Genomic DNA, 56,476 nt, shown 5'->3' with positions numbered 1-56,476 from the left:
CAGGCGGTGAGCGCGAGGAGCAGGGCGGCCAGCAGGGACACGAGACGGGTCATGCGCCGAGGATAGCAACAACCCCCCAAGGGGATATCAGACACCGGGCTCGGAGCGCGGGTCGTCCTCCCAGCGGCGACCGCCCATGTCGATGCCGCGGCGGGTGTTGGCCATCGAGGTCACGACCGTCGTGCCGAGCGGGCCGTGCCGGTCGAAGACCGTGCAGCTGCTCACCGCGACCCCGTCGACCTCGACCCGGTCCAGCGCCCGCAGGCCCACGGTCACGCCGATGGGCAGCCGGGCGAGGGTCAGGGTCACGTCGGCGTTGATGTGCTGCACCCCGGCGCTGCCCCAGTTGGAGGCCAGGCTGTTGCCGTCGGCGGAGGCAGCGACCGCCTGGAACGGCGTGACCTGCTCACCCAGGACGATGGCCGGTGCGGTGTTCCAGTAGGTCTTGCGCGAGCCGTCCTGGTGCTGGCGGAAGTCCTGGGACCACCCGGCGCTGCTGTGGATGAACGGCACGTGCGGCTGGTCGGTCACCGGGGCGACGTCCAACGGGGGTGCCTCGGGCCGGTCCGGGTTCGACCAGGTGTCGCCGGGGGCGTCCTCGGTCGGGCGCAGCCACAGGCTCGATGCCCGGGCGGTCGGCCCGCCCTCCTGGTGCAGGGTGACGTCGACGAGCGCCAGCCTCCGGCTCTCGCGCACCACCTGCGTGGTCGTCCACGCGGGCTGCATGCGCGTGGGGGCGAAGAGGTCGACGGTGACCCGGGTCGGCACCAGCTCGGGTCGGCGCCGGCGTACGACGGCCTCGGCCGCGCGCCCCAGCAGACCTGCCACCGCGACACCGTGGGCCTGGTCCTCGGACCAGCTGCTCATCGCCAGGTGCAGCGGCTCCACGGCGTCCGCCTGCGCGTGCTCGGGCAGGGGTGCGAAGAAGGCGAGGTCCACGGGGCGCACGCTACCCACCGCCGACCGCTCGACGGCGATGAGCTGACCGCTCGGCAGCAAGGAGCTGGCTGCTCGGCGCGGAAGGTCAGGCCAGGCCGGCCTTGCGGGCCAGGAGGTCGGCGAGCTCGGCGGGGTCGAGCTGGTCGGCGAGGATCCGGGAGGTCGCCCAGCCCGAGGTGTCCAGGCCGGAGAGCCGGGTGAAGACGTGGAGGTCGTCGGCGTAGGTGTCGGCCAGCAGCCGGAGGTCCTCGCCGGTGGGCGGGGCCGCGTCGAGCCTGCGCTCGTGGGAGTTGCGGGGGCGGGGGTCGATCTCGCGGCCGAAGCGGTGCAGCCCCAGGAAGTCGGTCATCGAGTCCAGCGCCGCCGCCGGGTCGGCCACGACGTCGTCGAAGCGCATCAGCAGCATCCGCTCGCGCGGCAGGTGCTCCATCGCCCGGCGCAGCTGGGCGCCGTAGAGGCCGCGCGAGACCACGGAGTACTGCCGCGCGTCGCGCTTGCTCCAGCCCTCCGGGACCTCGTGCACGCCGGGGGTGCGCATCCGGATCAGCTCGCCGAAGCCGGGGTACTCCCGTTTGGCGTCGAGCTTGTCGGTGAGCATCGTCCACTGCGAGAACGCCCGCTCGATCGGGTCGCGGAAGCACAGCACCAGCTGGACCTCGGGGCCCCCGGTGGCGGCCAGGTGGGCGTCGTAGGCCGCGATCCGCTCCATCGCCCCCGGCCAGAAGAAGTACGACGGGGTGGAGTCGATCGCGCGACGGGCGAGCCCGGCCTGGTCCTCCCGCGGGACGGTGCCGTAGGCGGAGTAGTCCGGCGCCGACCAGTCGAGGCTGTCGTCGTCGAAGAAGTGCCGCTCCTTGACCCCGTGCCGGGCCACGTGGCGGTGCCGCACGAGCAGGGCGTGGAGCGTGCCGGAGGCGCCCTTCTGGACCCCGCCCAGGATGATGCTCACGGGGAGGAAGGTGGGGTCGGCTGCGGTCACGGGGGGTGAGTCTAGGAGCCGACGTCCGCGAGGGAAGGGCTGCCGGGGAGCTCGAGCACGAGCCGGGCCCCGCCGTGGGGCGAGCGCTCGGCCCGCACGGAGCCGGCGTGCCGGGCGGCGGCCTGCGCGACGATCGAGAGCCCGAGGCCGGAGCCGGGCATCGCCCGGGACTCCTCGGAGCGGTAGAAGCGGTCGAAGACGTGCGGCAGGTCGTGCTCGGCGATGCCGGGGCCCTCGTCGTCGACGGTGAGGACGCCGCGGTCGAGGTGGACCCGCACGGTGCCGCCGGGTGGGCTCCACTTCGCCGCGTTGTCGAGCAGGTTGGTGACGGCGCGCTCCAGGGTGCCGGTCTCGCCCTGGACCACCCAGGGCGTCGTCTCGACGTCGAAGCGGAGGGACGGTGCCCGCCGGCGTACGCGCTCGACGGCGTGGTCGACGGCCTCGGCGAGCTCGACGGCCTCCACGACGGTGGGCAGCGGCTCGTCGCGGGCCAGCTCCACCAGGTCGCCCACCAGCTGGCTGAGCTCCTCGATCTGGGCGGCGACGTCGGCCAGCAGCTCGGCGCGCGCCTTGGCCGGGAGCGAGAGCCCGCCGGCGTCGGCCTGGCCGAGGAGCTCGATGTTGGTGCGCAGGGACGTGAGGGGCGTGCGCAGCTCGTGGCCGGCGTCGGCGACGAGCTGGCGCTGCCGGGCGCGGGAGAGGTCGAGGGCCAGCAGCATCTGGTTGAAGGCGGTGGCCAGGCGGGCGACCTCGTCGTCGCCCTCGACCTGGATCGGGGTCAGCTGTTCGGTGCGGGCGATCGTCTCCACCGCGCCGGTCAGCCGGCGCACCGGGCGCAGGCCGTTGCTGGCCACGGCCCAGCCGGCGATGCCGGCGGTGACCATGCCCGCGATGCCGAACAGGACGGTGACGAAGCCGAGCTTGCCGAGCACCCGCTCCTGCGGGGCCAGGGACTGGGCGAGCACCAGTGCCTGCCCCTGCCCGGCGGCGCCGGCCGGCACCGCCACGACCCGGAACCGCTCCTCCCCGGTGTCGACGGTGCGCAGGGAGAAGGGCTCCTGGCGCAGCGCCACGGCGAGCTCCTCCTCGCCGAGGGAGATCCGGGGGTCGCCGGCGCGGTCGGCGGAGAAGATCGGGGGATTCTCGTCGAGGTCGATGAAGGCGATCCGGATGTCGCCGGCACCCAGGGCCCACGGCGGGATGTCGGCGCGGACGCTGTTGGCCAGCGTGGTCTGGGTGGCGGCCTGCTGCGCGCGCTCGAGCAGCGAGGAGTCCAGCGAGCTGCCGAGCTGGACGCGCGTGGTGACGAAGGCACCGAGGGCCACGAAGGCGACGGAGAGACCCACTGCGATCGTCGTCAGGAGCGTGACCCGGCTGGCCAGCGAGCGGCGGTAGTGCCAGCGCTCGCGGCTCCTCATGACTCCTTGAGCACGTAGCCCACACCGCGCACGGTGTGCAGCAGCCGCGGCTCGCCCTCGGCCTCGGTCTTGCGACGCAGGTAGCCGACGTAGACCTCGAGGGAGTTGGCGGTCGTGGGGAAGTCGTAGCCCCACACCTCCTCGAGGATGAAGGAGCGCTCCAGCACCCGTCGCGGCCGACGCAGGAACATCTCCAGCAGCGCGAACTCCGTGCGGGTCAGCTCGATCAGCCGCTCGCCGCGGCGCACCTCGCGGGTCGCGGTGTCCATGGAGAGGTCGGCGAAGGAGAGCACCTCGTCGGCGTGGCCCTCGGCCGGGGTGACCCGGCGCAGCAGGGCACGCAGGCGGGCCAGCAGCTCGGCCAGCGCGAAGGGCTTGGTGAGGTAGTCGTCGGCCCCGGCGTCCAGGCCCTCGACCCGGTCGCCGACCGCGTCGCGCGCCGTGAGCACCAGGATGGGTACGTCGTTGCCGGCCGTCCGCAGGGCGCGGGTCGTCTCCAGGCCACCGAGCCGCGGCATCATCACGTCCATCACGACCACGTCGGGTCGCGCCGAGCCGATCGAGGCCAGGGCCTCGGCGCCGTCGTGGGCCAGCGACACGGCGTACCCGTTGAACTCCAGGCTGCGGCGCAGGGACTCGCGCACGGCCTTGTCGTCGTCGACGACCAGGACGCGGTGCTTCGCGTCGGTGCGGTCGGCGGCGGGTGCGGTCACGGTCCCACTGTGCCAGGCAGGGCTGAGCGCGGGCTGAGAGAGACCTCTAGACCGGGGTGTGGGGGGCGGGGTGGTGGGGTAGTGGGTGGCCTGGTCGGGGCTGCGGTTCGAGCAGCCCCCCAAGGCCTGGGGGGCCTCATGCGGACGAGTCGTGCCGTGCTGTCGGTGGTGTTGCTGTGCGCAGGGCTGGGCACGACCGTGCCCGCGAGCGCGCACGAGGGGCACGAGGGCCACGCCGGTGGTGAGCGGCCCGCCGCGGGTCCCGGTCTCTTCTCGACGACGGCGTCGGCGCCAGCCCGGGCGGCCGAGCCCGGTCTGCCCGACCGCTTCCGTGACGAGGTGGTCATCGGCGGCCTCACCGAGCCGACGTCGGTCTCCTTCGCACCCGACGGCACCGCTTTCGTGTCCCAGAAGTCCGGCGCCGTCCTCACCTACGACCGGCAGCCCGACGGCACGTACGCCGACCCGAGCCCGGGGCAGTTCGTCGACCTGCGCTCGCAGGTGCACAACTACTACGACCGCGGGCTGCTGAGCCTCGACGTCGACCCCGACTTCCCGCGCCGGCCCTACGTCTACGTCGTCTACGCCTGGGACGTCGACCCCCGCGACCCCGACCGGGTGCCGGGCTGGGGCGAGCCCGACGGCTACTACGACGAGTGTCCCGAGCCGACCGGCACCAGCCCGGACGAGCAGGCGGTCGGCTGCGTCGTGCAGGCGCGCGTCTCGCGCCTCACCGCGGTCCGGGGTCCCGACGGCTGGGTGATGGCGCCGGACGGTGAGCAGCCGCTGCTCGACGTCTACTGCCTGCAGTTCCCCTCGCACGCGGCAGGCTCGGTCCAGGTCGGACCCGACGGCGCGCTCTACGCCACGGTCGGCGAGGGCGCGTCGTTCGACTTCGCCGACTACGGCCAGGTCGGCAACCCGTGCGGGGACCCGCAGGACGAGGGCGGCGCGATGCGCAGCCAGGACCTGCTGACCACCGGCGACCCGGTCGGCCTCAACGGCTCGGTGGTCCGGATCGACCCCGACACCGGCGCCCCCGCGCCGGGCAACCCCGTGCACCCGCAGGGGGACGTCGCGTCGAGCGCGATCGCCATCGGCCTGCGCAACCCCTTCCGGTTCACCTTCCGCCCGGGCGCCGGCGACCGGCCCGAGCTGTGGGTCGGCGACGTCGGCGGCAACGGCTTCGAGGAGGTCGACCGGGTCGTCGACGCCTCCGCCGTCGGTGCCTCCGCGCGCAACTTCGGCTGGCCCTGCTTCGAGGGCCCCGGCCGCAACCCCGAGTTCCAGGCACTCGACCTGCCGGTCTGCGAGCGGCTCTACCGCGAGGGCGGGGTGGCGGCGCCGTACTTCGCCTACGAGACCCGCGGCGACAGCCTCTCCGACGACGAGGGCTGCGCGAGCGGCACCGCGTCGATCTCCGGGGTGCAGTTCCTCGGCGCGACCTACCCGTCGAGGTACGCCGGGGGGCTGGCCTTCAGCGACTTCTCCCGCCAGTGCGTCTTCGTGCTGCTGCCCGGTGCCGACGGGCTGCCCGACCCCGACCGGGTCGAGCCGCTCGTCACCGGCGCCCGGTCGCCTGTCGACCTCACCACCGGTCCCGACGGCGATCTCTACTACGTCTCCTACGGCACCGACGAGCGCGGCTTCCCGCTGCCCGGCAACGGGGCGATCCGCCGGGTGCACCACTACCCGGGCAACCTGCCGCCCACCGCGCGCCTCGAGGTCGAGGGCGAGCCCTACGGCGACGCCCCGCTCGAGGTGTCCCTCGACGCGTCCGGCAGCCGCGACGAGGGGTCCATGACCTACGCATGGGACCTCGACGGCGACGGGGTCTACGACGACGCCACCGGTCCGAGGGCCGGCCGCACCTACACCGACGGGGACACCAACGTGCTGGTCGGCGTGCGGGTCACCGACGAGGACGGCGCCACGAGCACCGCCCAGCAGTGGCTCTACCCGGGCAACACCCCGCCGACGCTGACCATCGAGAAGCCGACCGACACCACCACCTTCGCCGTCGGCGACCAGATCGACCTCGTGGCCAGCGGCAGCGACGCCGAGGACGGCAGCTACGCCTCGCGTGCGGACAAGTTCTCCTGGACCGTCTCGGTGCGGCACTGCCCGTCGGTGTGCCACACGCACCCGTTCACGACCTTCCAGTACCAAAACGTCGTCGAGGGCAGGTTCTTCGCACCCGACCACGAGTACAAGTCGACCATCCTGCTCACCGCGTCGGTCATCGACGACCGCAACATGACGGTCTTCGAGTCCATCGAGCTCCAGCCGCGGCCCAGCGAGGTGACGCTCTCGAGCAAGCCCCGCGGGGCCAGGCTCAAGGCCACCGGCCACGTCGGCGAGGGCACCTACACCTACATCGAGAACAGCCGGCTCACGGTCTCCGCCCCCAAGCGGCAGAAGATCCGCGGCAAGGTCTGGCTCTTCGAGCGGTGGAGCGACGGCGGGGCGCGCACGCACGAGGTGGTCGCGGCGCAGGGTGGCGTCGACCTGCGCGCGGTCTACCGCGCGAAGAAGGGCAAGCGCAAGCGGTAGCCCTCGCCGGTGGTCACAGGTAGCGGCCGGCCAGCCCGGCGGCGCGGGCGGCGTACCCACCGCCGAAGAGGCACGCGTGCACCAGCAGCGGGAAGAGCTGGTGCAGCGCGACCCGCTCCTGCCAGCCCTCGGCCAGCGGGGAGACCGACTCGTAGGCCTCGAGCAGCTGCGGCAGGTGCGGCAGCCCGAACAGCGCGAGCATGGCGAGGTCCACCTCCCGGTGACCGCCGTACGCCGCCGGGTCGACGAGCCAGCCGCGCGCCGGTGACCCCGGCGACTGGAGCGACGGTCCGCCCCACACGACGTTGCCGTTCCACAGGTCGCCGTGCAGCCGGGCCGGCGGCTCCTCGGGGAGCAGCGCCGTGAGCCGGCCGACGACCGCCTCGACGGTCGCGGCCTGACCGGCGGTGACGTGCCCGCGGTCGCGGCCGAGCTTGAGGTAGGGCAGCAGCCGGCGCACGGCGTAGAACTCCGCCCAGGTGTCGGTGGGCCGCTGCGGCAGCGGCAGCCGCCCGATGAAGCCGTCGCGCTCGGCGCCGAAGCCGGGGGCGCCGGCGGCGTGGGTGCGCGCCAGCCCGCGGCCGAGCTCGGCGGCCGCCTCGGGGGTGGGACGCACCGGCTCGACCCAGCGCACCACCAGGCAGTCGGGGGCGACGGCCAGCAGCTCGGGCACGGGTGCGCCGTCGTCGTGCTCGGCCGCCGCGGCCAGCCAGCGCAGCCCGGCGGCCTCGCCCTCGAAGAAGCCGTCGGGCACGTGCGGTGCGGTCTTGGCCAGCGCCGTGGTGCCGTCGGAGAGCCGTAGCTTGGTGGCGTGGCAGGTGTCCCCGCCGGCCACGTCGGCGGTCGCCACGACCGCGGTGCCGAGCAGCTGCTCGACCCGCTGCGCGATCCGCGGGGCGCGGGTCACGAGGCGTCCGGCCCCGCCCCGGCCGGAGGCCCGGCCAGCCCTGCGAGCACCGTCGGCAGCGCTGCGACCAGGGCGTCGCTCGTCCGCTCGACCATCCTCAGCACCTCCTCGAACCCGGAGTCCCCACCGTAGTAGGGGTCGGGGACCTCGCCACCCCGCCCGTCGGGGTCGAGGTCGCGGAAGAGCCGGACCCGCTCCGCCTCCGCGGTCGCGCCGGTGCCGGCCGCGAGGGCGCGCGCATCGGCGAGGTTCTGCTCGTCCATGGTCAGCAGCAGGTCGTGGTCGCCGAACCACTCCGGGGTCAGCTGCTGGGCCCGGTGGCGGCTCGGGTCGAGCCCGGCGGCGCGCAAGGTGGCCGCGGCGCGCGGGTCCATCGGCTTGCCCTCGTGCCAGCCGGCGGTGCCGCAGGAGTCGACGACGACGTACGGCGCCAGGCCGGTGGCGTCGACCCGGTCGCGCAGGACGACCTCGGCCATCGGGGAGCGGCAGATGTTGCCGAGGCAGACCAGGCCGATCCGGTAGCGGCCCGGCCGGCGCGGCGGCGGGAGGAGGGGCCCGTCGGTGGAGGTCACGGCGCGGGTCAGTCGTCCTTGCCGAGGACGTTGTCGACCAGCCAGGTCACGAGGGTGATGACGATCGCGCCGCCGACCGCGGGCCAGAAGCCCGTGACCCGGAAGCCGATGTCCAGCGCACCGGCGATGGCGTCGGTGAGGAGCAGCATCGCCGCGTTGATGACGAGCAGGAACAGCCCCAGGGTCAGCAGCACCAGCGGCAGGGAGAGCAGCGTGAGGGCCGGCTTGAGGACGGCGGTCACCGTGCCGAGGATGAGCGCCACCAGCAGCAGCGGCAGGATCTTCTCGGACAGCTCGGCGTCGCGCGGGGTGAAGCGGATGCCGTCGATCAGCCAGGCCGCGACGGCCAGCGCGACGGCGTTGGTGAAGAGCCAGGTGACGATGCGCACCGTTCGATCATCGCAGGGAGGGGCTCCCCCGGGGCGACCCGGGGACCACTAGCCTCGGGGCGGTGTTCCCGGTCGGTGGTGTGGGCGTGATGCTCGTGGGCATCGCGGTGACCGGCCTGCTCTGCGCCGGCCTCGCGACGGTCCTGGCCCGGCGTACCGGCGGCTCCTGGGCGTGGTCGCTGGCACTGCTGCTGTGGTCGTTGGCGGCGATCGGCTTCGTCACGTTGATCCCCGCGGACGGCAGCCCGGGCGTGGTCTACGCCGACCAGCGCTACTACAACTCCTGCTCCTTCGACTACGGCGGTCCGGCGCCGGAGGGCTTCTGGGTCCTCTCGGGCGGCCAGCGGCTGCTCAACGTGCTGGTCTTCGTGCCGTCGGGCGCCCTGCTGGTGCTCGTCCTGGGTCGCTGGCGCAGCGCCTGGTGGACGGTGCCGCTGGGGCTGCTCGGCCTCGGGCTGGTCTCGGTCGGGATCGAGGCGACCCAGCAGGTGCTCTCCCGGCTGGACCGCTCCTGCGACGTCACCGACGTGGTCGACAACCTCACCGGCGCGGGCCTCGGGGTCGCCGTCGGGCTGGCGCTGCTGCCGCTGGTGCGGCCGTGGCGGCGGGGTCGCCCGCGGCCCCCGCAGCAGTCCTAGGGTGGCGCCATGGCCGACACCCCCCAGCCCCGGGCGCACATCCGCGACATCCCGGCGTACGTCCCCGGCAAGCCGCCCACCCCGCGGCCGGACCTGGTGACCTACAAGCTGTCCAGCAACGAGAACCCCTACCCGCCGCTGCCCGGCGTCGTGGAGGCCGCGCACGCCGCGGTCGCGACGATGAACCGCTACCCCGACATGGGCAACGCGCTGCTCTACGCCGGCCTCGCCGAGCGGCTCGGCGTCCCGGTCGAGGACCTGGCCGCCGGCACCGGCTCGGTCGCGCTGGTCTACCAGCTGCTCAGCGCATTCTGCGACCCCGGCGACGAGGTCGTGCACGCCTGGCGCTCCTTCGAGGCCTACCCGATCGCCATCACCACCGCCGGCGCGGTCTCGGTGAAGGTGCCGGTCACCGAGGACGGTCGCCACGACCTCGACGCGATGGCCGCCGCGATCACCGAGCGCACCAAGGTCGTGCTCGTCTGCACGCCCAACAACCCCACCGGCCCCTCGGTCACCCAGACCGAGCTCGACGCCTTCCTCGCGCGGGTGCCCTCGCACGTGGTGGTCGTCGTGGACGAGGCCTACCTGGAGTTCGTGCGGATGCCCGACGCGGTCGACGGCGTCGCGACCTACCGCGCCCACCCCAACGTCGTGCTCTTCCGGACCTTCTCCAAGGCCTACGGCCTCGCCGGCTTCCGGGTCGGGTACGCCGTCGCGCAGGCGCCCGTCGCCGCGGCCCTGCGCGCGGTCTCGCTGCCCTTCGGCGTCAGCGCGGTCGCCCAGGTCGCGGCCCTGGCGTCCCTCGACGCCGAGGACGCGCTGCTCGAGCGGGTCGACGCGCTCGTCACCGAGCGCGACCGGGTGGGTGCCCGGCTGCGCGAGGTCGGGTGGCAGGTGCCGGAGGCCCAGGGGAACTTCTTCTGGTTCGCCCTCGGCGAGCGGACCGCGGAGTTCGCGGCGGCCTGCGAGGAGGCCGGCATCGTGGTCCGCCCCTTCGCGGGCGAGGGGTGCCGGGTCTCGGTCGGCGAGGTCGAGGCCAACGACCGGCTCGTCGAGGTGGCCGCACGCTTCGTGCCCTGACCGCTGGTCGAGGGCGCTTCGGGTGAGCAGCCTGGTTGAAACCTCACCTAGCCTCGCGGGCATGAGTGACACGAAGGCGTCGTACGTCGAGGAGGGTGGCTTCGAGCGGGACATGAACTACGTCCCGGACCGGATCACCCGTGGAGGCGCGAGGCCCGAGCACGGGCCCGTGAACGGGGAGCTGTGGCCGGTCGAGCCCGGCCGCTACCGGCTCGTGGCTGCTCGCGCCTGCCCGTGGGCCAACCGCGCCATCATCGTGCGCGAGCTCCTCGGCCTCCAGGACGTCATCTCCCTCGGCACTCCCGGGCCCACCCACGACGAGCGGTCCTGGACCTTCGACCTCGACCCCGAGGACAAGGACCCGGTGCTCGGCATCCACTGGCTGCGCGAGGCCTACGACAAGCGCTTCCCCGACTACCCGCGCGGCATCACGGTGCCCGCGATCGTCGACGTGCCCTCGGGCGAGCTGGTCACCAACGACTTCCCGTGGATCACCCACGACCTCTTCTTCGAGTGGCGCGACCACCACAAGCCCGACGCCCCCGACCTGTGGCCCGAGGACCTCCGCGAGGAGATGGAGGAGGTGATGGAGCGGGTCTTCACCGAGGTCAACAACGGCGTCTACCGCTGCGGCTTCGCGGGCGACCAGGGCTCCTACGAGGCGGCGTACGACCGGCTCTTCGACGCCCTCGACTGGCTCGAGGAGCGGCTCTCGACCCGTCGCTACCTCATGGGCGAGGCGATCACCGAGGCCGACGTGCGGCTCTTCACGACCCTGGCGCGCTTCGACGCGGTCTACCACGGCCACTTCAAGTGCAACCGCAACAAGCTGACCGAGATGCCGCACCTGTGGGGCTACGCCCGCGACCTGTTCCAGACACCGGGCTTCGGCGACACCATCGACTTCGCCCAGATCAAGGCGCACTACTACGTCGTGCACTCCGACATCAACCCGACCGGGATCGTCCCCAAGGGGCCGGACGAGTCGCTCTGGCACACGACGCACGGGCGCGAGCGGGTCTGACGGCGCTGGAGGACGTGGCGTGAGCCAGGCTCACGCCACGTCCTCCTGCCGCGCGCTCAGCTGCTGCTCTTCGCCTTGACCTCGGACCTGAGCTTGAGGACCTTCCCGCCGTCCTCCTGCTCGATGAGGTACGCCGGGTCGTCCTTGCTCCCGACGCGGGTGATCTTCTCGCCCTTGATCTGGCGGGTGACCTTCTCGCGGTGGATCTCGGCGACCTTGCCCTCGGCAGTCGAGCTGCCCCACTTCCAGGTGACCTTGCTGCCCTTGCGGATGCTCATGGACCGACCGTAGGCAGGCTGCCGCCCGGCCCCGCACACCCGGCGGAGGACACCCGCAGGGCTGGTGTGGGCCGCGTGGCAGCGCGGGGTCAGCGCGAGGCGTCGGCCTCCGCGGCGGCCTTCAGCTTCACCAGGGTGGCCTCGATCGCCTGCTGGGTCTTGTCGCCGAAGAGCGTGGACAGCAGCGCTCGGCCGGGGGCCGGGTAGTGGGAGAGGTCCCAGGTCTCGGTCACCTCGGTGCCGCCGTCGGGGGTGGGCGTGAGCTCGTAGCGCCAGCGGTGCAGGCCGACGTGGCGCCAGGCGATGAGCCGGTCGGCGTCGTACTCGACGACCTTGTTGCTGATCCGGTAGGGCGCGCCCATCTTCATGCTCATGCCGAACCGCGAGCCGAGCTCGAGGCGGTCCGGGCCGGAGACGGCGTCGCGCACCGTGCCGGAGCCGTCGATCCGGGAGTGCTGGCGCGGGTCGGCCACGATCGCGAAGACCGTGGCCGGGGGAGCGGCGATGGTCGTCGTGGCGGAGCGGTTCTGGGAGGTCCTGGCGGAGCTCTTCGCGTCGGGGGAGGCCATGGCACCGAGCGTAGGGACCGGGTTGGAACACGCACCGCACCCGGCTGTTACGTTGGTCCCATCGGGATGTGTCCCGGGTCACAACCGCGCCACCCCAGCGGTCGAGCCCGAGGCCCACCGGACCCCCAGCGCCCCGGCACGGAGACCCCACCGCCGGGCGAGGCAGAAGGAGACCAGCGCAGATGACCCCACCACCCGACACCGCGGACGGGACGTTCGGCCCCGACCTGGTCGAGGTCTTCGGACCCAGCCAGAGCGACGGCGGCCCCGAGCTGGTGCAGCTCCTGACCCCCGAGGGCGAGCGCGTCCACCACCCGGAGTTCGACCTCGACTTCTCCGCCGAGCAGATCCGCGGCTTCTACCGCGACATGGTGCTGACCCGGCGCATCGACACCGAGGCCACCGCACTGCAGCGCCACGGCGAGCTCGGCATCTGGGCCCAGCTGCTCGGCCAGGAGGCCGCGCAGATCGGCGCCGGCCGCGCCCTGCGCCCGCAGGACTACGTCTTCCCGACCTACCGCGAGCACGGCGTCGCCTGGTGCCGCGGCATCGACCCGCTCAAGCTGCTCGGGCTCTTCCGCGGTGTCGACCACGGCTCCTGGGACCCGCACGAGTTCAACTTCGGGCTCTACACGATCGTCATCGGCGCCCAGACCCTGCACGCCACCGGCTACGCCATGGGCATGCAGCGCGACGGCGTCGTCGGCACCGGTGACGCCGACCGCGACGCCGCGGTGGTCGCGCACTTCGGTGACGGCGCGTCCTCGCAGGGCGACGTCAACGAGGCCTTCATCTTCGCCGCGTCCTACAACGCGCCGGTCGTCTTCTTCTGCCAGAACAACCAGTGGGCGATCTCGGAGCCGATCGAGCGCCAGACCCGCATCCCGCTCTACCAGCGCGCGCTGGGCTTCGGCTTCCCGGGCATCCGGGTCGACGGCAACGACGTGCTGGCGACGTACGCCGTCACGCAGGCCGCCCTCCAGCGGGCCCGTGACGGGCAGGGGCCGACCTTCGTCGAGGCCTACACCTACCGGATGGGTGCGCACACCACGACCGACGACCCCACGCGCTACCGGCTCTCCGCGGACGTGGAGTCCTGGAAGCTCAAGGACCCCATCGCGCGGCTGGAGGTCTACCTGCGCCGCAACGGCCTGGTCGACGACGGGCTGGTGGAGCAGGTCAAGGCCGAGGCCGACGAGCTCGGCGCGCACCTGCGCGAGGGCTGCAAGGCGATGGCCGACCCGAGCCCGATGCGGATGTTCGAGCACGTCTACGCGGAGATCCCCGAGGAGCTGGCGGCGCAGCGCGACGGCTACGCCGACTACCTCGCGACGTTCGAGGGCTCTGCCGTGGGAGGGACACACTGATGGCCGGCGCACAGAAGATCACGCTCGCCAAGGGCCTCAACATGGGCCTGCGCAAGGCGATGGAGGACGACCCCAAGGTCCTGCTCATGGGTGAGGACGTCGGCAAGCTCGGCGGCGTCTTCCGCATCACCGACGGCCTGCAGAAGGACTTCGGCGAGGACCGTGTCATCGACTCCCCGCTCGCGGAGTCCGGCATCGTCGGCACCGCGGTCGGCCTGGCGCTGCGCGGCTACCGCCCGGTGGTGGAGATCCAGTTCGACGGGTTCGTCTACCCCGCCTACGACCAGATCGTGTGCCAGGTCGCGAAGATGCGCTACCGCTCGGCCGGGCACAGCCCGATGCCGATGGTCATCCGCATCCCCTTCGGTGGCGGGATCGGCGCGGTCGAGCACCACTCGGAGTCGCCCGAGGCGCAGTTCGCGCACACCCCGGGCCTGAAGGTGGTCGCCTGCTCCAACCCGGTCGACGGCTACTGGATGATCCAGCAGGCCATCGCCTCCGACGACCCGGTGATCTTCCTGGAGCCCAAGCGGCAGTACCACGCCGAGAAGATGGAGCTCGACGAGTCGCTCGCCCCGCCGCCGCTCTTCACCTCACGCGTCGCCCGCCGCGGCACCGACGTGACGGTGCTGGCCTACGGCCCGACCGTGCGCACGGCCATGACCGCCGCGGAGGCCGCAGCCGGCGAGGGCCGCTCGCTCGAGGTCATCGACCTGCGCACGCTCTCCCCGCTCGACATGGGTCCGGTCCTGGAGTCGGTGCGCCGCACCGGCCGCTGCGTCGTCGTGCACGAGGCGCACGTCAACCTCGGCCTGGGTGCCGAGCTGGCCGCCCGGGTGACCGAGGAGTGCTTCTACTCCCTGGAGGCGCCGGTGCTGCGCGTGGGCGGCTTCGACACGCCGTATCCCGCGTCCCGGATCGAGGAGGAGTTCCTCCCCGACCTGGACCGGCTCCTCGACGCCGTCGACCGCACGTTCGCGTTCTGATCCGGGGGAGAAGCGATGCCTGAGTACAAGCTGCCCGACGTCGGCGAGGGCCTGACCGAGGCCGAGATCGTCGCCTGGCGGGTCAAGGTCGGCGACGTCATCGAGGTCAACGACATTGTCGTGGACATCGAGACCGCGAAGTCGATCGTCGAGCTGCCCTCGCCGTACGCCGGCGAGGTGACCGCCCTGCTCGTGCCCGAGGGGGAGACCGTCCCCGTGGGCACGCCGATCATTCGCATCGGCGCCGAGGAGTCGGCGCCCCCGGGCGAGTCGGGGGCGACGCCGACGCCCGAGGCCGAGCTGGAGATCGACCTGTCCAACCCGGCGGCCTCCGGTGGCGGCGAGGGCGAGAGCCTGGTGGGTCGCAACAAGGCCGACCGCGGCCCGACCCGCCGCGCGCGGCGCAGCACCCCGGGCGCGGCCGCCGCCAACGCCCAGGCGCAGGCGGCGTTCGAGCCGGGCGCCTCGCCGGCCGTCGACGTCGACGAGCTGCCGGAACAGGCCCCACTGGCGCCTGCCCCAGCCGCGGCTCCGCCTGCGGCCGCGGCACCTGCCGCCGTACGCGCCCTGGCGAAGCCGCCGGTCCGCAAGCTGGCCAAGGACCTCGGCGTCGACCTGACCTCGCTGACCGGCTCCGGCCCGCACGGCTCCGTGACCCGCGAGCAGGTGCAGGCCGCTGCCGCCGGGACGTCATCCGGAGGGGATGTCCGTCCGGTCGCAGCGCATGACGTCCCGCGGGCGGCCGGCGCGCGCGAGACCCGCGAGCCGATCAAGGGCGTGCGCAAGATGATGGCGCAGGCGATGGTGACCTCGGCGTACTCCGCCCCCCACGTCACCGAGTGGGTCACCGTCGACGCGACCCGCACCGTGGAGCTGGTGGAGCGGCTGCGCTCGCACCGCGAGTTCCGCGACGTGAAGGTCAGCCCGCTGCTGGTGCTGGCGAAGGCCTGCCTGCTGGCGATCCGGCGTACGCCGGAGATCAACTCGTTCTGGGACGAGGCGGCCCAGGAGGTCGTGCTCAAGCACTACGTCAACCTCGGCATCGCTGCCGCGACGCCGCGCGGGCTGGTCGTGCCGAACGTCAAGGACGCCGACGCGATGACCCTGCGCGAGCTGGCGGAGGCGCTCGGCGAGCTGACCACGACCGCGAAGGAGGGCCGCACGCAGCCGGCCGACATGAGCGGCGGGTCGTTCACGATCACCAACGTGGGGGTCTTCGGCGTCGACGCCGGCACGCCGATCATCAACCCGGGCGAGTCCGCGATCCTGTGCTTCGGCTCGATCACCAAGAAGCCGTGGGTGGTCTCCGAGGGTGGCGAGGACCGGATCGTGCCGCGGCACGTCACGACCCTCGCGCTGTCCTTCGACCACCGGCACGTGGACGGGGAGAAGGGGTCGCGGTTCCTTGCCGACGTCGCCTCGATCCTGGAGGACCCCGCCTCGGCGCTGCTGTTCTGAGCCCGCTCCACGATCGCGCGTGCACGGCTGGTCTGGACCGGTACTGGAGACTCCTCAGGTCGAGTGCCAGGCGGCCGATCTCGTATCCATTCGGAGTCCGCCTTCCCTAGGTTCCACGCGGACCCGGGGAGGGAAGCGCCATGCGCAACTCGATCAAGGCCGCGCTCGCCGCGACCACCGGTGCGGCGCTGCTGCTCGGGGGTGCGGGGTCGCTGGCGTACTGGTCCGACGAGGAAGTCATCCCCGGCGGGACCATCAACGGCGGGTCCCTGGACCTCACGTCTGCCGACTGCGGCGTGGGCTGGGAGCTCAACGACGAGGGCGCGACCTTCGACTTCTCCCGCCCTCTCGTTCCGGGCGACACCCTGACCAAGACCTGCAGCTACGTCCTCGATGCCACCGGCGACAACCTCCAAGCCGACGTGGCCGCGAGCGCCCCCGACTTCGGCGCCGACACGGCACTCACTGCCGAGCTGGACTTCAGCAGCCGTTTCACGCTCGACGACGTGGGCGCCCCGGCACCAGCGCCCTTCACGCCGACGGCGGCGATCACGGAGGCAGACGACGGCAAGGAGCTGATCGCCTCGCTCGTCGTCGACTTCGACTTCGCCAGCGCGACGAACGCGAGCAACAGCGGGGTGGAGTACAACCCGGCTCCGCTCCAGGCCGCGCTGGAGGACATCACCATCACCGTCACCCAGACCGACGCAACCTCGTAAGGCGATGGCGCGCCACGTCGTGCGCGCCGTCTCCTGGGTGGTGCTGCTGGGGGCGACGGCGCTGGTGACACTCGCGGTGCTCGTGCCGCGGGTGGCCGGCGCCACGCCGTACACCGTCCTCACCGGCTCGATGAGCCCCGCCTACCCCGCCGGCACCCTCGTCGTCGTGCGCCCGGTCGCGCTCGCCGACGTCCGGGTCGGGGACGTCGTGACATACCAGCTGCGCAGTGGCGAACCTGCCGTGGCGACCCACCGGGTCGTCGGTGTCGGCTGGACCGCCGAGGGCGAGAGGGTCCTGACCACGCGCGGCGACGCCAACTCCGTGGCGGATGCCGAACCGGTGCGCGAGGTCCAGCTGCGGGGCGAGGTCTGGTACTCCGTGCCGTGGGTCGGCCGGCTCAACGTCCTGCTCTCCCCGGACCAGCACCAGCTGCTGGTGCAGCTCGCCGCCGGCGCGCTCTTCCTGTACGCCGCAGCGGTGCTGCTGCGCGGGTGGCGGTCGCGCCCGGTGCGGCACGCGCAGGAGGGTCGCTCGGGGGCCGACCGGCCCTCGCGGTCCAGGCGGGCCCCACGGCCTCCTCGGCCCCCTCGGCACGCCGGGGTGGTGACGTGAGCGGGCGGCATGCGGCCCCGCGGCGCACGCGGGTGCCGCAGTCGGACCGACCCTCTAGGTCGTGGACGCCCGCCGTGGTGGCGCTCGTCGGGGCGCTCGGCCTGGTAGGTGGCCTGGGGACGCAGGCGTACTGGACCGACGCCGCCACGGTGTCGGGCGCCACGATCACCTCCGGCTCGCTGGACCTGGAGGTCGAGAGCCAGGACTCCTACACGTGGACGGCGCTCTCGATCAGCGACCTGGCGCCGGGGGAGAGCACGGCGGAGTCGCTGACGATCAGCAACGCGGGGACGACGCCGTTCACGGTCTCCATCGCCAGCGAGGTGTCGGCGAGCAGCGAGGCGATGCGGACGGCGGTGCTGGCGACGGTGCGCAGCGGGGGCGCCGCGAGCACGGTCAGCGCGACCTACCCGCGGGAGGAGGAGTGCGCCGGGACGACCACCACTTACGGCCCGGCCGCGCTCCCGGTCGCCCCGACCCCGGTCCTCGGCCCCAGCGACCCCATCGCACCGGGCGGGTCGCTCACGTTCTGTGTTCTGCTCGCCCTCGACGCCGCTGCCGGCAACCCGACCCAGTCCCAGACCTACGCACCGTCCTTCCAGGTGACCGCGACCCAGGCAGTTCCGTGAGAGGCATGGCGGTGGGACCCGTGCTGGTCGGGCTCGTCGTGGGCTCGACGCTCCTGGTTGCCCCGGGTCGTACGACGCTCGCAGCTTGGACCGACACCTCGGCCGTGTCGGGTTCGACCCTGGCGACCGGCGCGCTCACGCCGCCCACGCTCGACTGCGACGAAAGCACCGGTCCGCTGCTGAGCAGCGCGGCGACCGTCTCGTGGGTGCCCAGCGGCTGGCCGACCACCCTGACGTACACCGCCGTCGTCGTCGAGACGGGGGACCCGGTCGACGTCTCCGGCAACAGCTCTGCGGAGGTCTACCCGTCGTTGTTGTCCTCGCTGCTCGGCGACACGATCACGCTGCGGGTCACCGGCTCGCTGACCGGGACGGGGTGGAGCACCTCCTCGGACCAGACTTTGGACGTCGGGCTCCTCGGGGCCTACGTCGACTGTCCCTGAGTGGCTCTACGTGGTGCCCCGGTTCAACCTGCTTGAACCGGAGCGCCACACAAGGACCCGCCGGTCCGCCGGATCAGCCGAACGCGACCGGGCCGACCTCCCAGCCCTCGGGCGCCATGGGGTGCAGCATCGCGTCGGTGCCGCCGTCGATGAACAGGCAGGCGCCGACGATGTTGGTGGCCTCGGGTGAGAGCAGGAAACAGATGGGGGCGGCGACCTCCTCCGGGCGGCCGGTGCGGCCGATCGCGGTGGGGTAGGCGTCGATGGCGGTGCCGAGCAGCGGGTCGGCGCGCATCTGCTCGACCATCGCGGTCTCGGTCGCGCCGGGTGCGACGGAGTTGAGCCGGATGCCCGCACCGGCCCACTCCGGCTTCACGCCCTCGCGACGGGCCCACCAGGCCAGGCCGGCCTTGCTGGAGGGGTAGACCATGACCGAGTCGACCTTCGCGGCCTCGGCCCGGGCCGCAGCCTCGTCGCCGCGCAGGCAGGCCTCGACGGTCGGGACGTTCCAGCCGGGCATGCCGGTGATGGAGTTGCTCGCCAGGAAGACGACGGCCGCGTCGCCGTCACGCTCCGCGGCCGCCTGCAGCTGCGGGTGCAACCCGGTCACCATCGCGACGGCGCCGAAGAAGTTCACCGACACCACCAGGTCGCCCGGCACGCCCGTGCGACCCGCCAGCCCCGCGGCCGGCACCAGCCCGTGGACGACGTCGGTCAGCCCCTGGACGCCGGCGACCGCGGCCGCCCGGCCCTCCGGCGTACCCAGGTCGGCAGCCACGTCGACGCCCTCGCCCTCGCGCAGGTCGACCCCGATGACCCGGTGCCCCCGCTCGCGCAGCATCGCGGCCGTCGCGCGCCCGATCCCCGACGCCGCTCCGGTCACGACGTGGGTGCGCTGGTGCCGGGCGTCGGTCATGCGCGGGACTGTAACGCGTTCTAGTTGCTCGCGCGTTGAGGTTCATCGGGGCCCCGCTGAACCTCACGGTCCCCCGGTGCAGCTGCATCGGTGCGGCGTGAGGTCCAGCGGCGCCCCGCTGAACCTCACACGGCCCCGCTGAAACTCACAGACCCGACCCCACCCTCAGCTCAGCACGTCCTTGCGCGCGAAGAGCACGAACCCCAGCGCCGTGAACCCGACGGCGTAGACCAGCGACCAGAGGGTCCCGTCGACCAGGTCGTCCCAGACGACGTCCTGGCGCAGCAGCCCGAACCACGCGGAGGCGTCGTGGAGGGGAAGGGCGTTGCGCAAGGAGCCGAGGTTCTCGATCTGGTCGAGGATCGCGCTGACGATGGTGACCAGGACCGCCCCGCCGACCGCGGCGAGCGGGGCGTCGGTGCGCACGCCGAGGCAGAAGGCGATGGCGCCGACGGGGAGCAGGATGACGACGAGGTACGCCGCGATCAGCGCGATCCGGCCGGCGAAGGTCCCCCACCCCAGCGTGCTGCCGTCGAGGCCGGTGAACGCGTCGGCCCCGTAGAAGACCAGCCCCACCAGCAGCGACCAGCCGATCAGCACCACGACAGCGAGCGCCGTGCTGACCAGGCCGATCACGAGCTTGGTCGCCAGCAGCCGGGAGCGCGGGACCGGCGCGACCAGGAGGTAGCGCAACGTGGACCACGACGCCTCCGAGGGCAGCGAGTCGCCCACGAAGAGAGCCGCGACCACCAGGAGCAGGAACGAGGCCGAGACCGCGGTGGTGAAGACGGCGAAGTTGGCCGCGCCGCTGGTCGCGAGGTCGACGAAGCGGTCGTCCCCGCCACCGCCGTCGCCGTCGCCCAGTGCGAAGGCGCCGACGATGATCAGCGGGAGGGCGAGCAGCAGGCCGAAGGTCCACAGGGTCCGGCGCCGGCGCAGCTGACGGGCCGTCTCCGCGCGCAGGGTCAGGGGCCTGCCGGGGAGCCGGGTCGCGGCGGGGGCAGTGGTGGGGGTCGGGGTCGGAGCAGTCATCGGGCGCGCACCTGCCTCAGGTCGTCGTTCGAGCCGCCCGAGGAAGTGGCCTCGGCGATCACGCCGAGGAAGACCTCCTCGAGCTGGCGGCGGCTGCTGACCGCCACGAGGTCCGCGCCGCTGCCGGCGACGAGCCGCACCACGTCGGCGCGGGGCAGGTCGGCAGTGACGACCAGCCGTGGCCCGACCGGTTCGGTCGCGCCCTCCGCCTCCTCCGCGGGCAGCACCTCGACGTCGGAGACGCCGGGCTGGCGGCGTACGACGTCGGCGACCGGGTCGGGGTCCGAGCCGGGCGCGAGCGTGAGCAGCGTGGTGCCGGCGCTGTCGACCAGCTCGGCCACCGTGCCGGTCACGACGACGCGGCCGGCGTGCATGACCACGACGTGCGAGCAGGTCATCTCGACCTCGGCGAGCAGGTGGCTGGAGACGATGACGGTGCGGCCGGCGGCGGCGTAGCGCTGCAGGATCGGCCGCAGCCCGGCGATCTGCGGCGGGTCGAGGCCGTTGGTCGGCTCGTCGAGCACCAGCACCTCCGGGAAGCCGAGCATCGCCTGCGCGATCCCGAGCCGCTGGCGCATGCCCTGGCTGTAGGTGCGCACGGGCCGCTCGACCGCGCCGCCGAGCGCCGCGACCTCGAGCACCTCCTCGAAGCGCGCCTCCTCCTCGGGGCGGCCGGTGGCGGCCCAGTAGGCGTGGAGGTTCTGCCGGCCGGTGAGGTGCGGCAGGAAGCCCGGGCCCTCGACCAGGGCACCGACCCGCGCCAGCACGGGCGAGCCGGGGTGGACCTGCTCCCCGAGCACGTGCACGCGTCCGGAGTCGGGACGGATGAGGCCCATGACCATGCGCAGGGTCGTGGTCTTGCCGGCGCCGTTGGGGCCGAGCAGGCCGACGACCTGGCCGCGGCCGGCGGTCCAGGAGACGTCGTCGACCGCGCGGTGGCCGTCGGCGTAGGTCTTGACCAGGCCCTCGACGACGAGCGGTACGTCGGCGAGCGCGGGGTCGGGGGCGGTGGCCCGGCCCCGGCGTCGCACGAGCGGCACGAGGACCGAGGCGGCCAGGAGCACGCCCAGGGCGACCAGGAGCCCCACGACCTCGGCGTCCGGGCCGCCGGACCCGCCGTCGACCGGGGTGCCGGCGACCGAGGGCAGCCGGAGCCGGTCGACGGTGACGACGTCGGCACGGGCCGCGCGCGGGGAGGCGTAGGTCTGGTCGGTCGTGGTGACGAGCACGCGCAGCCGGCTGCCCGCGGGCACCCGCCAGGTGCCGCCGGCGAGGTCAACGTCGACGGTGCGGGCTTCGCCCGGGGTCGTGGCGATCCGCACCGGCGCGACCAGCTGGCGGGTCAGCACGGCGGTGTCGTCGGGGGTGACCTGCCACAGGCTGAGGAAGAGCGTGCTGGTCGGTGCGCTCGAGGTGACGCTGAGGCTGACCCGGGGCGCGCCCACGAGGACCCGCTCGGACTCCAGCGGCTCGGTGTCGAAGGCGACTGACTGCCCGGGCAGGGCGGCCAGCGGGTAGGTCGAGACCGCGTCGGTCACGGCGTCGACCAGGGCGTCGCCGGTGCCGGGCACGGTGGTGAGCGAGGCCGGCACGCCGCCGGGCGGGTTCAGCACCGGTCGCGGCTCGGGGTCGAGCGGCACCTCGTCGTACGACGGCAGGGGCAGGTCGGGGGTCGTGAAGTCCTGCGGCTCGTCGCGCTCACGACCCGGGGCCGGCGGCACGGAGTAGGAGAACGGCGGCAGCGGGAGGTCCGACCCGTCGCTGCCGCGCGGGTCGCGGGCGGGGTCGAGGTAGTGGTCGAGCCACCGCTCGAGCCCGGCCGCCTCGTCGAGCACCGAGGTCGCGAAGGCGTCGTGACCGCCCTCGGTCCACCGCACGGCCACGGGGGTGCCGCGCTCGGTGAGCGCCGCGGCCGTCGCGTCGCTCTGGTCGGTGCCGAAGAGGGAGTCGGCGAGGCCCTGGACGAGGTACGTCGGGGCCGCGAGGTCCTCCAGGAACGGCGCCGGGCTGTGCGCGGCCAGCATCCCGAGCAGCGCCTCGCTCGGCTCGCCCGTGCGCGAGGCGTCGAGGAAGAGCTCGCAGATCTCCTGGTCGAAGCGGCCGCAGACGGGGTCGGTGGCCCCTTGCCGGTCGCCCGGCCGGGGGGCGGTGCCGAGGAAGAACCGCGACGCCCACAGCTGCTTGAACGGCCCCGGCCCCCGGCTGCGCGCGGCCTGCGGGAAGAACGCCTCGGCCAGGTCGTTCCAGGTGATCGCCGCGACGACGGTGTCGACCCGGTCGTCGGTGGCGGCGGTCATCAGGGCCAGCGCCCCGCTGTACGACGCCCCCACCGCGGCCACCCGCGGGTCGTCCCGTCCGTCACGCAGGACGTCGTCGCGCTCGGCGAGCTCGTCGATCAGGACTCGGGCGTCGGCGACCTCGAAGTCCGGGTCGGCGACGTGGATCCGGCCGCCGGAGTCGCCGAACCCGCGGGCGGAGTAGGCCAGCACGACGTACCCCTGGGCGGCGAGCCGTCGCCCCAGCCCGTCGAGGTCGGCCTTGCTGCCGCCGAAGCCGTGGGTCGCCAGCACCGCCGGGTGCGGCCCCTCGCCGGCCGGGACGTACGTCGTGGTGTCGATCCGCACCGGCTGGCCGTCGGGCTCGGGACCGACCCGCACCATCGCCTCGGTCGCCGTCACCTCGGTGGGCGCGGCCGCGGGCTGGTCGTCTGACTGCTCGAGGACCTGGTCGACCCGGGGCTGGGTCGGGAGCGGCTGGGTCGGGAGCGGCTGGGCGGCGCTCGCGCCCGGGAGGAGGAGGGCGCCCCCGAGAGCCAGCGCGGCAGCGGTGGCCAGCGCGGCACGGGGTCGGGTCATGGGCGCAAGTCAACCGGGTGGAGGCAAGGTCTGCCGGGTGTCCGCGGCGGGAAGTCGGGCGCCGACGGTGTGAGGTTCAGCGGGGGGCCGCTGGACCTGATGCTCCGCCGATGCAGCTTCAGCGGTGGACCGTGAGGTTCAGCGGGGGGCCGCTGAACCTCACAACGGTCCCGCTGGCCGGCCGGAGCCCGACCCCGCCTCAGCCGGCGTACCGCGCCGCCCGGTCCGAGGGCGAGCCGGGGCCACGGGCGAGCAGCCCCGCCAGCTCGTGGGCCAGGACCGCGCCGACCCGGCGGCAGAACTCCTCCGGCTCCTCGGCGGCGTCGGGCTTCTCGGCCACGACCCGGTCCACGACGCCGAGCGCGTGCAGGTCCAGGGCCCGGACCTTCTGGGCGCGGGCCATCTCGGGGGCGTGGGCGGTGTCGCGGTGGACGATCGCGGAGGCGCCCTCGGGCGGCAGCGGGGAGAGCCAGGCGTGCTGGGCGGCGACGACCCTGTCGGCGGGGAGCAGCGCGAGCGCGCCGCCGCCGTTGCCCTCGCCGAGCATCAGCGACAGGGTCGGGGCGTCGAGGGTGACGAGGTCGCCGAGGCAGCGTGCGATCTCGCCGGCCAGACCGCCGTTCTCGGCGTCCATCGACAGCGCAGCCCCGGCGGTGTCGATCACCGTGAGCAGCGGCAGCCCGAGCTCGGAGGCCAGCCGCATCCCGCGCCGGGCCTCGCGCAGCGCCCCGGGCCCGAGCGGGTGCGCGGCGGTCTGGCCGCGACGGTCCTGGCCGAGGAACACGCATGGCACGTCGCCGAAGCGCACCAGCGCGATGAGCAGCCCCGGGTCGGACTCGCCCTGGCCGGTGCCGTTGAGGGGGACGACGTCGCTGGCGGCGTACCTCAGCAGTCGGCGTACGCCGGGGCGGCCGGTGTCGCGCGAGCGGGTGACGGCGTCCCAGGTGTCGACGTCGGGCACCGGCTCGTCGCCGGGGTCGGGGGCGTCGAGCGGTGCGGGCGGGCGCATGACCCGCAGCGCCCGGTCGAGGATGTCGGGGATGTCCTCGGGCGCGACGACGGCGTCGATGATGCCGCGGGCGTAGAGGTTCTCGGAGGTCTGCACGTCCTCGGGGAACTCCTCGCCGTAGAGCGCCTGGTAGACCCGCGGCCCCAGGAACCCCACCAGGGCACCCGGCTCGGCCACCGTCACGTGCCCGAGCGAGCCCCACGACGCCATGACCCCACCGGTGGTGGGGTTGCGGAGGTAGACGAGGTAGGGCAGGCCCGCGCCGCGGTGCGCCATGACCGCCTCGGCGATCCGCACCATCTGCACGAAGGCAGGCGTCCCTTCCTGCATCCGGGTGCCGCCGGAGATCGGCGCGGCCAGCAGCGGCAGCCCCTCGTGGGTCGCGCGGCGGATCGCGGCGACCAGTCGGTCGGCGGTGGCCCGCCCGATCGAGCCGGCCAGGAACCCGAACTCGCCGACCAGCACCGCCACCCGCCGCCCGCGCAGCAGACCCTCGCCGGTCAGCACCGACTCGTCGGTCCCCGCCTTCTCGCGAGCCTTGGCCAGGTCGGCGGCGTACGCCTCGGAGATCTCGCCGTACGCCGGCGGCTCGTCCCACGAGGACCACGACCCCTCGTCGAGCACGAGGTCGATGAGGTCGGCGGCGCTGAGTCGGTCGGCCATGGACGGAGGGTAGGCCGCTGCCTGGATCATCCGGGCCCGGTGGTCGAGCAGCGAGCGCCGGCGAGCGGTCCCACGCGTGTCGGTCGAGCGGCGAGCGCCGACGACCTCTCGCCAGGGCTCACCTGCCCGACCGGCGCTAGGAGAGCGAGGCCAGCACCTCGGCCTCCTCCTCGCGGGTCAGCCCGGTGACGACGGCGTCCGGGGTCGCGCGCAGCCAGGCGAGGGTGTCGCGCGCGGTCTCGGCGAGGGGGCGCACCGTGAGACCGGCGGCCTGCGAGGGGGTCCAGTCGTGGGCGAGCATCCCGTCGTACGCCGGTCGCGGCAACCACAGCGGGAGCGACCGCGGCCCCGACCACGGCTGCACGCCGGCCGCCGCGAGCTCGTCGTCGCCGGCCCAGACCCAGGCCGGGGTGACATCGAGCCCGATGGTGCAGTCGGTCAGCAGGTCGCCGATCGCCATGGCCGGACCCACGCCGTCGAACGTGCCGGTGAGACCGTCCTCGGCCGCGCGCACGATCCACGTGGCGAGGTCGCGGACGTCGATGACCTGCACGGTGTCGGTGGGCAGGCCGCCGGCCAGCACCTCCTCGGCGGGCTCGACGCCGGCCAACCTGGCCGGCCAGTAGGTGAAGCGGCCCGTCGGGTCGCCGGGGCCCACGATCAGCCCGGGGCGGACCACGAAGGAGCGCTCGACCCCGTCGCGGACGAGCTGCTCGCACGCGACCTTCATCGGCCCGTAGGCGTCGGGCTGCTCGCTGAGGTCGACGTCCTCGGGCTGCGGGTCGCGCAGGGTGAGGGTCGCCGGGGTGCCGTCGGGGGTCGTCTCGTCGGCGTAGACGTTGATCGTGGACACGAAGGTCCAGTGCGCCCCGGGCCAGGCGGCCACCGCGCGACGCACCCACGACGGCGTCCGGGCCACGTCGACGACCGCGTCGAACTCCCGCGTCGCCAGGTCGGCCGGCACCTCGCCCGTGCGGTCGAACGGCACCAGCTCGGCCCCCTCGGGCACCGACCCGGAGGCGCCGCGGGCCGCGCACACCACCTCGTGCCCGCGCGCCAGCGCCTCGACCGCCACCGCCCGCGACAGGAACAGCGTCCCGCCCAGCACCAGGATCCTCATGCCGCCACCCTCGCCCGGCGCCCGCGCCTGGGGAAGGGATGTTCGCGGTGGGCGGACGGCGGGAGGGACTACCCCCGATCGCCCCCGCGACACGCCCGACTCACCCGTCGGGGGCGGAGCAGCCGCGGCTCAGGTGGTTAACGACCGACGTGCCGGGCCACACCGCCCGGCCCGACCGGTCCCGCCCCGACAACGTCCTCGCCCACCGCTGGGCCCCCGGCGACGTGGTGCTCTGGGACAACGCCTGCGTGCTCCACCGCGCCGACCACTCCGCCGTCGTCGGCGACCGGGTCATGCACCGGGGGATGGTCGCCTCCCACGTGGCGTGACGGGTCAGCGGGGAGGGGAGTCGGTCCCGAGCAACCAGGCGTCGAAGACCGGCCCGAGGTCCCGTCCCGCCTCGGTCGACCACCACGCGACGACGTCGTCGTACGACGCGGTGCCGTAGGGGCGGGAGGCCGGCCATTCCCGCACGAGTCGCCAGAACAGCTCGTCGCCGAGCAGCTCGCGGACCTCGTGCCACATCAGCGCCCCGGAGTAGTAGGCGTTGCCCTCGCCGAAGGTGGCCGGGTCGTACGCCGCGGGCGGCCCCGACTCCGCGCGCATAGCCGGTTCGTCCTGGGCCCAGAAGTCGAGCAGCTCCTCGAGGGAGTAGGGCTCCTCCTCGGCCTGCCACAGCCCCTGGAGGTACATCACCATGCCCTCGTTCATCCACAGGTCGCGCCAGGTCTCGGGCCCCAGGAGGTTGCCCCACCAGTGGTGCGCGATCTCGTGCACGAGCACGGGCGTGGAGGTCGTGTAGTCGGTCATGCCCAGGGTGACCATGCCCTGGGTCTCCATGCCCGACTGCGACTCCACGAACAGGAACCCCAGGCTGTCGAAGGGGTAGGGCCCGAGCCGCTCCTCCAGCCAGGCCAGGCCGCGGTCGGCCTCGGCCAGCCCCGCCTCGGCGTCGACGCGGTCCTCGGCGCCGACCGGCACCCAGTACGACAGCGGCACGCCGCTGCTGGAGACGGCGTCGCTGACGGCGTACTCACCCGTCGCGATCGTCGCGAGGTACGACGCCATCGGCCGGTCCATGACCCACCGGGTCGTGGTCACGCCGTCGGCGTCGGTGCGGGAGACCAGCTCGCCGTTGGCGACCCCGACGCGCGGGCTCGGGACCGAGATGGTGATGTCGTAGGTCGCCTTGTCGGCAGGCTGGTCGTTGACGGCGTACCAGCTGTGCGCGCCCGTCGGCTCCTGCATCGTCCAGGTGTCGCCGGCCTCGGTGGTCGTCCAGCCGTTGGTGCTGAAGTCGCCGCGGGTGGTGGGCGCCGGGACGGGGCGCGGGGTCCCGGAGTACTCCACCTCGAGCGCGTGCCGAGCGCCCTCCTCGACCGAGTAGCGCACGAGCAGGTCGTTGCCGCTGCGGTCGAAGGCGACCGGCTCCCCGTCGACCCGGGTGCTGCTGACCTCCAGGGTGGGGCTGAGGTCGAGCACCACCTGGCGGCCGTCGCGGGCGGCGCGGAAGAGGACGGTCTGGCGCCCCGTGAGCAGCCGCTGCTCGGGGTCCCACGCGAGGTCGAGGTCGTGGTGGAGGGTGTCGAGGACCGGGTGCCCGACCGCGGGGTAGACCGGGTCGCGGCGCGGCCGGCTGGTCGAGGCGTCCAGGGCCGGGTCGTCGAGGTCGGGGAGCTCGCCGAGCGCGACGGGCTCCAGCGCGACGGCGGCGGTGTCGTCGAGGACCTCGACCCCGGAGTCCGGGTCACCCGCGGTGCAGCCGGAGAGGGCGAGGCCGAGGGCGGCCACCAGGGCGACCCGGCGGGCCCGGTTCACGCGTCGGCCGCCAGCAGGGGGCGGGTCAGCTTGCGGCCGTGGTGGATCCGCGCCTTGACGGTGCCGAGCGGCACCTCGAGCAGGGCGGCGATCTCGTCGTACGGCAAGCCGTGCACGTCGCGCAGCAGCAGCGGCTCGACCAGCTGCGGGTGGTCGCGCTCGAGCACCTCCATCGCCTCGAGCAGGTCCAGCCGGGTGCCGGCGATGACGCTCGTGGTGCGGGGGTCCGGGCGGTCGAGGCGGGTGCCGGGCTCCATCAGGTCAGCGGGCGTGGCCTGGTTCTTGAGCCGGCGGTAGGTCGAGCGGGCGCTGTTGACGCAGACCGCGTGCAGCCAGGTGGTGAACCGGCCGCGGCCGTGCCACGACCCGATCTTGCGGCTCACGTTGAGCAGCGCCTCCTGGCAGGCGTCCTCGGCGTCCGCGAGGTGCGGGAGGACGCCGCGGCAGGCCGCGAGCGCGCGGGGGCGTACGGCGCCGAGCAGCTGCTCGAGCGCGTCGCGGTCGCCCTGCTGCGCGCGCCGCGCGAGCGCGTCGACGTCGTCGGGGCCCAGGCCCTCACTGGTCACTCTCCACCTCCATGGAGCACTATGCCCCGGTGACGGAGTCTCCCGCCCGGCTGGGCCGCTACGCCGTGCGGCGGCGCCTCGGCTCCGGTGCCTTCGCCACGGTCTGGCTGGCCTACGACGAGCAGCTCGACTGCCCGGTCGCGGTCAAGGTCCTGGCCGAGAACTGGGCCGACGACGGCGAGGTGCACCGGCGGTTCCTGGAGGAGGGCCGGTTCCTGCGACGGGTGGAGTCGCCGTACGTCGTGCCGGTCTACGACGCCGGCGAGCTGCCCGACGGGCGGCCCTACCTCGTGATGGCCTTCGCCGACCAGGGCACGCTCGCCGACCGGGTGCGTGGCGGGCCCATCACCGCCGCCGAGCCCTTCACGGCCGGGCAGGCGCTCTCGGTGCTGCGCCAGGTCGGGTGGGGGCTGCAGGCGTTGCACGACCGCGGGGTCCTGCACCGCGACGTGAAGCCGGCCAACGTGCTGTTCCGCACCACCGACGGACCGGCCGGCGCCGAGGTGCGCGCGGTGCTCGGCGACCTCGGGCTCGGCAAGGCGCTGGACGCCTCCTCGCGACTGACGATGGTCGCAGGCACGCCGTCCTACGTCGCCCCCGAGCAGGCGCAGGCGGAGTCGCCGGACGCGCGCGCGGACCAGTACTCCCTCGGCGCGCTCGCCTACCTCCTGCTCTCCGGACGGCCGGCCTTCCGGTTCGAGACGCTGCGCCAGGCCGCCGCTCCCGCGCCCCCGGACCCGCTGCCGGGCCACCCGGCCGCGGTCGACGCCGTCGTACGCCGGGCGCTGGCGCGCGAGCGCGAGGAGCGCTGGCCCGACGTGGCGACCTTCGTGGCCGCCGTCGAGGACGCTCTCGGCTGCCCCGTCGACGGCCCGACCCTGCCGTGGCTGCCGCTCGACCCCGACCTCACCCACGCCGGCCCGGCGCCCTCGCTCGGCGCCGCCGTCGACCCCGGTGGGACCGGCGGGACCGGCGGTCGAGGTGCGGCGAGCACCAGTGGCGAGCGGGCGTCGGGACCACGCTGGCCGTACGCCGCCGCAGCCCTGCTCCTCGGGGCGGCAGCGGCCGTCGGCGCCTTTGCGGGTGCCCGGGCGCTGGCCGACGAGCGGGTCCCGGACCTCACCGTGGTCACCGACGCCTCGGGGACCCTCGAGGCCGAGGTGCCCGGCGGCTGGACCCGGGTCACCGGCGAGGCCGGCTGGACCGCACCGCAGGACGACGGGACCTACCCCGCGCTGTCGGTCGGCTCCGAGGCCGGCTGGACCGAGGACCGCTCGACCGGCCACGGGGTCTTCCTCGCCCTGATGCCCGGCACGGACCTGCCCGAGCGGATGCCGGGCCACCACGAGTGCGACTCCGCCGCCCCGCCGTACTCCGGCTCCCGCACCCAGCCCTCCCGCACTGTCGTCCACTCCGGCTGCCCCGGTGGCGTGACCGTCGAGCGGGTCGTCCAGGTCGCGGCCGACCGGGTCCTGTGGGTGCAGGTCCGCAGCCCCGACACCGCCACCGCCAACCGCGTCCTCGACTCCGTCACCACCCGCGGCATCTGACGAGTCAGCGCGCCCCCGGGACCGGTCGTTCAGTCGTCGAGGGTGGAGTGGACCTGCCGCCCGGCGACCCAGGTGGCGGCGACGGTGACGGAGCGGAGGTGAGTGGCCGCCTCCGCGGGGGTGTCGTACGCCGCCAGCGGGTCGTGGTCGAGGAGCGCGAGGTCACCGAGCGACCCGACCCCGACCGTCCCGGCACCGTCGACCGAGGCGCGTAGGACCTCGAGCGGGGTCAGCGCCTGCTCCCCGTGCCAGGCCTCGCGCTCGTCGCCGGAGCGGTGGACCGCGGCGGCCATCGCCAGCCACGGGTCCAGCGGGCTGACCGGGGCGTCGGAACCGAGCGCGAGCTCCACGCCGTCGTCGAGCATCCACCGGAAGGCGAAGCAGCGCGCGGACCGCTCTCCCCAGATCCGCTCGGTCAGGTCGCGGTCGTCGAGCAGGTGCGCGGGCTGCACGCTGGCCCGGATCCCCAGTCGCGCCATCTCGCGCACGTCGGCACGGTTGACCATCTGCGCGTGCTCGATCGAGCCCCGCGCGCCGGTCTCGGCGTAGGACGCCAGCGCCTCGGCGACCGCGGCGTCGCCGATCGCGTGCGTGGCCACCTCGAGCCCGTGCGCGCGGGCCTTAGCGAGCAGGGCGCGCAGCTCGGCACCCGACAGGTTGGGCTGGCCGGAGGGGTACTCCAGGCGGTACGCGTCGCCGTACGGCTCGCAGCACCACGCCGTGCGGGTGTTGAGCGAGCCGTCGCTGATGATCTTCAGCGGCCCCATGACCAGCCGGTCGTCGCCGGGCACCAGCGGGTCGCCCGTGCGCAGGCCGCGAGCGAGCACGTCGTCGAGCCCCTCGGCGTACGTCGCCATCCGGACCCGCAGCACGTCGGCACCCTCGGCCCACCGCTCCTGCCACTCCGGCACGCCGCCGGACCACTCGAAGTCCGCGAGCCCGACGACACCCATGGACGCGGCGTGGTCGAGGGTGCGGCGGTAGGCCTCCGGGCTGGTGCCGTCGTCGCCGATGAGCGTGGAGAGCCGGGCCATCGCCGCGAACCACTCGGACTCGCGCACCACCGAGTCGCGCACCGGCAGGGCGAGGTGCAGCAGGGCGGGGGTGTTGAGCCAGGCGTGGTGGGCGTCGCCGGAGATCAGCACGACCGGGGTGTCCCCGGAGACCGCGTCGAGCTCGGAGACGGTCACCTCGCGCTCCCAGCCGGCCGAGCGGTGGCCCCAGCCGATGACGGGGAGGTCGGGGTACTCGGCCACCCGTGCGGCCACCAGGGCCGTGGCGTCCTCGGGGGACCGCGCGCCGGCGAGGTCGAGCCGTCCGGAGGTCAGCGTCCACTGGGCCAGGTGCACGTGCTGGTCCCACAGCCCCGGCACCAGCCAGCGGCCGTCGGCGCGCACCTCCTCGACCCCGGCGGGCCGCTCGAGCGTGGGCCCGACGGCGCTGACGCGACCGTCCACGACGAGGACGTCGACGGGGTCGGCGGGAGCCTCGGTGGTCACCGGGACCAGGCGCGCGCCGCGCAGGATCAGGCTGCTCATGGGCGCGACGATAGGCACCACCGGGTCGCGACCCGAAAACCGCCGTGGGCCGGGCGCGCGGACCCGGTTACGGTGACGCCCGTGGACGCACGCAGGCTCGGGCTGGCGGCGCTCGCGGTCGTCCTGCTCGCGGCCGCTGGCGCGGCCCTGGGGTACGCCGCCGGGCGCGAGACCCCGCAGCCGCTGCTCGTCGACGCCGTACCCGTCGCGGCCGCCGACCCGGCGTACCCGCGCGACCCCGTGCTGCGGGTCCTCCCCGACCCCGACGACCCGCCGCTGCGACCGGGGCTCCCCACCGCGCGGGCGGTCGTGGGCACCAGTCCGTTCTCGGTGTCGCTGCCCGTGCCGCGCGGCTGGGTGCGCTCCGACGCCACCGCCGGCGAGACCCGGTTCTACCCCGAGCCGCCCACGGACGTCACCGCCGGCGGGTACTTCGTGCGCGTGCGCCTGGTCGGCAACCAGTACCTCTCCGTGCCGGCCCAGCTGGACGCCCGGCTCGAGGCGCTCTCGACCGCGAGCGGCATCGAGGACCTCACCCTGGAGTCGCGCTCCTTCGACGCGCTCGTCGTCTCCTACGTCGCCGACGGCTACCGCCGGGTGGCGATGGAGCAGTTCGTCGCGCCGCCGGGCGAGGAGGTCGCCTCGGCGTACGTCGCCGTGATCGGCCGCGAGCGCGACCGCGACGGCCTCGCCGACCTGCTGGACCGGCTCACGAGCGGCCTGCGCTTCGAGTGAGCCGGGCCCTCCCGGCCCGAGCAGCACGGGCCCGGACGCAGCACTGGCCCGGACGCAGCACTGGCCCGGACGGTCGAGGGAGGGCGACCGTCCGGGCCAGTGCCCGGGGGATGGATCAGGGCAGGTCGACGGGGCGCAGCACGCGGTTGATGGCGTGGGCCAGCTGGTTGGCCTGGGCGTTGATGTCCGTGACCGTCACGCGGGGGTCGGCGTCGGAGGCGTCGGCGTCCTCGAGGGTGATCTTCGAGCCGTCGACGCGCACGGTGACCGAGCCGCCCTGGGCGGTCTCGACGGCCTGGTCGTCAGCGGCGACGACCGCGGTGGAGTCGAGCTTGGAGCCGGCCACCACGTGGTAGAGCAGGACGGTTTCGATGGTGTCGACGTCGACCGCACCGGCGAGGGCCTTGAACGCCTTGCGCTCGCTCTGGCCGGCGGCGGGCTCGACGAGGTCGCGGGCCAGACGGCGGAAGGCCAGGTCGGTCGGCGCGAACGCGGTCAGTGTCTGGGTGCCGTCGGCCAGCAGGGCCACGGGGCTGTCGGGCTTGGCGGCCAGCACCACCCGCACGACGCGGTCGAGCACGTCGAAGTCCCGCTGGTTGCGGTCGAACTTGTTGCCGTCGGCGGCCAGGACCTCGGCGAGGCTGGTGTCGGTCTCGTCGGCGGAGGCCGGGGCCGAGGTCGCGAGGGCGCCGGTGACGGCGAGGGCGGCCACGGAGCCGAGGGCGGCGGTACGGCGGAGGAAGGACATGGTGGAACCTTTCCGAGTAGGGGTGTCGATGTGCTCAACCTGTGTCCGTGCTTCGGACCCGCCCGACCACCCGGATGGGTGGGATCTCCACGGGATGTGGAGATCCCTGTTGAGAAATTCCTGAGAGCGGCGACCGTGGTCGCACGCCCGGTGCGCCTCAGCGCTCCAGCAGCCGCAGGATCTCCTGGGCGACGGCCTCCTGGTGGGCGGCGAAGGGGTGGAAGGCCAGCGCCTGGCCCTCGACGGTCTCCTTGCCGGCGATCCACGGGTCGTCGGAGCACACGTGGTGGCCCTCGGAGAGGGCGTAGGCGTCGACGTACTCCGCCCCGCCCTTGCGGGCGCCCTCCTCCAGGGCCTCGGCGAGCCCGCGGTTCATGGTGCGCGCGAAGGCCAGGTCCCCGTCGGCGATGGGCAGCGCCGGGCAGGCGCGGTCGCCCTGCGGGACGATCTGCGGGTAGCCGACGACGAGGATCCGGGCCTCGGGCGCCCGCCCACGGACGCCCTGGACGACCGAGGAGATCCGCTCCTCGATCTTGGCCAGCACCTCCGGGCCGTCCTCGGAGGCGACGTCGGTGCAGGGGCTGCCTTCGGGGTCGGTCGAGGCGACCTGGGCGCACCCGCCGACGAAGGTCGAGAAGAGGCCGAAGTCGTTGCCGCCGATCGAGACCGTCACCAGCGAGGTGTCCTCGGTGACCGCCTGCAGCTGCGGCGGGCGGCTCAGGCCGTCGAAGGTCCGCTGGACCCCGATCAGCGAGGTGGTGTCGGCGCCGGCGCAGCTGACGTCCTCGAGCTGGGTGCCCTCGAGCGCGGCTGCCACCAGCGAGGGGTAGTTGCCGCTCGAGCGCAGGCAGCCGTCCTGGGGGTCGGTCTCGGGCACCAGGGGCGCGGAGGTGTAGGAGTCGCCGATCGCGACGTAGCGGGGGTACTCGGCGGTCGCGGAGGCATCCTCGGACGCATCCGTCGTGGCGGGGTCCGAGGCCGAGGGCGAGTCCGACCCGGAGCCGGAGGGCTGCTCGGAGGCGTCCTCGCCGCACCCGACCAGGGCGACGGACAGGACCGTGGCGGCCAGGAGGCGGGGCAGGGCTCGGGGAAGGGCTCGCATGGCGCGAACGTACCCGCCGCCGCCCGGGGCACCGACCGGGTGAAGGCGCCCGGGCGGCGCGCTCGAGCCGACGCGCTCACGCCAGGGCGATGGTCAGCGCCAGCACCGTGCCTGGGTCGTCCAGCCGTTCGCCGTACAGCTCGCGCAGCTGCTGCATCCGGTAGCGCACCGTCTGCGGGTGCACGAACAGCTCCGCCGCGACGTCCTCGCGGCGGCCGTGGTGCAGCAGCCACGAGCGCAGCGTCTCGGTGAGCTTCTCGGCCTGCGCGGGCCGCAGGTCGGCGAGCGGTGCCAGGACCTGGGCGCGCAGGTCGGCGCGCGCCTCGGGGTCGGCGTCCAGCACCAGCCTCGGCAGGTCGGCCTCGGTGTCGGGGCCGAGCCCGGCCTCCCGGGCCCGCACCGCCCGGTCGTACGACGAGCGCACCTCCAGCCACGGCCGCGCGGGCCCCACGACGGCCTCGCGGTCGCGCACGGCCCGCAGCAGGCCGGCGCGGGCGCGGCCGTGGGCGTCCGGCACGAGCAGCAGCTCGACCCCCTCGATCCCGGGCACCTCGGGGACCTCGATGGTCGCGGCGCTGACCGCGCCGAGCACCGGGCGGGCCTGCGACTCCGGCACCAGCACGGCGGTCAGGGTGGTGGGCGGCTCCCACTCCGCGGCGGCCGTGGCCTCGAGCGTGGCCTCGGCGGTCGAGTCGTCGAGCAGGTGCCGGGCCACCCGCTCCAGCAGCCGCTGCCGCACGCGCCCGCTGGTGGCCAGCTCGTCGGTGTGCCCGGCGGCGGAGGCGGCCGACAGCTCGTCGATGAAGGCGAAGGTCAGCTCGGCGAAGCCGCCCACGGCCTCGGCGTCCATGCCCGCCTCGATGGCGGCGGTGGACAGCTCGCGCCAGGAGACCCGGGCGCCGATCCGGTAGGCCGAGAGCAGGGCGTCGGTGCTGCGGCCGCTGCGCGCCTCGCCCCGGCCCAGCTGGTAGGCGCCCTCCACCGCGGGTGCTGTCGGGGTGCGCGGGTCGGTGCCGCGGCGCCCGCTGGCCAGGGAGAGGAACCCGCCCAGCGCCAGCTGCACCGCGCTGCGGATCGTGTCGCCCATCGAGCCGGACAGGGCGTTCTCGTAGGCCGGCACCTCGTCGATGATCGCGGCCACGACCTGCTCGGCGACCCGCGGGAGGTCCGCGCGCATCCGGGCCGCGGCCTGCGGTGCCAGGACCAGGCCGTGGTCCGCCGTACGCCGGGGCAGGTCGCGGGCCACGCCGCCTCCTTTGTTCGCAGCGAACAAGAACCCGGGGCAGGTTCACGTCACTGGCACAGGACGTTACCCCCATCAGGCCAGTACCATGGTGGATATGACCACCGCACACCTGCCCGCCGGCGCGGGCGGACGACCCGCCGGCCTCGGCCGGACGCTGCGGGAGCGCGTCCGGACCGCCGCTCGCTCGGTGGCCGAGTCCGCGGTCACTCCGCTCGACCTCGACGACCTGCTCGACCACTTTCACCCGCTGCGCCGCGGCGCCGAGCTCTCCGGCCGCGTGCTGGAGGTGCTCCCCGAGACCGCCCAGTCCGCCACCCTGGTGATCAAGCCGGGCCGCGACTGGGCCGGCCACGTGCCCGGGCAGTACGTCCGGGTCGGCGTCGACGTCGAGGGCGTGCGCCTGTGGCGCACCTACTCCCTGACCCACGGCCCCCGCGCCGACGGCTCGATCTCGATCACCGTCAAGGCGATCGAGGGCGGCACCGTCTCGAACCACCTGGTCCACCGCACCGCCCCCGGCACGATGCTGCGCCTGGCCCAGGCCGGCGGCGACTTCGTGCTCCCGCAGCCGCTCCCGGACAAGCTGCTCCTGGTCACCGCCGGCTCCGGCATCACCCCGGTCATCGGCATGCTGCGCAACCTCTTCTCCCGCGCCACCCCGCCGACCACGGACATCGTGCTCATCCACTCCGCGCTCTCCCGCGCGGAGGTGATCTTCGCCGAGGAGATCCGGGGGTACGCCGCCCGCGGGCTGATCCGCCTGGTCGAACTGCACACCGACACCGACGGGCTGCTCGACGTCGACTCCCTCGACGAGCTCGTGCCCGACCTGGCCGAGCGTCCGACGTACGCCTGCGGGCCCGCGGGGCTGCTCGACGCGCTCGAGGCCCACCACTCCGCACGCGGCCTGGTGCTGCACACCGAGCGCTTCCGCCCCGTGACCGTCGCGGCACCGGGCGAGGGTGGCACCGTCACCTTCGCCGACGGCCGCGAGGTCAGCGCCGACGGCTCGACCCCGATCCTCGACGCCGCGGAGTACGCCGGCGTCCTCATGCCCAGCGGCTGCCGGATGGGCATCTGCATGGGCTGCGTCCTGCCGCTGAAGGAGGGAGCCGTGCGCGACCTGCGCAACGGCGCCCTCACCGTCGCCGTCCCGGGGGAGACCGACCCGGCCGGCGTCCCGATCCAGACCTGCGTGAGCGCCCCCGCCGGCGCCTGCTCCGTCGACCACTGACCCGAACCGCCGGTCGAGCAGGCGAGCGCCAGCGAGCCGTCGTCGAGACCGCGTGACCCGAAAGGCCACCTGACATGACCACGATCACCCGCAAGCCCGAGAACCCCACGGCCCACCTCACCGAGGCCGACATCGAGCAGATCGGCATCGAGCTCGACGCGATCCGCCAGGACGTCATCGACTCGCGCGGCGAGCGCGACGCGGCGTACATCCGTCGGCTCGTCGACGTGCAGCGTCGCCTCGAGCTGGGCTCGCGAGCCGTGCTCCTCGGCTCGGCGATCCCCCCGCTGTGGGTGCTGGGCACCGTCGGGCTCTCGGTCGCCAAGATCCTGGAGAACATGGAGATCGGGCACAACGTCATGCACGGCCAGTGGGACTGGATGCGTGACCCGAAGATCCACTCGACCACGTGGGAGTGGGACAACGCCTCGACCTCCGACGGCTGGAAGCACAGCCACAACGAGGTGCACCACACGTACACGAACATCGTCGGCAAGGACAACGACCTCGGCTACGGCATCATGCGCGTCGACGAGGACCAGCGCTGGGTGCCGTTCTACCTGCTGCAGCCGCTGTGGAACTTCGTCAACGCCTGCCTCTTCGAGTACGGCATCGCCGCCTACGACCTCGAGCTCGGCAAGAACCTGAGGATCCCGAAGGAGAAGCGCTCCGCGGAGTTCCAGGAGAACCTCGCCAAGACCCTGCGGAAGATCCGCAAGCAGGCCACCAAGGACTACGTCGTCCACCCGCTGCTGGCCCTGCCGTTCGGCGGCGCCGTCGGCGCGCTGGCCGGCAACCTCGTGGCCAACGTCGTGCGCAACGTCTGGTCGCACTCGGTCATCATGTGCGGCCACTTCCCCGAGGGTGTCGAGACCTTCGAGCGCGCCGCCATCCCCGAGAACGAGACCCGCGGCGAGTGGTACCTGCGCCAGATGCTCGGCTCGGCCAACATCTCCGGCGGCAAGGCCACGCACCTGATGACCGGCAACCTGTCGCACCAGATCGAGCACCACCTCTTCCCCGACCTGCCGTCCAACCGGTACGCCGAGGTCGCCCCCAAGGTGCAGGCGCTCTTCGAGAAGTACGACCTGAACTACCACGAGGCGCCGCTGCCGCAGCAGCTCTACTCCGCCTGGCACAAGGTCGTGCGGCTCTCGCTGCCCAACGACTGGCTGGCCACCACCACCCCGAAGAACCTGCCCAGCCAGCTCAAGACGCTCTGGGCGATGTCGACCAAGGGTCCCAAGGTCCGCCGCGCCGCCCAGGCCCGGCTGACCCAGCTCGCCCGGCGCCAGCAGGCGGGTGCGGCCGAGCAGTCGGGGTCCGCGGCGGCCTGAGGTCGGGGCGTCAGGTGGGGTAGTCCGAATCCGAATTGATGCTCAGCTCGCGCTGAGCATCAGAAACGATTCGGAGTATCCCGCCCAGCGCACCTCTGTGACAGGTGGGGCTCAGGCCCCGGCGCCGACTGCCGCGACGTGGTCCTGGTCGCCGTGGGAGGTGAGCGCGGCCCGGAGCCGGCGCTGCGAGACCACCATGAGCACCACGGCGAGGACCGTCGTCGTCACGGTGACGCCGAAGGCAGCGGTGTGGGTGCCGGTCGCGTCGGCGAGCCGGCCGGCGACCGAGGCGCCCAGGGCGTAGCCGATCCCGGTCGCGCTCGCGAGCACGGTCATCGCGGCACCGACTCGGCTCTGCGGCACGACCCGCTCGCCCATGCTGAAGACCGCGATCATGTACGGCGCGACGGCGCAGCCCAGGAGCAGCACCGCCAGCGTCACGGTGAGCAGCGAGTCGACCAGCAGCAGCGGCAGCGACAGCACCAGCAGCCCGACGGCGGCCGCGAACGCCCGGCGCTCGTGCCCGATCCGCTCCGGGAGGTACGCCGTCAGCAGGCCCGCCACCGCACTGCCGACGCCCAGCGTGGCGTGGACGAAGCCGGCCGCGCCCGGGTCGCCCGCCGCGGTGGCCAGCACCGTGGCCCCGGTCTGGGTCGCCCCGAAGAGCACCCCGATGCACAGCTGCGCCAGCGCGAGGGTCAGCAGGATGCCGGTGAGCAGCCTGCCCGCGACGGCCGCGCCGTGGTGGCGGGTGTGCCGGGCGGAGGCGTCCAGGGCGAAGGCGCTGCCGAAGACCGCGAGCAGCCCGGCCGCCACGAGCAGCGCGCCCGACGGGCTGATCGCCACCGCGACCAGGCCCACCAGTGCGGGGCCGAGGGCGAAGGACGCCTCGTCGGCCGCGCCCTCGTAGGCGAAGGCGGCATCGACGAGCCGGCGCTGCTCGTGGCCGGTGCCGTGGGTCAGCGGCCGCCAGCGCACGCGCGCCAGCGGGCCGACCTGCGGCATCGCCAGGCCGGCGAGCGCGGCGATCACGACGGTGAGCGGCGTCGAACCGCCGACCTGGAGCACCAGCGCGAGCAGGCCGAGCGCGCCGGCGAGCGACTGCACCAGCACGACCGGACGCTGGCCGACGCGGTCGGCGAGGCCGCCCGCGACCGGGGCGCCGAGGGCGTTGGCGACGGCGAGCGCCCCGGCGGCCAGGCCCCCGAGCCCGTAGCTGTCGGTCGCCGAGGAGACCAGCAGCAGCGTGCCGAGCTGGGACATCGCCAGCGGCAGCCGCCCGAGGAAGGCGACGAGGACGTAGGTCGGACCGGCGAGGTGGAGCAGTCGACGGTAGGAAGCGAGGGGACTCATGAGGTGTGTTCCTGGGTGCGGCGGACATCGCGCCGGACCCACCACCAAGAACGCGTCGAACCCTCTGCTTCTGAAGTTGTGGGCCCAGGATAGCCACGCGGCCCAGCCGCTCACGAACCCGCGCACGCGGCCGGCTCGCTACCGTGGCGGGGTGCAGGTCGTCTCCGTCGGGTACGCCGCGGTCAAGGGCACCCGTCACCTGGCCCGTCCCGAGGTGTGGATCGAGCCGGCCGGGGTCGTCGGGGACCGGCGGTGGTGCCTGGTCGACGTGGCGGCGCGGCAGGTGCTCCGCACGGTCGCGCACCCGCGGCTGATGGGCCTCGCGGTCGACGGGGAGTCGCTCGTCGCAGCCGGCACCGTCGCAGCCGGCACCGGGGAGCAGGTCACCTGCGACTACTGGGGCCGCGAGGTGGCCCTCGACCTGTTCGACCACCCGCTGGCGGCGCGGGCGGCCCCGCTGCTCGGCCTGTCGCCGGCACGCGACGTACGGCTCGCGGCGGCGCCGGCGCGCGGGGTGGTGTACGCCGGGGCGGTGAGCCTGGTCGCGCTCTCGACCCTGGAGGCGCTGGCCGCGGAGGTGGGTGCGCCGGTGGACCCGCGGCGGTTCCGCGCCAACCTGGTCGTCGACACCGGCCTGCCGCCGCGGGCGGAGGAGGCGTGGGTGGGGCGCGAGGTGCGCGTCGGAGGTGCCGTCGTGCGACCCGCAGCGCTGACCACCCGCTGCGCCGTCGTCGACCACCACCCCGAGACCGGCGAGCGGGACCTCCGGGTGCTCGCCGCGCTGCCGGTCGTCGGCGGGGCTCCGGTGTGCGGGGTCGACGGCGAGGTGGTCACCGCCGGCGTCGTGCGGCCGGGGGACCCGGTCGAGCTGCTCGAACCCTGACGGGTCGGCTCAGCCCCCGAGCGCGGCTGACACCACCGCGCGGGCCTCCTCCTGGACCTGCGCGAGGTGCTCGGGGCCGCGGAAGGACTCGGCGTAGATCTTGTAGACGTCCTCGGTGCCCGAGGGCCGCGCGGCGAACCACGCCGACTCCGTGGTCACCTTCAGCCCGCCGATCGCGGCACCGTTGCCGGGGGCCTCGGTGAGCCGCCCGGTGATCTCCTCGCCGGCCAGCGTGGTGGCGGTGACGGCCTCCGGGGTCAGCGCCGCGAGCGCGGCCTTCTGCTCGCGCGTCGCGGGCGCGTCGACCCGGGCGTACGCCGGCTCCCCGTGCCGGGCGACCAGGTCGGCGTAGTGCTGCGAGGGCGAGCGGCCGGTGGTCGCGATGATCTCCGCGGCCAGCAGGCACAGCAGCAGGCCGTCCTTGTCGGTGGTCCACACCGATCCGTCGCGGCGCAGGAACGAGGCGCCCGCGGACTCCTCGCCGCCGAAGCCGAAGGACCCGTCGACCAGTCCGGGCACGAACCACTTGAACCCGACCGGCACCTCGACCAGCGGCTTGCCGAGCCCGGCGGCGACCTTGTCGATCATGGCGCTCGAGACCAGCGTCTTGCCGATGCGGGCGGTGTCCGGCCAGTCCGGCCGGGCCCCGCCGAAGAGGTGCTGGATCGCCACGGCGAGGAAGTGGTTGGGGTTCATCAGGCCGGCGTCCGGGGTGACAATCCCGTGCCGGTCGGCGTCGGCGTCGTTGCCGGTCGCGACGGCGTACGCGGCGTCCTCGCCCATCCGCCCGATCAGCGAGGCCATCGCGGAGGGCGACGAGCAGTCCATCCGGATCTTGCCGTCCCAGTCCAGGGTCATGAACCGCCACGTCGGGTCGACCAGGGGGTTCACGACGGTGAGGTCGAGCCCGTGCCGGTCGGCGATCTCGCCCCAGTAGTGCACGGCCGCGCCGCCCATCGGGTCCGCCCCGATCCGCACCCCCGCCCCGCGGATCGCCTCGACGTCGATCACCGAGGGCAGGTCGTCGACGTAGCTGCCGAGGAAGTCGTACGCCGTCGCGGCCGCCCGCGCCCGGGCGTACGGCACCCGGCGTACCCCCTCCAGGCCGGCGCGCAGCAGCTCGTTGGCCCGCGCCGCGATGACCTTCGTGGCGTCGGAGTCGGCGGGCCCGCCGTGGGGCGGGTTGTACTTGAAGCCGCCGTCGCGCGGGGGGTTGTGCGAGGGGGTGACGACGATGCCGTCGGCCAGGCCGCTGCCCGTCGTACGAGCACCGTTGGCGCGCAGGATCGCGTGCGAGACCGCGGGCGTGGGGGTGTAGCCGTCGCGGGAGTCGACCAGGACGGTGACGTCGTTGGCCGCGAGGACCTCGAGCGCGGAGACCCAGGCTGGCTCGGACAGTGCGTGGGTGTCGCGGCCGAGGAAGAGCGGGCCGTCGAAGCCCTGGGAGGCGCGGTACTCGCAGATCGCCTGCGTCGTGGCCAGGATGTGCGCCTCGTTGAAGGAGCGCGACAACGAGGACCCGCGGTGCCCGCTGGTGCCGAAGGTGACCTGCTGGTCGACGTCGTCGGGGTCGGGCTCGTCGCTGAAGTACGCCGTCACCAGGTGGGCGACGTCAACGAGGTCCTCGGGCTGGGCCGGCTGTCCTGCGCGCGGGTGGCTCATGGCCGTGATCATGCCGTGCGCCACCGCCCCGGCGCTCCCTACGGAAGTGGGAGGATCGGCGCCATGTCGACCACCGCCAGCTCCTCCCGGGCAGCCAGTGCCGTCACCCGCTCGACCGAGCGGGCCGCCAGCCACGTCACCTGCACGGTCACCGACGGGATCGCCCACGTGCGGCTGGACCGGCCGGAGAAGCTCAACGCCCTGACCCTGCAGGTGCTCGACGACCTCGCGGCCACTGCGCGCACCCTGCGCCGCGACAAGAGCCTGCGAGCAGTGGTGCTCTCCGGCGAGGGCGACGCGTTCTGCGCCGGCCTGGACTTCGCGCACGTGATGAAGCAGCCGCTGCGGGTGGCGCGCTCCTTCGTCCCGAACCCGCTCCGCGGCACCAACACCTTCCAGGAGGCCTGCTGGGCCTGGCGCCGGCTGCCGGTCCCGGTCGTGGCCGCGGTCCACGGCCACTGCCTCGGCGGTGGGCTGCAGATCGCGCTGGCGGCCGACTTCCGGGTCGCGACCCCCGACTCGCAGTGGTCGGTGCTCGAGGGCAAGTGGGGGATCATCCCCGACATGTCCGGTGTCCGGTCGCTCAAGGAGCTGGTCGGCATCGACGTGGCCAAGAAGCTGACGATGACCGCCGAGGTCGTCCCCGGCACCGAGGCCCACCGCCTCGGCCTGGTCACGACCCTCGACGAGGACCCCGTGGCGGCCGCGCTCGCGCTCGCCCAGCAGCTCAAGGGCCGCTCGCCGGACCAGCTCGCCGCGGCCAAGCGGCTCTTCGACGACACCTGGACGGCCGGCCCGCGCTACACGTTCCTCCGCGAGCGGGTCGAGCAGGCCTGGCTGCTGGCCGCGCGCAACACCGCCGTCGCGCGCAAGGCGGCCTTCGCACGGGTCGCCCCGGAGTTCGGCCCGCGGGGACGCTGACGCCGTTGCGGTGGGCCCGTCCGGTCGCCTGGGTGGCGGTCGTCTCGCTGTGGCTGGCGCTCGGGCCGCTGGTCGTCGTCGCCGTCGTGGTGCTGCTCGCGGTGCCCCGCACGGGTCGCCGCGCGCGCCCGCTGCTGCTCGGGTCCGGGCCCCCCACCCGTCGTACGACGCTCGCGGCCGTGGCCGCGACCGGACTCGTCGTGGGCGGGCTGTGGGTGATTCCGGACGGTCGGCTGCCGGTGCCGCCGGGCGGGGGTGCGTGGGTGACCCCCGGCTACACGGGTCGCCCCGTCTCCGCCCAGCCGCTGCCCGCCGACGACGGGGGCGTGCCCGACCCGGTCGTCGTGCCGACCGTCTCCGACCTGCCCGGTCCGCTGGGGCTGTCGGTGGAGGTCGACTCAGCCTGGTTCGGTGCGGAGCACTGCGGAGCGCTGCTGCCCGACTCCCACGAGCGGCTCGCGGCGCTGTGCACGAGCCGGAGCGGTGCGCGGCTCAAGGTGATCGACCCGCGCACGCTGCGGCCGGTCGCGACGCAGGAGCTGCCCGAGGCGTGCGGGGAGCCGGGGGCGCCCGCGCCGCCGGTGCTCGACGCCGCCGGCAACCTGCTCGTCGCCACCGGTGACCGGCGGCTGCTGCAGGTCGCCACTGCCGACGCCGCGGACGACCCGGCGCTCGTGACGGAGGCGGTCGTGGACCTCGCCCCGGTCGTGCCGGCGGGGGACTGCGTGGTGGCGGTGGTGCTCGACGGGGCCGAGCGGGCCTGGTTCGCGACGGCCGCCGGGCTCGTGGGCGTCGTCGCCGGGGACGCCGACCCGGTCGTCGTGGACCTCGGGGAGCCGGTCGGGCAGCCGCTGGCCGCCGACCGGGACGGCGTCTACGTCACGACGGTCGAGGCGGTGCACCGGGTCGTGACGAGGACGGGTGCCCCGCTGGTCGGGTGGCGGACGGCGTACGAGACCGGGAGCGGGGTGAAGCCCGGCCAGCGCGACGCCGGCAGCGGCTCGGGGGCGGTGCTCGTCGACTCCGACGCGGGGCCGCTGCTCGCCTTCACCGACAACGCCAACCCGCGGATGCACGTGGTGGTCCTGCGGGCAGGCGACGGCGAGCAGGTCTGCCGCACGCAGGTCTTCGAGGACGACGCGTCCGCCACCGAGGCCGCCCTGGTGCCGGTGGAGGGCGGCGTGGTCGTCACGAGCGGCCACGGCTGGACCGGGCTGTCCAGCGGGGTGCTCGGCCGCCGCCCGTCGGGCGGGCTGGCGCGGGTGGAGGCGGACTGCCGCACGGCCTGGACCTCCCCGGAGGTCGCGCCGACGTCGGGCGCGACCCTCTCGCGGGCGACCGGGCTGCTGTACGCCTGGACCAAGCGCCGCAGCTGGCTGGGCGCCGACGCGTGGTACCTCACCGCCCTCGACGCCCGCACCGGCCGCACGGCCTGGTCGGCGCGCGGCGGCACCGGCCCGTGGGCCGACAGCGACGGCGCCCCCGTCACCCTCGGCCCCGGTGGCGCTGCCTTCGTCGGCACCCGCGCCGGGCTGGTCCGGGTCGTCGACGGCACCCGCGGGCTGCGGGACTGAGACTCCTCGTTCGGTGGTCTCTCCCGGCGAGCGACAGCGCGAGCCGTCGTCGAGACCGCGTGGGCTGTCTGTGGGCGGTGACCAGGTGCGGGTCGATGCGGCGACCAGCAGCGTCTACGTCCGACTGACCGCACCGCTCGACCTGTCGCCGGCGACTTGCGGCGGCCGGTAGGCCCGCCCCCCGGGGGCCGCGCCGGCGCGTCGGTGTCGGGGCGGCGGTACAGAGCAGGGCCGGCGGCTGACGTCTCGCGGCCCGGCGGGCTGGATGGCATGGAGACGCCGCGAGGACGTCGAGCGGCGGTTCGCCGGCAGCTCGTTCCCCGGGGCTTCTCACTCGTTCGACCAACGGAGCGGCGGGTGGGCGTGCTGGTAGCCCGGCCACGGGGGTGGTGGTCGGGCTGCGAGCGGGTGCTGCGGTGCCTGGGGGTCAGGCGGTGAGTGGGGTGGTGCCGTCGGGGTGGACGAGGTAGCGCTGGCCGTGGGGGCTGGTCCAGAGCCAGTGGCCTGGTGAGAGTCCTTGGACGGTCCAGGGTCTGCCTGCTGGTGAGGGGTGGGTCTTGGCGCGGTGGTCGTGGCGGCAGAGTGGTGCGAGGTTGTCGGTCGATGTCTGGCCGGGTGGGCCGCCTTGCTCGGGTGGGACGTACTCGATGGTGTGGTCGAGGTCCGATGACTCGGCGGGCCTGCGGCAGTGCGGGAACGAGCAGGTGGTCCTGGTGAGCTTGACCCGGTTGGCGATGCGGTCGGGGACCTCGTAGGAGTCGACGGCGACGGTGTCGTGGAGGTCGATGACGGGCTTGACAATGACCTGGGTGCCGGGGACCCCGCACCACTCGCGGATGGCGTCGGCGGTCAGGAGCTGGCGGTGGTTCTCAATGCGGGCGAGGTTGAGGGCGAGCCCACCGGTGGCGGGGTCGATCTGGGGTGCGCCGGTCAGCGCGGCGTCGCTCAGGTGGACGGTCAGGATCACGGTGCGGCGGGGAGCCGTGCTGCTTCCGATGCGGGTGCCGGGGTCGGTGGGTGCGCTGGTTGCGCGGTCTCGACGACGCTCGTCGCTGGCGCTCCTCCCTGCTCGACCATCCTCCGTCGCTCGAGGATCGTCCTCGGGGAGGGTGCCCTGGCCGCGGGCGATGTAGCCGAGGGCTTTGGCGCGGCGGATCGCGAGGGTGTCGGTGGAGCCGTCGAGGAGCAGCTGGTGCGCGATCTGTCGGATCGCTGCTTCGAGGTCCTCGGCATCAGCGCGGTCCAGCAGCCCGTCGGCGGACACAGCGGACGCGGTGCCGACGCAGGTGGCGGGGGTGGCAAGGTCGAGGTCGAAGTAGAGGTTGGCGCGGGTGTCGCACTCCTGCACTTCGGTGGTTTCGGGGTCGAACCGGGCGGAGGCTTCGAGGACGAGGCGGTCCACGGTGACGGGGCCGGCGGTGTGGACGACGTGGGCGACCTGGGCGTCCACGAACCCCGCTGCTTCGGCGGACAGCCCGCGCGTGGCCTGTGCCAGGCGGCGGACCCGCCACGCGGTGACCTGCCCGGCAAGCAGTCTGGCCCACACGCGGGGGAGGCGGTGCTTGGCCTCGATGGCGTCACCTACGAGCAGGCGCCCGGACTCGCGCGTGCGGCCGAGGGCGGTGGACAGCTCGGTGACGGCGAAGTCGGAGACCTCGGGAGCGCCGGCGCCGGCGAGGTCGAGCATGGTGTCGGCACCGGGCATCCCGAACCGGGCCGTCCACGCAGCCTCGGCGGCGTCGTGCGCCTCCTCGTCGGGGTGGCTGTACGTGCCGTACAGGTCCGGCATCAACGCACCAGTGGTGTGCGCATCTGCCCACTGCGCGACCCCGATCAGCAGCTCCCGCGCGGCGTCGTCCTCGCGCGCCTTGGCGGCGCGGATCGCGTCGAGGAGGGAACTGGTGGGCATGGTGAAAGTATAGTCGAACACACGTTCGAAGAATAGAGTTTCACCAGGTCAGACCCACCTTTCAGGCGAGTTTCTGGAGCGCCGATCCAAGCCCAGCCGAAGCGAGCACCCCAGTGGAGGGCGACCACCCAGACAAGCGCAACCAAGAAGCTCAGGTGGCACCCACGGCGACCACGGCTTCCTGAAATCCAGGAACTGCTGCAGCGCGAACGCGCCACGACCCACCGAGGGTGACCCAGGGAGCAACCAGGGGTACAGCAGGGCGCGGCGGTGTGCGCGGTCTCGACGACGGCTCGCTGGCGCTCGCCTGCTCGACCAGCGGTGGGCGCTGGCGCTGCTCGCATGTCGACCATCCATCGCGACATCGCGACATCGCGACATCGCGACATCGCGACATCGCGACATCGCGACATCGCGATCGGCGATGGCGACTGTCAGGGGTACCGGATGCCCGTGGCCGCCTCGCTGACCTCCCACAGGCGCCGGGCGGCGTCGGCGTCGCGGGCGCGCTTGCCCATCAGCGTCACCTGGGGCCGACCGGCCATCTCGCCCGGGCCGCTGGGTCCGCAGTAGGTGCCGCCGGGGAGGTCGGCGGTCGCGGCCATGAGGGTCGGCTGCGCGCCCGCCGCGGCGGACTGGGAGACCGCTCGGATGGTGGCGTCGAGGATGGAGGCGATGCCGCCGGAGGACCGGCCGTACTGCCCGTTCGCGGCCAGGTGCGTCCCGGCGAACCCGGGGTGCGCGGCCAGCGCCTTGACCGGCACCTCGGCGGCCCGGCAGCGCCGGTCGAGCTCGAGGGTGAAGAGCAGGTTGGCGAGCTTGGACCGGGCGTAGGCGCCCCACGGGTCGGCGCGCCGGGTCTCGGCGCGGGGGTCCTCGAGCGGTGCGCGGCGCGCCACCCGGTGGAACTGCGAGGAGACGGTCACGACCCGACCACCACCGTCCGCGGCCGCCAGCTGCGGGAGCAGCAGGCCGGTGAGCAGGAACGGGCCGAAGTGGTTGGTGGCCATGGTCGTCTCGAACCCGTCGTACGTGCGCGGACCCGAGACCCCCATGACGCCGGCGTTGTTGACCAGCACGTCGATCGGCCCGAGGGCGGCGGCGGCCGCCCCGGCGGAGCGGACGGAGGCCAGGTCGGAGAGGTCCACGACGAGGGGTACGACGTCGGCCGCGGGCACCTCGTCGGTGATCGCCACGGACGTCTCGTCGAGCTTGCGCGGGGTGCGCCCGGCGAGCACGACGCGGGCGCCGCGTCGGGCCAGCTCGAGCGCGGTGTGGTGGCCGAGGCCACCGAGCGAGGGGCCGGTGACCACGATGGTGCGGCCGGCCTGGTCGGGCATGCGGGCGAGGTCCCAGGTGTCGGTCACGGGTCGTCCTTGCGGCTGGTCGGGGCGCCTCAGGGGGTGGTGGCCATGCTGTCGAGCACGCGCTGCGCGAGGGCCTCGTCGCCCTCGACCCGCACGGCCCCGGGGGCCGGACGGCGACCGCCGGCCAGGCACGTGAAGGACTCGCGGTCCATCGCCAGGAGCACGTCGGGGGTCGCGGGCGGCTCGGGGAGCACGCGGCCGCGGCGGTCCTGACCGACCTCGAAGGCGAAGGGCGCGCTGCCCTCCATCTCCAGCACCAGTGAGGTCCCGGGCTCGGCACCGACCTTCTTGGCGAGGACGAAGCCCATGGACTCGGCGAGGTACTCCGCGGTGTGCCGCGCCGGCTCGGTGTCCATGCCTCCGGGGCGAGCGACGGCGCGACGCACGTCCTGCTCGTGCATCCACACGTCGAGGGGGCGGTTGCGCAGCAGGGTGCGCCACGACCACGGCACGCCACCGAAGACCCGCTCGGGGATCGCGTCGGCATCGGTGGGCGGGTCCGCGAGCAGGGCGGTACGCCGGGCGGTGGCCGACTCCCGGATCTCGGTGATGAGGGCGTCCGGGCTGGCGTCGCGCCGGTTGACCACGCCGATCTCGGTGTAGTGGCCCAGCAGGCCGGTGACGTGGGCCGGCGGCGGGTCCCCGATGTCGGCGTGCTCCTCCTCGCCGGTCGCCAGCACCTTCTCCAGGTGGGCGACGTGGGCTGCGACCGCCCGCACGTCCCAGCCGGGGAGGTCGGTGGGTCGGTCCCAGTCGGCCTCGTCGAGACTCTCGAGCAGGGCGGTGAAGTCGTCGATCGCCTGCCACCACACGTCGGCGTACCCCGCCAGCAGCCCCTGGTCGCTCATGTGCCGGACTCTAGCGAGCAGCGCCCACCAGGCGGCGTGGCTACCGGAACCTGACCGCGAGGACCGCGACATCGTCGGCGAGCGCCCCGTCGTCGAGGTCGGTGAGGACCCCGTCGAGGAAGTCGGTGACCGGACCCGGCGGCTGTGCGAGCGCGGCCTTGCGCAGCCGCTCGAGCCCGTCGGTGAGGTCCTCGCCCCGACGCTCGACCAGACCGTCGGTGTAGAGCAGCAACGTGGAGCCGTCGGGGACGCGGCGCCGGTTGTCGCTGCGGTGGGCGTCGGGCAGCACGCCGAGCATCAGGTCGTGGTGCTCGTCCTCGAGCCAGGCGACCTCACCGTCGGGGGTCAGCAGCAGGGGTGGCGGGTGGCCGGCGTTGGTCCAGCGCAGCGTGCGGCCGCCGGAGCGGTCGGGCTCCTCGATCCGGAGGTAGACCAGGGTCGCCAGGCCGTCGACGCCGAGGTCGGCCATCGCCTCCTCCAGGCGCAGCACCTGCCGCGACGGCGGGTCGTCGACGGCCCAGGCCAGGGCGCGCAGGGTGGTGCGCATCTGGCCCATCGTCGCGGCCGCGCCGATGTCGTGCCCGACGACGTCGCCGATCATCAGGCTGGTCGCGCCGGAGGGCATGAGCACGGCGTCGTACCAGTCGCCGCCGACCTGGTCCCGCGCGGCGGCGGGCCGGTAGCGGGCGGCCATCTCCAGCTCCTCGGTCTCCGGGAGCCGGGGGAGCAGGGCGGTCTGGAGGACGACGAGCGCGTCGTGCTGCTCCTGGACGAGCAGCGCGCGGGACAGGGACTGGGCGGCGTACGTCGCCAGCACACCGAGCGTGGCCAGCTCGTCCTCGGCGAGGTCGCGGCAGTCGTCCCAGATCACCGCCATCGCCCCGAAGGTCCGCCCCGCGGTGGTCAGCGGGAAGAAGGCGCGGCACTCGCCGATCTGCTCGCGGTAGTCCAGGTCCGGGTAGTGCTGGTTCTGGTCGGCGCGGTCGCGGTAGGCCAGTGGGCGCTCGCTGACGAGGCAGTGGCCCAGGGGGTTGCTCAGGTCCGCGCGCAGGCTGTTGTTGAGCTGGGCCGAGCGCCACGTGTCCCCGGTCTGGGGCACGTAGTGCAGCCGGGGGACCTCGACGTCGAGGTGCGGCTGGGTCGGCAGGTCGTGGGCGGCGGCCTCGGAGAGCCAGATGCCGGCGCGCAGGCAGCCGAGCTGCTCGCGGGCCACCCGCTCGGCGGCCGCCGCGACCTCGGTGACGGTCGCCGCCGAGGCCAGGCCCTCGCTGAGGGCGAGCAGGACGGCGCTGCGCCGGCCCAGCGAGTCGGCCTCCTGGGCGGCCTCGGCGGCCTCCGCCCGCAACCCGCGCTGGGCGAGCTCGGTGGAGCAGGCGGCGGCGAGGTCCGCCAGGGCCTCGAGCGCGTCGGGGGTCCAGGCGCGCGGCTCGGGGTCGATGGCGCAGAGCGAGCCGATGATCTGGCCGGTGTGGTCGCGGATCGGGTGGCCGGCGTAGGCGACGACGCCGAGGTCGGGGATCGCCAGGTTGTCGCGCAGGCGCTCGTCGAGGCGTGCGTCCTCGGTCACGACCGGCGCCTGGTCGTGGACGACCCACTGGCAGAAGGAGTGGGTCAACGGGGTCTGCCGCGCGGCGTCGTACGGCGCGGGGAGGCCCTCGGCGCCGACGAAGACCTGGCGGTCGGTCTCGACCAGGCTGACCAGCGCGACGGGGACGTCGAGCGCGCGGCGGACCATCCGCGCGTAGCGGTCGAACGAGGCGTCCACGCCTAGCGAGGTGGCCCCGTCGTCGGTGCCGTCCATCCAGCCTCCCCCCGGTGTCAGCGCACGCTAACCCGGGGCCGCCCGGAGCGTCGCCTTTACCCTGTCGACCACCCTTTGGGTTGGTCGGGAGGGTCTGTGCGGGGGAGGATCGGGGGAGTGAGCACCCAGCCCCGTCGCCAGCCCGTCCGGCAACCCGTCAGGGCCCCTGAGCTCGTCGGCCGCGGGTGGCTCAACACCGACGGCCCGCTGCGCCTCGCGGACCTGCGCGGTCGCTTCGTCCTGCTGGACTTCTGGACCTTCTGCTGCGTCAACTGCCTGCACGTGCTCGACGAGCTGCGACCGGTCGAGGCGGCGTACGCCGAGGAGCTGGTGGTCATCGGGGTGCACTCCCCGAAGTTCGTCCACGAGGCCGATCCGATCGCGCTCGCGGCGGCCGTCGAGCGCTACGGCGTGCACCACCCGGTGCTCGACGACCCCGAGCTGGTGACCTGGCAGGCCTACACCGCCCGCGCCTGGCCGACGCTGGTGCTCATCGACCCGGAGGGCTACGTGGTCGCGCAGTACGCCGGGGAGGGGCACGCCCATGCGATCGAGGCGCTGCTGGCCGAGCTGGTCCCGCAGCACCGCGAGCGCGGCACGCTGCAGCCCGGCGACTCGCCGTACGTCCCGCCCGTCGTCGAGCCGAGCGACCTGCGGTTCCCGGCCTCGGCGGCCCCGCTCGCGGGCGGGGGCGTCCTCGTCGCCGACGCCGGCCACGACCAGGTGGTCGAGCTGTCCGCGGACGGCGAGGTCGTGCGCCGCTTCGGCGGGTTCCGCGAGCCCAACGGGCTGTGCCTGCTGCCGGCCGACGTCGCGGTGGCGGTGGGGTACGACGTGGTCGTGGCCGACACCGTGGGCCACCGGCTGGCCGGACTGCGGCTGGAGGACGGCTCGGTCCGCACGCTCGCCGGCGACGGGCAGCAGTGGATGCCCGGCGACGGCGTCGAGCGGCTCTCCTCGCCGTGGGACGTGGCGTGGTGGGGCGACCGGGTGTGGGTCGCGATGGCCGGCATCCACCAGCTGTGGACCCTCGACCCGCTGACCGGGGCGGTCGAGGTCGCCGCCGGCACGACCAACGAGGGCCTGCTCGACGGCCCGCTCGCCGACGCCTGGTTCGCGCAGACGTCGCGGCTGGCGCCCGACGGGGACCGGCTGTGGCTCGCCGACTCGGAGACGTCCTCGCTGCGCTACCTCGCCGACGGCTCCGTGCACACCGTCGTGGGGTCGGGGCTCTTCGAGTTCGGCTTCCAGGACGGGCCGGCCGAGCAGGCGCTGCTCCAGCACCCGCTCGGGGTCACGGTCCTGCCCGACGGGTCGATCGCGGTCTGCGACACCTACAACGGTGCCGTGCGCCGCTACGACCCGGCCACCGGGTCGGTGGGGACGCTCGCGGAGGGCCTCGCCGAGCCGTCGGCGGCGTACGTCGACCCGGTCGACCCCTCCCAGCTGGTCGTCGTCGAGTCGACCGCCCACCGGCTGACCCGGGTGCCGCTGGGCGGGGTGGTGAGGGTGGACGGGTTCGCGCACTCCACGCAGCGGCCGGTCACCCCCGTCGCGGCCTCGCTGTCGCTGACGATCACCTTCACGCCGCCGCCGGGGCAGAAGGTCGACGACCGGTTCGGTCCGCCCTCGCAGCTGGTCGTGGAGTCGACGCCCCCGGGGCTGATCCGCTCCGGCGGCGGTCGCGACACCGACCTGACCCGGGTGCTCGAGCTCGACCCGCACGCCGGGGAGGGCGTCCTCCACGTCGCGGCCCGCGCCGCCTCCTGCGACGCCGACGGCGGCGAGGGCGCCGCCTGCCGGATGCACCAGCAGGACTGGGGGATCCCCGTGCGGGTCTCCGCCGAGGGGCCCGGGGAGCTGGTGCTGCCGCTGGGGGGTGTGTGAGGTTCGGCGGGGGTGCGTGAGGTTCAGCGGGGCGCCGCTGGAGGTCACGGGGCGCCGACGCAGGTGCAGCGGGGGAGCGTGAGGTTCAGCGGGGCGCCGCTGAACCTTCCGAGATCCGAAAATGCCCCTGCTACCCCCGCGCCAGCCCCACGGCGATGAGCAGCATCGTGACCCCGATCAGCACGTCGAGGACCTGCCAGGCGCGGGGCCGGGCGAAGAGCGGGGAGGCCAGCCGCGCGCCGTACCCGAGCCCGGTGAACCACACCAGCGACGCCACGACCGCGCCGCCGGCGAAGGCCCAGCGGTCCTCCGAGCCGTTGGCCAGCGAGCCGAGGAGCAGGACGGTGTCGAGGTAGACGTGCGGGTTGAGCAAGGTCAGCGCCACGGCCGTGAGCAGCGCCGCGGACAGTGGGCCCGCGGTCCCGCCTGGCGCAGCCGAGCCGTCCAGCACCTCGCCGCCGCGCCAGGCCCGACGGAAGGACAGGACGGCGTACGCCGCCAGGAAGACCACCCCGCCCCACCGCACCACGTCGAGCACCACCGGCGCCTGGGTCACGATCGTCCCGATCCCGGCGACCCCGGCGCTGATCAGCACCGCGTCGGAGATCGCGCAGACCGCGACGACCGGTCCGACGTGGTGGCGGGCCAGGCCCGAGCGCAGGACGAAGGCGTTCTGGCTGCCGATCGCAACGATGAGGGTCAGCCCGGCGGCGAGCCCGGTCAGGGCGGTCGGAAGGGCGGTGGTGAGCACGGGACGACGGTAGGCAGCGGGAGATATGAAGGGAAGCGAAGGAATCTGTGGGTCCCTTAGCATCGCTTCATGACGGCCGGCCCACCTCTCACCACGCCGCTGCCGGCAGCGCAGCTCGCCGCCCTCGTCGCAGTGGTGGACCACGGCACGTTCGAGGCCGCCGCCCGGGCGCTGCACGTGACACCGAGTGCGGTCAGCCAGCGGGTGCGTGCGCTGGAGTCGGCCGTCGGCCAGGTGCTCGTCCGTCGGGCCGCACCCTGCACGGCCACCGACGCCGGCCTGGTGCTGGTCCGGCTGGGGCGTGCGCAGGCGCTCCTGGAGGCCGAGGCCCGCGGCCTCCTGCAGCCGCAGGAGGCCGGCCGCACGGAGCTCGGCGTGGCGGTCAACGCCGACTCCCTGGCGACCTGGTTCCGCGACGTCCTCACGGCCGTCGCCGGCTGGGACGACGTGCTGCTGCGCCTGGAGGTCGAGGACCAGGCGCACTCCCACGACTTGCTGCGCCGCGGCGAGGCGCTGGCCGCGGTCACCAGCGACCCCGTGCCGGTGCAGGGCTGCTCGGTGGAGCACCTGGGAACGATGCGCTACCACGCGGCCGCGGCCACCTGGCTGGCCGAGCGGCACGCCGACGCCTCCGGCCGCCCCGACTGGAGCCGCCTCCCGATGGTCGTCTTCAACCCCAAGGACACCCTCCAGCACGACCTGCTGGCCGGCCTGGGCGTGGGCGCCCCCGCCCCGCACCGGGTCCCGACGTCCGCGGACTTCCTCGCCGCGGTCACGGCCGGTCTCGGCTGGGGCATGCTGCCCGAGGAGCAGCTGGTCCCGCTCGAGCGCGACGGGCGGCTCGTCCGGCTCGCGGCCGACCGGCCCGTCGGCGTACCCCTCCACTGGCAGCGCTGGCGCCTGGACTCCCCGCTGCTGGACCGGCTCACCAACGCCGTCCGCTCCGCGGCGGCGCGGCACCTGGGCTGAGGGCGGGGGCGGGCCCCGGGTTTGTCGGGTAGCCGACAGACCCGGAAGCTGTGGTCGGAAGTCTTGTCGGGGCGCTCCCGGGTTCGTCGGGTAGCCGACAAACCCGGCCCGCAGCCCCCCGCAACGCCCTCCCCGACGCCGACGGCCCGCCACCCCATCAGGAGTGGCGGGCCGTCGTACGTCGAGGGCTCAGTGCGTCAGAACGCAGCCTCGTCGAGGTCCATCAGCGCCAGGTCGGTCGACTCGGCGATCGCGCGCTCGGCGGAGAGCTTCGGGAGCACGTTCTGCGCGAAGAACTGCGCAGCGGCGACCTTGCCCTCGTAGAACGCCTTGTCCTTGCCGCCGCCGTCCTCGGCGCCCAGCTTCTGCAGGGCCACCTCGGCGCCGCGCAGCAGCAGCCAGGCGCAGACCACGTCACCGAGCGCCATCAGCAGGCGCGTGGTGTTGAGGCCGACCTTGTAGATGTTGCGGATCTCGTCCTGGGCGCTCATCAGGTCGTTGATGAGGTGGCCCACCATCGCGTTGGCGTCGTCGAGCGCGGTGGCGAGCAGCGCGCGCTCGTTCTTCAGCCGGCCGTTGCCCGCCTCGGAGTCCAGGAACTTCTGGATCTCGCCGGCGACGTGGCCCAGCGCCTTGCCCTGGTCCTTGACGATCTTGCGGAAGAAGAAGTCCTGGCCCTGGATCGCGGTGGTGCCCTCGTAGAGGGTGTCGATCTTGGCGTCGCGGACGTACTGCTCGATGGGGTACTCCTGCAGGAAGCCGGAGCCACCGAAGGTCTGCAGGGTCTCGGTGCCCAGCAGGGTCCAGGAGCGCTCGGAGCCGTAGCCCTTCACGATCGGCAGCAGCAGGTCGTTGACGGCCTCGGCGAGCTTGGTCTCCTCGGAGTCCATCGTGCCCTCGTGCTCGGCGATCATCACCTTGTCCTGCCAGGTGGCGGTGTAGAGCACCAGCGCGCGCATCGCCTCGGCGTAGGACTTCTGCGTCATCAGCGAGCGGCGCACGTCGGGGTGGTGGGTGATCGTGACGCGCGGCGCGGTCTTGTCGCCGGACTGGGTCAGGTCGGCGCCCTGCTGGCGGGTCTTGGCGAACTCCAGCGCGTTGAGGTAGCCGGTCGAGAGGGTGGCGATGGCCTTGGAGCCGACCATCATCCGGGCGTTCTCGATGACCTGGAACATCTGCGCGATGCCGTTGTGCACCTCGCCGAGCAGCCAGCCCTTGGCCGGCTCACCGCCTCCGACGGCCGGGTCACCGAAGGTGACCTCGCAGGTGTTGGACACCTTGATGCCCATCTTGTGCTCGACGTTGGTGACGTAGACGCCGTTGCGCTCGCCGGTCAGCTCGCCGGTCTCGTGGTCGAAGTGGATCTTCGGGACCAGGAAGAGCGACAGGCCCTTGGTGCCGGGACCGCCGGCCCCCTCGACGCCGACCGGGCGGGCCAGCACGAGGTGCATGATGTTCTCGCTCATGTCGTGCTCGGCGGAGGTGATGAAGCGCTTCACGCCCTCGATGTGCCAGGAGCCGTCCTCCTGCAGCATCGCCTTGGTGCGGCCGGCACCCACGTCGGAGCCGGCGTCCGGCTCGGTGAGGACCATGGTGGCGCCCCACTGGCGCTCGACCATGATCTGGGCGATCCGCTTGTCGCGGTCGTTGCCGTTGCGGTGGACGACGCCGGCGAAGGCCGGGCCCGCGGCGTACATCCAGATGGGGGCGTTGGAGCCGAGCGCCAGCTCGCCGAGGGCCCACACCAGGGTGGAGGGGGCGGGCTGGCCGCCGAGGTCCTCGGAGATCTGCAGGCGCCAGAACTCCGAGTCCATCCAGGCCTGGTAGCTCTTCTTGAACGACTCGCCGATGGGGGCGGTGTGGGTCGCGGGGTCGAAGACCGGCGGGTTGCGGTCGCTGTCCTCGAAGGAGGCGGCGAGGTCTTCGCGGGCGAGGCGGTCGACCTCGGCCAGGACCTCGCGGGCGGTGTCGCTGTCGACCTCCGCGAAGGGACCGGTGCCCAGGACCTCGTCGCGGCCCAGGACCTCGAAGAGGTTGAACTCGATGTCGCGCAGGTTGCTCTTGTAGTGGCTCACGGGGGCCCACCTTCTGATCTCGGGAACCGGCGTCGCATGGGGGCAGCACGTCGGTGTGCTACTGGCCGGTAATAAGCGATGATACGCGCGAGTAACTTAGCGAGCAACCACTTCCGGGTGACGTCCAGATCGGCCGGAACCGGCGCCTGGCAAGGGAATCCAGCGACCGGCGTCCTCCGAGCCGCAATCACCACCCGGGGACGTCGACGATGTCGAGTGACTCGATCGACTCCTCTGACACACTGGCCCCATGCGCGTCTCCGCCAAGTCCGACTACGCCCTGCGGGCGCTGATCGAGATGTCGGGACGCGTCGGGGGCCCCGCGGTGAGCGCCGAGGAGCTCGGCCGGCTGCAGGACATCCCCCGCAACTTCCTGCAGGCGATCCTCGCCGACCTGCGCCGCGCCGGCGTCGTGCTGAGCCAGCGCGGCCAGTCCGGCGGGTGGCGGCTGGCCCGTCCCGCCAGCGAGGTCTCGGTGGCCGACGTGATCCGCGCCGTCGACGGCCCGCTCGTCTCCGTCTACGGCCTGCGCCCGGAGTCGGTGGAGTACAACGAGCGCGCCGAGCCGCTCCAGCAGGTCTGGATCGCGGCCCGTCGCTCGCTGCGCGACGTCTTCGAGCACGTCTCCATCCAGCAGCTCGCCGACCAGGAGCTGCCCGACTGCGTGTCCCAGCGGACCGCGGACGAGGACGCCTGGAACCCGCACTGACAGCCGTCCCGGTGGTCGAGG

Annotated in this window: 51 protein-coding genes (1 of these 51 cut by a window edge); 22 read left to right on the top strand and 29 right to left on the bottom strand. The window is 74.0% G+C overall.

All coding sequences use genetic code 11. From position 1 onward, the window contains the following. The 5 genes from ACYVID_RS10660 to ACYVID_RS10640 form a co-directional block, all read right to left on the bottom strand. A protein-coding gene (locus tag ACYVID_RS10660) for a rhodanese-like domain-containing protein (protein ID WP_460736820.1) crosses the window boundary here: on the bottom strand, nt 1–53 show its 5' portion. It extends 310 nt beyond the left edge of the window; only the first 53 of its 363 coding nucleotides appear in the window; its start codon is at nt 51–53; the stop codon falls past the left edge of the window. A 34-nt stretch (nt 54–87) separates the two neighbouring features. Further along, the gene (locus ACYVID_RS10655) at nt 88–939 is read right to left on the bottom strand and encodes an acyl-CoA thioesterase domain-containing protein (protein ID WP_460736818.1); all 852 of its coding nucleotides are present in this window, start codon (nt 937–939) and stop codon (nt 88–90) included. An 85-nt stretch (nt 940–1,024) separates the two neighbouring features. After that, complete coding sequence (locus ACYVID_RS10650) at nt 1,025–1,918, bottom strand: sulfotransferase family protein (protein ID WP_460736816.1); 894 nt, start codon at nt 1,916–1,918, stop codon at nt 1,025–1,027. 11 nt (nt 1,919–1,929) lie between these two features. After that, entirely contained in the window at nt 1,930–3,336 is a 1,407-nt protein-coding gene (locus ACYVID_RS10645; protein WP_460736814.1) for a sensor histidine kinase, read from the bottom strand. Beyond that, nucleotides 3,333–4,049: a response regulator transcription factor gene (locus tag ACYVID_RS10640; protein WP_460736812.1), complete on the bottom strand. Its 717-nt coding sequence runs from the start codon at nt 4,047–4,049 to the stop codon at nt 3,333–3,335. The genes ACYVID_RS10645 and ACYVID_RS10640 overlap by 4 nt, the downstream gene beginning before the upstream one ends. Before the next feature lie 156 nt (nt 4,050–4,205). Here ACYVID_RS10640 and ACYVID_RS10635 point away from each other — a divergent pair, with 156 nt between their 5' ends. After that, complete coding sequence (locus tag ACYVID_RS10635) at nt 4,206–6,602, top strand: PQQ-dependent sugar dehydrogenase (protein WP_460736810.1); 2,397 nt, start codon at nt 4,206–4,208, stop codon at nt 6,600–6,602. A gap of 13 nt (nt 6,603–6,615) precedes the next feature. Here ACYVID_RS10635 and ACYVID_RS10630 read toward each other — a convergent pair whose 3' ends face one another. Genes ACYVID_RS10630 through ACYVID_RS10620 form a run of 3 tightly spaced genes read right to left on the bottom strand, consistent with a single transcriptional unit; the run spans nt 6,616 to nt 8,470 of the window. After that, entirely contained in the window at nt 6,616–7,509 is an 894-nt protein-coding gene (locus tag ACYVID_RS10630; RefSeq protein WP_460736808.1) for a fructosamine kinase family protein, read from the bottom strand. Beyond that, a complete protein-coding gene (locus tag ACYVID_RS10625) occupies nt 7,506–8,081 on the bottom strand; it encodes a low molecular weight protein-tyrosine-phosphatase (RefSeq protein WP_460736806.1) in 576 nt (191 codons plus the stop codon). The genes ACYVID_RS10630 and ACYVID_RS10625 overlap by 4 nt, the downstream gene beginning before the upstream one ends. Nucleotides 8,082–8,089: 8 nt before the next feature. Then, nucleotides 8,090–8,470: a phage holin family protein gene (locus tag ACYVID_RS10620; RefSeq protein WP_300641247.1), complete on the bottom strand. Its 381-nt coding sequence runs from the start codon at nt 8,468–8,470 to the stop codon at nt 8,090–8,092. A 62-nt stretch (nt 8,471–8,532) separates the two neighbouring features. Here ACYVID_RS10620 and ACYVID_RS10615 point away from each other — a divergent pair, with 62 nt between their 5' ends. The 3 genes from ACYVID_RS10615 to ACYVID_RS10605 all read left to right on the top strand — a co-directional run bounded on the left by ACYVID_RS10615 (nt 8,533) and on the right by ACYVID_RS10605 (nt 11,215). Beyond that, entirely contained in the window at nt 8,533–9,108 is a 576-nt protein-coding gene (locus ACYVID_RS10615; RefSeq protein WP_460736804.1) for a VanZ family protein, read from the top strand. 9 nt (nt 9,109–9,117) lie between these two features. Next, entirely contained in the window at nt 9,118–10,191 is a 1,074-nt protein-coding gene (gene hisC / locus ACYVID_RS10610; RefSeq protein ID WP_460736802.1) for a histidinol-phosphate transaminase, read from the top strand. 61 nt (nt 10,192–10,252) lie between these two features. Next, nucleotides 10,253–11,215: a glutathione S-transferase C-terminal domain-containing protein gene (locus ACYVID_RS10605; protein ID WP_460736800.1), complete on the top strand. Its 963-nt coding sequence runs from the start codon at nt 10,253–10,255 to the stop codon at nt 11,213–11,215. A gap of 56 nt (nt 11,216–11,271) precedes the next feature. Here ACYVID_RS10605 and ACYVID_RS10600 read toward each other — a convergent pair whose 3' ends face one another. After that, nucleotides 11,272–11,493, bottom strand: coding sequence for a hypervirulence associated TUDOR domain-containing protein (locus ACYVID_RS10600; RefSeq protein ID WP_460736798.1), 222 nt, complete (start codon nt 11,491–11,493; stop codon nt 11,272–11,274). Nucleotides 11,494–11,582: 89 nt separating this feature from the next. Then, a complete protein-coding gene (locus tag ACYVID_RS10595) occupies nt 11,583–12,062 on the bottom strand; it encodes an SRPBCC family protein (RefSeq protein WP_460736796.1) in 480 nt (159 codons plus the stop codon). Nucleotides 12,063–12,244: 182 nt separating this feature from the next. On the opposite strand from ACYVID_RS10595, the gene pdhA reads away from it, so the two are divergent. The 7 genes from pdhA to ACYVID_RS10560 all read left to right on the top strand — a co-directional run bounded on the left by pdhA (nt 12,245) and on the right by ACYVID_RS10560 (nt 18,277). Then, complete coding sequence (gene pdhA / locus ACYVID_RS10590; RefSeq protein WP_460736794.1) at nt 12,245–13,429, top strand: pyruvate dehydrogenase (acetyl-transferring) E1 component subunit alpha; 1,185 nt, start codon at nt 12,245–12,247, stop codon at nt 13,427–13,429. Continuing rightward, the gene (locus ACYVID_RS10585; RefSeq protein ID WP_460736792.1) at nt 13,429–14,415 is read left to right on the top strand and encodes an alpha-ketoacid dehydrogenase subunit beta; all 987 of its coding nucleotides are present in this window, start codon (nt 13,429–13,431) and stop codon (nt 14,413–14,415) included. Before pdhA ends, ACYVID_RS10585 begins: the two co-directional genes overlap by 1 nt. 15 nt (nt 14,416–14,430) lie before the next feature. Beyond that, on the top strand, nt 14,431–15,873 hold the full coding sequence (locus ACYVID_RS10580; RefSeq protein ID WP_460736791.1) for a dihydrolipoamide acetyltransferase family protein: 1,443 nt from the start codon (nt 14,431–14,433) through the stop codon (nt 15,871–15,873). Between the two features lie 140 nt (nt 15,874–16,013). Further along, entirely contained in the window at nt 16,014–16,592 is a 579-nt protein-coding gene (locus tag ACYVID_RS10575) for an alternate-type signal peptide domain-containing protein (protein WP_460736789.1), read from the top strand. Between the two features lie 4 nt (nt 16,593–16,596). Further along, on the top strand, nt 16,597–17,205 hold the full coding sequence (locus ACYVID_RS10570) for a signal peptidase I (protein ID WP_460736787.1): 609 nt from the start codon (nt 16,597–16,599) through the stop codon (nt 17,203–17,205). A 74-nt stretch (nt 17,206–17,279) separates the two neighbouring features. After that, complete coding sequence (locus tag ACYVID_RS10565) at nt 17,280–17,834, top strand: TasA family protein (protein WP_460736785.1); 555 nt, start codon at nt 17,280–17,282, stop codon at nt 17,832–17,834. Nucleotides 17,835–17,839: 5 nt separating this feature from the next. Beyond that, entirely contained in the window at nt 17,840–18,277 is a 438-nt protein-coding gene (locus tag ACYVID_RS10560; RefSeq protein ID WP_460736783.1) for a hypothetical protein, read from the top strand. 73 nt (nt 18,278–18,350) lie between these two features. Here ACYVID_RS10560 and ACYVID_RS10555 read toward each other — a convergent pair whose 3' ends face one another. From ACYVID_RS10555 to ACYVID_RS10535, 5 genes are all read right to left on the bottom strand, one after another. Beyond that, nucleotides 18,351–19,193, bottom strand: a complete 843-nt coding sequence (locus ACYVID_RS10555; protein WP_460736781.1) for an SDR family oxidoreductase — start codon at nt 19,191–19,193, stop codon at nt 18,351–18,353. A gap of 165 nt (nt 19,194–19,358) precedes the next feature. Next, complete coding sequence (locus ACYVID_RS10550) at nt 19,359–20,225, bottom strand: ABC transporter permease (RefSeq protein ID WP_460736779.1); 867 nt, start codon at nt 20,223–20,225, stop codon at nt 19,359–19,361. Then, nucleotides 20,222–23,080, bottom strand: a complete 2,859-nt coding sequence (locus tag ACYVID_RS10545; RefSeq protein ID WP_460736777.1) for an alpha/beta fold hydrolase — start codon at nt 23,078–23,080, stop codon at nt 20,222–20,224. The genes ACYVID_RS10550 and ACYVID_RS10545 overlap by 4 nt, the downstream gene beginning before the upstream one ends. 199 nt (nt 23,081–23,279) lie before the next feature. Then, the gene (locus ACYVID_RS10540) at nt 23,280–24,752 is read right to left on the bottom strand and encodes a carboxyl transferase domain-containing protein (RefSeq protein WP_460736775.1); all 1,473 of its coding nucleotides are present in this window, start codon (nt 24,750–24,752) and stop codon (nt 23,280–23,282) included. Between the two features lie 136 nt (nt 24,753–24,888). Next, nucleotides 24,889–25,872 carry an NAD-dependent epimerase/dehydratase family protein gene (locus ACYVID_RS10535; protein WP_460736773.1) on the bottom strand — a complete coding sequence of 328 codons (984 nt, stop codon included), beginning with the start codon at nt 25,870–25,872 and terminating at the stop codon, nt 24,889–24,891. A gap of 149 nt (nt 25,873–26,021) precedes the next feature. Here ACYVID_RS10535 and ACYVID_RS10530 point away from each other — a divergent pair, with 149 nt between their 5' ends. After that, entirely contained in the window at nt 26,022–26,201 is a 180-nt protein-coding gene (locus tag ACYVID_RS10530; protein ID WP_460736771.1) for a TauD/TfdA family dioxygenase, read from the top strand. Nucleotides 26,202–26,205: 4 nt separating this feature from the next. Here the strand turns inward: ACYVID_RS10530 and ACYVID_RS10525 are convergent, their stop codons facing one another. Then, the gene (locus ACYVID_RS10525) at nt 26,206–27,690 is read right to left on the bottom strand and encodes a M1 family metallopeptidase (protein ID WP_460736769.1); all 1,485 of its coding nucleotides are present in this window, start codon (nt 27,688–27,690) and stop codon (nt 26,206–26,208) included. Next, nucleotides 27,687–28,256 carry an RNA polymerase sigma factor gene (locus ACYVID_RS10520; RefSeq protein ID WP_460736767.1) on the bottom strand — a complete coding sequence of 190 codons (570 nt, stop codon included), beginning with the start codon at nt 28,254–28,256 and terminating at the stop codon, nt 27,687–27,689. The genes ACYVID_RS10525 and ACYVID_RS10520 overlap by 4 nt, the downstream gene beginning before the upstream one ends. A gap of 29 nt (nt 28,257–28,285) precedes the next feature. Between ACYVID_RS10520 and ACYVID_RS10515 the strand changes: the two genes are divergently transcribed. Then, nucleotides 28,286–29,806, top strand: a complete 1,521-nt coding sequence (locus tag ACYVID_RS10515; protein ID WP_460736765.1) for a serine/threonine-protein kinase — start codon at nt 28,286–28,288, stop codon at nt 29,804–29,806. Between the two features lie 29 nt (nt 29,807–29,835). Here ACYVID_RS10515 and ACYVID_RS10510 read toward each other — a convergent pair whose 3' ends face one another. Beyond that, nucleotides 29,836–31,344 (bottom strand): amidohydrolase, encoded by a 1,509-nt coding sequence (locus ACYVID_RS10510; RefSeq protein WP_460736763.1) that lies wholly within the window; start codon nt 31,342–31,344, stop codon nt 29,836–29,838. 81 nt (nt 31,345–31,425) lie between these two features. On the opposite strand from ACYVID_RS10510, the gene ACYVID_RS10505 reads away from it, so the two are divergent. Then, nucleotides 31,426–32,079 (top strand): hypothetical protein, encoded by a 654-nt coding sequence (locus ACYVID_RS10505; RefSeq protein WP_460736761.1) that lies wholly within the window; start codon nt 31,426–31,428, stop codon nt 32,077–32,079. 115 nt (nt 32,080–32,194) lie between these two features. On the opposite strand, the gene ACYVID_RS10500 is transcribed toward ACYVID_RS10505, so the two are convergent. The 3 genes from ACYVID_RS10500 to ACYVID_RS10490 form a co-directional block, all read right to left on the bottom strand. Beyond that, entirely contained in the window at nt 32,195–32,827 is a 633-nt protein-coding gene (locus ACYVID_RS10500; protein WP_460736759.1) for a fasciclin domain-containing protein, read from the bottom strand. 157 nt (nt 32,828–32,984) lie between these two features. Next, entirely contained in the window at nt 32,985–33,929 is a 945-nt protein-coding gene (locus ACYVID_RS10495; protein ID WP_460736757.1) for an SGNH/GDSL hydrolase family protein, read from the bottom strand. Nucleotides 33,930–34,005: 76 nt separating this feature from the next. Further along, nucleotides 34,006–35,175, bottom strand: a complete 1,170-nt coding sequence (locus ACYVID_RS10490) for a PucR family transcriptional regulator (protein WP_460736754.1) — start codon at nt 35,173–35,175, stop codon at nt 34,006–34,008. Nucleotides 35,176–35,269: 94 nt separating this feature from the next. On the opposite strand from ACYVID_RS10490, the gene ACYVID_RS10485 reads away from it, so the two are divergent. Continuing rightward, the gene (locus tag ACYVID_RS10485) at nt 35,270–36,409 is read left to right on the top strand and encodes a ferredoxin reductase (RefSeq protein ID WP_460736752.1); all 1,140 of its coding nucleotides are present in this window, start codon (nt 35,270–35,272) and stop codon (nt 36,407–36,409) included. Between the two features lie 74 nt (nt 36,410–36,483). Then, on the top strand, nt 36,484–37,746 hold the full coding sequence (locus ACYVID_RS10480) for a fatty acid desaturase family protein (RefSeq protein ID WP_460736750.1): 1,263 nt from the start codon (nt 36,484–36,486) through the stop codon (nt 37,744–37,746). Nucleotides 37,747–37,857: 111 nt separating this feature from the next. Here the strand turns inward: ACYVID_RS10480 and ACYVID_RS10475 are convergent, their stop codons facing one another. Continuing rightward, nucleotides 37,858–39,099: an MFS transporter gene (locus ACYVID_RS10475; protein WP_460736748.1), complete on the bottom strand. Its 1,242-nt coding sequence runs from the start codon at nt 39,097–39,099 to the stop codon at nt 37,858–37,860. 151 nt (nt 39,100–39,250) lie between these two features. On the opposite strand from ACYVID_RS10475, the gene ACYVID_RS10470 reads away from it, so the two are divergent. Then, nucleotides 39,251–39,982, top strand: a complete 732-nt coding sequence (locus ACYVID_RS10470; protein WP_460736746.1) for an MOSC domain-containing protein — start codon at nt 39,251–39,253, stop codon at nt 39,980–39,982. 9 nt (nt 39,983–39,991) lie between these two features. Here the strand turns inward: ACYVID_RS10470 and pgm are convergent, their stop codons facing one another. Next, nucleotides 39,992–41,644, bottom strand: a complete 1,653-nt coding sequence (gene pgm / locus ACYVID_RS10465) for a phosphoglucomutase (alpha-D-glucose-1,6-bisphosphate-dependent) (protein ID WP_460736744.1) — start codon at nt 41,642–41,644, stop codon at nt 39,992–39,994. Between the two features lie 63 nt (nt 41,645–41,707). Between pgm and ACYVID_RS10460 the strand changes: the two genes are divergently transcribed. Both ACYVID_RS10460 and ACYVID_RS10455 read left to right on the top strand, forming a co-directional pair. Then, entirely contained in the window at nt 41,708–42,565 is an 858-nt protein-coding gene (locus tag ACYVID_RS10460) for a crotonase/enoyl-CoA hydratase family protein (RefSeq protein ID WP_460736742.1), read from the top strand. A gap of 5 nt (nt 42,566–42,570) precedes the next feature. After that, nucleotides 42,571–44,139 (top strand): hypothetical protein, encoded by a 1,569-nt coding sequence (locus tag ACYVID_RS10455; RefSeq protein ID WP_460736740.1) that lies wholly within the window; start codon nt 42,571–42,573, stop codon nt 44,137–44,139. 427 nt (nt 44,140–44,566) lie between these two features. On the opposite strand, the gene ACYVID_RS10450 is transcribed toward ACYVID_RS10455, so the two are convergent. From ACYVID_RS10450 to ACYVID_RS10435, 4 genes are all read right to left on the bottom strand, one after another. After that, the gene (locus ACYVID_RS10450; protein ID WP_460736738.1) at nt 44,567–46,048 is read right to left on the bottom strand and encodes an HNH endonuclease signature motif containing protein; all 1,482 of its coding nucleotides are present in this window, start codon (nt 46,046–46,048) and stop codon (nt 44,567–44,569) included. Between the two features lie 434 nt (nt 46,049–46,482). Next, nucleotides 46,483–47,415: an oxidoreductase gene (locus ACYVID_RS10445; protein WP_460736736.1), complete on the bottom strand. Its 933-nt coding sequence runs from the start codon at nt 47,413–47,415 to the stop codon at nt 46,483–46,485. 29 nt (nt 47,416–47,444) lie between these two features. Further along, on the bottom strand, nt 47,445–48,263 hold the full coding sequence (locus tag ACYVID_RS10440) for a maleylpyruvate isomerase family mycothiol-dependent enzyme (RefSeq protein WP_460736734.1): 819 nt from the start codon (nt 48,261–48,263) through the stop codon (nt 47,445–47,447). 40 nt (nt 48,264–48,303) lie between these two features. Continuing rightward, nucleotides 48,304–50,064 carry a GAF domain-containing SpoIIE family protein phosphatase gene (locus tag ACYVID_RS10435; protein WP_460736732.1) on the bottom strand — a complete coding sequence of 587 codons (1,761 nt, stop codon included), beginning with the start codon at nt 50,062–50,064 and terminating at the stop codon, nt 48,304–48,306. Between the two features lie 117 nt (nt 50,065–50,181). Between ACYVID_RS10435 and ACYVID_RS10430 the strand changes: the two genes are divergently transcribed. Then, nucleotides 50,182–51,951, top strand: coding sequence for an NHL domain-containing thioredoxin family protein (locus tag ACYVID_RS10430; protein ID WP_460736730.1), 1,770 nt, complete (start codon nt 50,182–50,184; stop codon nt 51,949–51,951). Between the two features lie 130 nt (nt 51,952–52,081). On the opposite strand, the gene ACYVID_RS10425 is transcribed toward ACYVID_RS10430, so the two are convergent. After that, on the bottom strand, nt 52,082–52,702 hold the full coding sequence (locus ACYVID_RS10425) for a LysE/ArgO family amino acid transporter (protein WP_460736728.1): 621 nt from the start codon (nt 52,700–52,702) through the stop codon (nt 52,082–52,084). A gap of 69 nt (nt 52,703–52,771) precedes the next feature. On the opposite strand from ACYVID_RS10425, the gene ACYVID_RS10420 reads away from it, so the two are divergent. Further along, on the top strand, nt 52,772–53,671 hold the full coding sequence (locus tag ACYVID_RS10420; RefSeq protein WP_460736726.1) for a LysR family transcriptional regulator ArgP: 900 nt from the start codon (nt 52,772–52,774) through the stop codon (nt 53,669–53,671). A gap of 197 nt (nt 53,672–53,868) precedes the next feature. On the opposite strand, the gene ACYVID_RS10415 is transcribed toward ACYVID_RS10420, so the two are convergent. Next, on the bottom strand, nt 53,869–55,746 hold the full coding sequence (locus tag ACYVID_RS10415; protein ID WP_460736724.1) for an acyl-CoA dehydrogenase: 1,878 nt from the start codon (nt 55,744–55,746) through the stop codon (nt 53,869–53,871). 250 nt (nt 55,747–55,996) lie between these two features. Here ACYVID_RS10415 and ACYVID_RS10410 point away from each other — a divergent pair, with 250 nt between their 5' ends. Next, on the top strand, nt 55,997–56,455 hold the full coding sequence (locus ACYVID_RS10410) for an RrF2 family transcriptional regulator (protein ID WP_460736722.1): 459 nt from the start codon (nt 55,997–55,999) through the stop codon (nt 56,453–56,455). The last annotated feature ends 21 nt before the right edge of the window (nt 56,456–56,476 follow it).

Source organism: Nocardioides ginkgobilobae, assembly GCF_054781275.1.
The sequence above is the reverse complement of the archived record's forward strand: the minus strand, read 5'-3'. Positions and strand labels throughout refer to the sequence as shown.

What these genes read in the sequence shown, in the direction of transcription:
- ACYVID_RS10645 (WP_460736814.1), bottom strand. Translation starts at nt 3,336, where the DNA reads ATGAGGAGCCGCGAGCGCTGGCACTACCGCCGCTCGCTGGCCAGCCGG.
- hisC (WP_460736802.1), top strand. Translation starts at nt 9,118, where the DNA reads ATGGCCGACACCCCCCAGCCCCGGGCGCACATCCGCGACATCCCGGCG.
- ACYVID_RS10605 (WP_460736800.1), top strand. Translation starts at nt 10,253, where the DNA reads ATGAGTGACACGAAGGCGTCGTACGTCGAGGAGGGTGGCTTCGAGCGG.
- ACYVID_RS10600 (WP_460736798.1), bottom strand. Translation starts at nt 11,493, where the DNA reads ATGAGCATCCGCAAGGGCAGCAAGGTCACCTGGAAGTGGGGCAGCTCG.
- ACYVID_RS10595 (WP_460736796.1), bottom strand. Translation starts at nt 12,062, where the DNA reads ATGGCCTCCCCCGACGCGAAGAGCTCCGCCAGGACCTCCCAGAACCGC.
- pdhA (WP_460736794.1), top strand. Translation starts at nt 12,245, where the DNA reads ATGACCCCACCACCCGACACCGCGGACGGGACGTTCGGCCCCGACCTG.
- ACYVID_RS10585 (WP_460736792.1), top strand. Translation starts at nt 13,429, where the DNA reads ATGGCCGGCGCACAGAAGATCACGCTCGCCAAGGGCCTCAACATGGGC.
- ACYVID_RS10580 (WP_460736791.1), top strand. Translation starts at nt 14,431, where the DNA reads ATGCCTGAGTACAAGCTGCCCGACGTCGGCGAGGGCCTGACCGAGGCC.
- ACYVID_RS10575 (WP_460736789.1), top strand. Translation starts at nt 16,014, where the DNA reads ATGCGCAACTCGATCAAGGCCGCGCTCGCCGCGACCACCGGTGCGGCG.
- ACYVID_RS10570 (WP_460736787.1), top strand. Translation starts at nt 16,597, where the DNA reads ATGGCGCGCCACGTCGTGCGCGCCGTCTCCTGGGTGGTGCTGCTGGGG.
- ACYVID_RS10560 (WP_460736783.1), top strand. Translation starts at nt 17,840, where the DNA reads ATGGCGGTGGGACCCGTGCTGGTCGGGCTCGTCGTGGGCTCGACGCTC.
- ACYVID_RS10555 (WP_460736781.1), bottom strand. Translation starts at nt 19,193, where the DNA reads ATGACCGACGCCCGGCACCAGCGCACCCACGTCGTGACCGGAGCGGCG.
- ACYVID_RS10550 (WP_460736779.1), bottom strand. Translation starts at nt 20,225, where the DNA reads ATGACTGCTCCGACCCCGACCCCCACCACTGCCCCCGCCGCGACCCGG.
- ACYVID_RS10545 (WP_460736777.1), bottom strand. Translation starts at nt 23,080, where the DNA reads ATGACCCGACCCCGTGCCGCGCTGGCCACCGCTGCCGCGCTGGCTCTC.
- ACYVID_RS10540 (WP_460736775.1), bottom strand. Translation starts at nt 24,752, where the DNA reads ATGGCCGACCGACTCAGCGCCGCCGACCTCATCGACCTCGTGCTCGAC.
- ACYVID_RS10535 (WP_460736773.1), bottom strand. Translation starts at nt 25,872, where the DNA reads ATGAGGATCCTGGTGCTGGGCGGGACGCTGTTCCTGTCGCGGGCGGTG.
- ACYVID_RS10510 (WP_460736763.1), bottom strand. Translation starts at nt 31,344, where the DNA reads ATGAGCAGCCTGATCCTGCGCGGCGCGCGCCTGGTCCCGGTGACCACC.
- ACYVID_RS10500 (WP_460736759.1), bottom strand. Translation starts at nt 32,827, where the DNA reads ATGTCCTTCCTCCGCCGTACCGCCGCCCTCGGCTCCGTGGCCGCCCTC.
- ACYVID_RS10495 (WP_460736757.1), bottom strand. Translation starts at nt 33,929, where the DNA reads ATGCGAGCCCTTCCCCGAGCCCTGCCCCGCCTCCTGGCCGCCACGGTC.
- ACYVID_RS10485 (WP_460736752.1), top strand. Translation starts at nt 35,270, where the DNA reads ATGACCACCGCACACCTGCCCGCCGGCGCGGGCGGACGACCCGCCGGC.
- ACYVID_RS10480 (WP_460736750.1), top strand. Translation starts at nt 36,484, where the DNA reads ATGACCACGATCACCCGCAAGCCCGAGAACCCCACGGCCCACCTCACC.
- ACYVID_RS10475 (WP_460736748.1), bottom strand. Translation starts at nt 39,099, where the DNA reads ATGAGTCCCCTCGCTTCCTACCGTCGACTGCTCCACCTCGCCGGTCCG.
- pgm (WP_460736744.1), bottom strand. Translation starts at nt 41,644, where the DNA reads ATGAGCCACCCGCGCGCAGGACAGCCGGCCCAGCCCGAGGACCTCGTT.
- ACYVID_RS10460 (WP_460736742.1), top strand. Translation starts at nt 41,708, where the DNA reads ATGTCGACCACCGCCAGCTCCTCCCGGGCAGCCAGTGCCGTCACCCGC.
- ACYVID_RS10450 (WP_460736738.1), bottom strand. Translation starts at nt 46,048, where the DNA reads ATGCCCACCAGTTCCCTCCTCGACGCGATCCGCGCCGCCAAGGCGCGC.
- ACYVID_RS10440 (WP_460736734.1), bottom strand. Translation starts at nt 48,263, where the DNA reads ATGAGCGACCAGGGGCTGCTGGCGGGGTACGCCGACGTGTGGTGGCAG.
- ACYVID_RS10435 (WP_460736732.1), bottom strand. Translation starts at nt 50,064, where the DNA reads ATGGACGGCACCGACGACGGGGCCACCTCGCTAGGCGTGGACGCCTCG.
- ACYVID_RS10420 (WP_460736726.1), top strand. Translation starts at nt 52,772, where the DNA reads ATGACGGCCGGCCCACCTCTCACCACGCCGCTGCCGGCAGCGCAGCTC.
- ACYVID_RS10410 (WP_460736722.1), top strand. Translation starts at nt 55,997, where the DNA reads ATGCGCGTCTCCGCCAAGTCCGACTACGCCCTGCGGGCGCTGATCGAG.